Genomic DNA, 57,671 nt, shown 5'->3' with positions numbered 1-57,671 from the left:
GGCCGGCGCGGCCAATCGTTCTGCGGTCTCCTCCTTGCAGGAGCTGGAGGATGGTTCTTCGCGGCATGGAGAAGCGGTCCCTGCGCCAGTTACTTCTTGTCCGGCTCGCCTTTGTTCTGTTCGTCCATGATCAGTTGCTGTATGCGCACGTCCATCCGCGACAGCACGTCTTCCATCTTCTGCCGCTGGCCGGCTTGGGTGGCCTGCATGCTTTCGCGCAGCATGGCCGGCTGCTCGCGCACAATTTTCCGTCCGGCAGGCGAAGAATAGAAAGCGATCAGCGCGGCTACGTCCTGCTGCGTCAGATGGCGCTGGTACACGGGAATAAGGCCGCGAAGCAGCCCGTCAAGCGACATCTTTTTGAATTCTTCGTCCACAATGACGCGGACCGCCTTGATCTGCTCCGGCGTGGGGTTGGCGATCTTCTCCCGCAGGGCCTGCTCCGCGCTGGATTTCAACTGGTCTTTCATGGCGCTTATCGTGATGTCCAAGCCGTCCTGGACGCGCATCAGTTCCAGCAGCTTCATCACTTCCTCAGCGCTGGGCTTGGCTGGATTGGTTGCCGGCGCGGCAGGATGGGCAGCGGGTGGCGAAGATTTTTGTGTTTGTGCCAGGGCCAGGCAGCTCAGGCTGGTTACAAGCAACGCGTGGCGGAACATTTTCATTGCAAATTCTCTCCGGTTGAAGGACCTTGAATAACGCTGGACAGGAAGATTAGATGCAGCGCACGGCCCACCCGTACGACAGAAAGTCGGATTTATGCCGGAAGCCGCTTGAGCAACGCCGCTGCCCGGCGAAACCACGGACGCTCACGCCGCTTCAGGTAGCCCGGCATGGTGGCCTTCTTGTTGGCGATCTTCTGTACCCACTGCCGGGCCTCCGCCAGTTTTCCCTGCGCGGCCAGCAGTTGCGCATAGTTGTACTGCGTTTCAGACAGCGTTGAAGTCTGGGTGACTTGCTCAAACAACGCCAAAGCCTGTTCCTGACGCCCGGTGTTGGCCCAGGCATGGGCCAGGAGCCCCGCAGCCCGCTGGTAATCGTAATTGCGGTCTTTGGTCGTCACCCGTTCCAGGTCTGTGGCCGCGTTGGGAAAATCGCCCAGCTCGATTTCGCACAGCGCCCGCCGGTAGAAAGGATCAGGCGAATCCGTCCGCGACGAAATAGCGCGGTCGTAACACTCTTTCGCCCGCTGGTATTTCCTCTGCTCCAGGTAAAGATCAGCCAGCTCTTCGTAATTGCCGGCGGACGGATTATCCAGCACCATCATCTCCAGCGCGGTGATCCGTTTGCGGTGCGAGAAAATCACCAATCCCTGCCGCAGCAGGCCCAGGTCCGGGAGGACCTCAACCACAATGTATGCCAGCGCGCCAATACCGCTGGGGCCTAGCAGGATGATCCACAGCCAATAGCCGTCCGGGCGGCGGCGGATGAAGTGGATGATGGCAATGACCTGGAAAATGATCCCGAATCTGTAGAAGCCGAATAGGCCCATGGCGCGAAAAACTATACCACAGCTATTTCGCTCCTGGGTTACTCGCTCCCGGGTTGCTCGCGCCTGGGTTGCTCGCGCCTGGGTTGCTCGCCCGAGGATGCGTGCGGTCGTACACTTCCATCACGTGGCTTACCGATAGCTGCGTGTACTTCTGCGTGGTAGACAGCCGCTCGTGGCCCAGCAGCTCCTGTATGGCCCGCAAGTCCGCGCCTTCGGTCAGCATGTGCGTGCCAAAGGCGTGACGCAGCGTATGCGGATGGACGTCCGGCGGCAAGCCCTTGGCCACCGCGATCTGCTTGACGATCCTCCCCACGCTGCGCGTGGTCAACGCGCCACCGCGCCGGTTGATGAACAGCCTCCGCGTGCTCTTGCCCTCGATATTCAGCGCCTTCTGCCGCGCCTGGCGATATGCTTGCAGCGCTTCTGCCGCCGCGCCTTCCAGCGGGACGTAGCGTTGCTTCTTCCCTTTGCCGCGAACCAGGATCACGCCGTTGGATTCCTCAATGTCGCTCAGCTCGATGCCCACCAACTCAGAGTTGCGCAGGCCGCAGCCATAGAGCAATTCAAAGATCGCGCGGTCGCGCTCCGGGAAACTGGAGTCCTCAGCCATCGAGCTATCCAGCAGACCATTCATTTCTTCCAGCGTAGGTACACGCGGCAGTTTCTTCGGCAGCTTGGGTGTAGCTACCAGCTTGGCCGGGTTCTGCTGTACCACGCCTTCCCGCGCCAGCCACTTATACATCGAGCGCAGCGCCGCCAGCGCCCGTGCCACAGACACTTTGCTTAAACCCTGGGCATGAAGCTGCGACAGGAAGCTGCGAATGAACACATGATCAATGTCTTTCCAGCGAATCTCCGGCCCCAGGTACTCGCCGAAGCGCTGCAGCTCATTGCGATAGGCGCGCAGCGTGTGCGGCGAGGCGTGCTTCTCCGCGCGCAGATGGTCCAGGAATTTGCTGCTTCCCTTCTTGATCTCCGGGCTGATCTGGACTTCGCGCTGCAGAATGGAATTTGGCTGCGAATTCGTTTTCGACGGCTTCGCTCGGTTCGCGGCAGCAAGAATTTGTTTCATCCCCGTCCTCCGCTTGCCGCCTTCTTCCCTTTGCCGCGCGGATGAAACTCGCGATACACGGTCTTCAGCCGGTCCAACGCCACGTGGGTATAAATCTGCGTGGTGGAAACATCGGCATGGCCAAGAATTGTCTGCACGGTGCGCAGATCAGCGCCGTTGGCGACCATGTGCGTGGCGCAACTGTGCCGCAGCATGTGCGGACTGGCATGTCGGCCTTGTGCCGACGCCGCGCTCACCATCTGCCATACGCGCTGCCGCGTCAGCTTGCCTCCGCCGCGACGCACAAACAGCAACGGCGAGACCCTTTCGACCAACAACGCCTCGCGTCCATCTTCTATATATGTACGAATCGCGTCCTGCGCCGCCCGCCCCAGCGGCACCAGGCGTTCTTTATCGCCCTTGCCGCGAACCAGGACGTGTCCCAGTTCCAGTTTCAAGTCTTCCAGCTTCACGCCGATGACTTCCGAAACACGCAGCCCCGCGGCGTAGAGCATCTCCAGCATCGCGCCATCGCGCTGTGCCAAAGCATAGGCCAGCTTGGAATCACCTTCCGCCTCGTGGGACGCCGAGGCCACCATGGCGTCAATCTCGCCCGTCGCCAGCGACTTGGGCAGCACCTTCCACTGCTTGGGAGAATCAATGTCCAGCGTGGGGTCGTGCTTGATCAGGCGGTCGAGGAGAAGATACTTGTAGAAGTGCCGCAGAGCTGAGAGCTTGCGCGCCACCGAGCGGTCGCTCACGGCGTTGGAAAACAACTGCCCGAGAAACGCGCGCACATCTTCCCTCCGCGCCTGCAACAATTCTCGCCGACGACCTGCGAGAAACTCGCTGAACTGCGTGAGATCAGATTGATACGCGCTCACCGAAAGCGGCGCCAGGCCTTTCTCGACTTTGAGGTAGTCAAGAAATCCAGTAATGGCGCGCTGTCTGGCGGAGGTCACGTCCTCAGTATGGCAGGGCCGCGGAGCGATGGTAAATAGCTATGGTGGTTACTGCACTGCCGAATACAACGAAGAAGTGATACAAGAAGGACAGGAGCTTACGATTGTATGAAGAGGAAAGATGGTGTCTCTGCCAAGAAGCCTACCTCACTAACGGGCCTACGCCTTACCAGAACAAGAGTGCAGCTTGCCGCGTCTGAGCCACAAGTTCTCAAGAACATTAGGGAGGAGTCAAAGCGCAAAGGCACAAGCAGCCTTACTTCGCTAAAAATTGACGCCATAATCAAAGCAGCGCGCGCACAGACGAAGAATCGTTGAGAACTCGTGTCCAAGATTTCTCAGAAAACCCCTTCGTGTTCCTTCGCGTCCTTTGTGTTTAACCGGTCTTCTTCTTCCCCGCCTTCTTCTCCGGCATCACGAACGGCTTGGCTTCGATCCCGTTCGCACGGGCCACGATCACCGCGTTCAGCGCGCCTTCCGGTGTCTCTTCGTGCTTGAAGAACGCGTAGACTTCGCGCGATTGCCGCTGCGTCTTGAACTCTTCGCTCAAATTGTCCATCTGGGCTTTGCTGAAATTCGGCAAACGCAGCCGGTAGTAGAGAAAATTGGCGGTCGGCTCTTTGGGCGTGGTGATCTTCTCGCTTTCCGCCCAGCACAGCGCAACATTTCTCTTCTTCAAGATGTCATATACCGCGTCGGTAAACCACGTCTCGTGGCGAAACTCAAACGCGCACTGGTAAGCCTGCGGCAACAGTTGGACGAACGCCTCCAAGAGCCCGGTATCGGCCTTCAGGTTCGGCGGGACTTGAAACAGGATCGGCCCCAGTTTGCCCGACTCGCGCATGGGCTCCAGGCTCCGCAGAAAGAACCGCAGTGACTCCTCCGCGCCTTTCAACCGCTTGATGTGGGTGATGGACTGATGGGCCTTGGCGGCAAAGCGGAAGTCCGGTGTCGTCGCATTCACCCATCCCGCGATGGCGCTGGCCGTGGGCATGCGGCGAAACGTCGCGTTCAGCTCAACCGTGTTCAGTTGTGTCGCGTAATACTCCAGAAATCGTTTGGACGGCAGCTTGTCCGGAAAAAACGCCGGCTTCCACGTGGGATACGACCATCCTGAAGTGCCAATGTGCAGGTCAGCCATGGCGAAGAGTATATTCCAAGTTCATTTTCATCACGGAGACGTGCAGAAGAATGAGTAAATGGGCAATTTGGTAATTGGGTAATTGAAAGTCGCATTGCAAAAGTTGCCAATTACGAAATTACGAAATTACCAAATTGCCCATTTACCCAATCTTCTCCGTGTCTCCGTGTCTCCGTGGTGGATTTGCTCTACTTGTACAGCAAGTACTTGGCCCTCAACTCTCTAAACTTCTGCAACTCATCCTGCCAGCTTTGGGCGATGGCCCGTGGGTCGTCGCCACGGGCCACGGCATCAACGATATCCTGGTTGGCGACGATGTTGATCAGCCGCTCCATCTTCCAGTCGTCAGGGAAGAGTTTTTTGAGGGCTGCCGCCAGCTCAATGCCCATCTCCGGCGCGTCGAGCACGCTGCGATCGGTAATAATAATGTTGACGCCGCCGCACGGCTGCCCGGCATAAGGCCCGGACGCCGGCGTGAAAGTCACCGGAACAAAACGCACGCCGGGGATCATCCGCGCGTTAAGCGCTTCCGCCAGCACGCGGGGCTTCACCCAGGGCGCGCCCATCACTTCAAACGGCGTGTCGGTGCCGCGTCCGACGGAGACGTTGGTGCTCTCAATCACCGCCACGCCGGGATACAACGCCGCTTCATTCACCGATCGCAAGTTGGGCGAGGGGTTCGTCCACACGATTCCCGTGGCGTCAAACCAGTCGCCCCGCAGCCAGCCCTGCATGGGAATGACGCGCAGGCGGGCGCCGATTTTGTATTCCTCGTTGTAGAACTGCGCCAGCTCGCCAATCGTCATGCCGTGGCGTATGGGTATGGGGCGATAGTTGGTAAAGCTCAAGTGGTCGTCGCGCGACATGGGCCCCTGCACAATGGAACCGGTGATAGGATCGGGCCGGTCCAGCACAATCACTTCGGTATTCGCCGCTGCTGCGGCTTCCAGCAGGTAGCCAAGAGTCGCGGGATAGGTGTAAAAACGCACGCCCGCATCCTGAATGTCAAACACCACGGCGTCCAGCTTCTTCAACTCTTCCACCGGCGGCCGGCGCTTGGCTTCAGAACTCCCGTAAAGTGTGTGCACCTGTATTCCGGTGACGGCGTCCGTGGGGTTCTCAACTTTCATGGTGTCCACGTTGCCGAAGATGCCGTGTTCGGGGCTGAAGATGGCCGCCAGCTTGATACCCGGCGCCGCGGCCAGCACGTCAATGGTGCGATTGCCTTGCGCGTCCAACCCGGTCTGATTGGTCAGCACGCCGATGGTCATCTCCGTCTTGTCGCCTTTGGCGGGGTCGCTTCTTAAAGCCGCGAAGTTGTCTTTCTCCAGCACGTCAATCCCCGTCAGCACGTGCCCGTTGCGCGTGCTCAGGTGGCGCGATGCCGCCGCCAGTTCGTTATACCCGGTGATGCCCAGTGACGGCTCTCGCGTCGGCGAAGTCACGTTCAAATCCAGCGTGGCCGCTACCGCCGTCGCCACGTGCGACCGCAACTGCACCACCGGGCCGGACGCCAGCCGCGGGTGCACCGAATTGGTCAGCAGAATGATGTAGGTGTTGGAGTAAGGATCAATCCACATGCTGGTCCCGGTAAATCCCGTGTGGCCGAAGGATCCCACCGGCAGCAGCGCGCCGCGGTTGGTGGAAAAAGGCGTGTCAATGTCCCAACCCAGCCCGCGGACTTCCACCGCGTTGGGCGGAGTCTGCGGCGTAATCATCTTCTCTATGACGTCCGGCGCCAGAATCCCCCGGCGATCTATCAGCGCCTGCGCGTAGATTGCAAGATCGCCGGCCGTCGAAAACAAGCCGGCGTGTCCGGCCACTCCGCCCATGCGTTCGGCTGTGGGGTCCTGCACCAGCCCGCGCAGGATCCGCTTGTTGTCCACGGAGAGCGTCTCGGCAATCTTGCTTTTGATCGAAGCCGGCGGGCGAAACATGGTATGCGTCATCCCCATCGGCTGGAAAATGTGCACTTCAGCGTATTTGTCCAATGAAAGTCCGGAGGCCTGCTGCACCAGTTCGCCCAGCTCCAGGAAATTGATGTCGCTGTAAACGAACTGCGCTCCCGGCGGGGCCTGCAACTTTTCTTCATGCGCCAGGCGGAACGCCGTTTCCTGGCCTTCCCACGGCGGGTTCAAATCCAGATCAGGCCGCAGTCCCGAATAGTGCGTGAGCATCTGGCGGATGGTGACGTTCTCTTTGCCGTTCGCGCCGAACTCGGGAATGTGGCGCGAGAACGGCTCTTCCAGCCGTATCTGCCCGTATTGCAGCAGACGCATCACGCACGGGGTGGTGGCCACCACTTTAGTCAGCGACGCCAGATCAAACACCGTGTCCAGCATCATGGGCTCGCGCTTGGGTGAGACCGCGCGATGTCCGAACGCCTTCTGGTGGACGATGTTGCCGTTATGCCCCACCACCAGCACGGCGCCGGTGATGGCTTCGTTGTTCACCTGCTCCTGCACCAGGGCGTCCACGGCGGTGAAGTTGCCCATTTCTTTCAGGACCAGCGGCTTGGGCTTAGACTTGGCTTTTGGCTTCTTGCGACCAGCAGCCGGAGCCGCGGACGCCACCGATGTCAGCGCGAGCACAAGAATGCTGATGAACAGGGTTACCTGGCGTAGTAATCTCATCTCTAATCTGAGTGTGTTATAAACCCAGAACAAAAGCAACTTAAGGAAGCCTCTGGACCAAGTTACGAACAGCCTGCTACCTCACGCCTTCGCCGGACAGGACGAAAGGTTTGCCCATGCTTTCGGCGTAGTCGCCATCGGAATCGAACATCATGCTTTTCCCGGAGCCGCCGTGGCCATCGCCCACCAGGGCAAGCTTGTCGCCCTGCAAGGCTTTGGGACTTTCACGTACGACACCGGCTCGCCTGCGGTGACGCCCGCCACCATCTACGATCTAGCGTCCGTCACCAAAGTGGTGGCGACCACCGCCGCCTGCATGGTTCTTTATGAGCAAGGCAAGTTCCGTTTGGAGCAGCCGGTAGCGGAGGTCCTGCCGGAATTCGCCGGCTACGACGCTCGCCGCGCGCAGGTCACCTTCCGCATGCTGCTGGCGCACTCCTCCGGCTTGCCCGCTTACGCCCGCATGTTTGAAGGCGCAACCAGCAAGAATGACATCTTCGAACAGGCCTTCCAGATTCCCTTGTCCGCCGATCCCGGCAGCCGGGCTGAATATAGCGATGTCGGCTTCATCCTGCTGGGCGAAGCCTTGGAACGCCTCATCGGCCAATCTCTTGATAAGTTCTGTAAAGAACAGATCTTCAATCCGCTCGGCATGGCGACCATGACTTTCAAGCCCGCCGCCAACCTGAAACCTCTCATTCCACCGACGCAAGATGACGTGACTTTCCGCCATGAAGTCGTCCAGGGCGAAGTGAACGACGAGAACGCCTGGGCCATGGGCGGCGTGGCCGGGCACGCGGGCTGTTTCTCCACGGCTGAAGATGTAGCCATTTTTGCCGAATGCATGCTCCGCGGTGGCGCACCGTTGCTGCAGCCCCACACTGTGGAACTTTTTACACGCCACGAGGAAATTCCGGCTGGAACCTCGCGTGCGCTGGGGTGGGACACGCCATCACTTCCGTCACAATCCGGCAGTCTTTTTTCTCCGCGATCGTACGGCCATCTGGGCTATACGGGCACGTCCTTATGGCTCGATCCGGAGCGCCATCTGTCTGTTACTCTGCTAACCAACCGTACTTGGCCGGACCGCGAAGCGCAGTCCATCAAGCAAATCCGTCCGGCGTTCCATGACGCGGTGATCGAGGCGATCAAGTGACCAAGCATCTGGGGACCGAGCAACCCAACCGGGCTTCGGCGGAGCTGGACACCAAATCAGCTCTGGAGATCGCTACCATCATCAACCTGGAAGACCGCAAAGTAGCGGCTGCCGTGGAGAAGTCTCTGCCGCAGATCGCGCTCGCCATTGACGCCATTGTGGAAACCATCCGCATGGGCGGACGCTTGATTTACGTGGGCGCCGGCAGCAGCGGGCGAATCGCCGCGGGCGACGCCTGCGAGTGTCCTCCAACCTTTAATACTGATCCCAAGACCGTGCAGTACGTGATCGCCGGCGGTGAGAAGGCCTTGACCCGCGCCACCGAACTCAACGAGGATTCCCGCGCCGCTGGGCGGCGGGCTATTTCCAAGCGCAAACCCAATCGTAAAGACGTGGTGGTGGGCGTGGCTGCTAGCGGTCGCACGCCGTACACGGTTGGGGCCATTGAGTACGCCCGCAAGCAAGGCTCCAAGACCGTGGCCGTGGTTTGCAATCCTGGTTCCGAGCTGGGCCGGGCGGCGGAGATCGAGATTGTCGCCGACGTCGGCCCGGAAGCGCTGGCCGGCTCCACCCGCATGAAGGCCGGTTCTGCACAGAAGATGGTACTCAACATGCTATCTACCGGAGCCATGGCGAGACTGGGCTATGTTTACGGGAACTTCATGGTCAACGTTCAGACCAGGAACAAGAAACTGGTGGAACGTGGACTCTCCATCCTGGAGCAAGCCGCCGGGGTGGACCGAAAAACCGCCGCCCGGGCCTTGAAGTCGGCAGGCAACCAGGTGGCGATTGCCCTCATCTCGCTCAAGACCGGCTTGCGTCGCGCGGAAGCCGGGAAGGAACTCAAGCGCGCGAAAGGCAATGTCCGCAGGGCAATCGTGGACAACCTGAATCAAACATCCGGGTAATTTAGAATCGGGTATTTTAGAATGAAGACGATTCCAAAACGGCGAGCGCTCCGGTCCGCGCCAATTCCGGGGGCCGGCAATCTTCCGGGTTCTCTTACCGGATTCAGGAAGCCGCCCATGAGCATGCGGGCGGAACTGCTGGACGAAAGCATATTCGCGTCTCTGGACGATAACCTTATGGACAGATTTGTCATTCGCGGCGGCAACCCCCTGGTGGGGACCATCCGCGTCAGCGGCGCCAAGAACGCTGCCCTTCCCGCCATGGCCGCCGCCATCCTCACCGATGAAACCGTCATCCTGGAAAATGTCCCGGACGTGCGCGACATTCAGACCGAGCGCAGACTGCTGGAGACCATGGGGGCAGAAGTTCAGCTGGCCTACGGCGGCGACCCGCATCGCACTTCCATCTGCTGCCGCAACTTGTCGAACCCGGAAGCCGCGTACGACCTGGTCAAAACCATGCGCGCTTCCACGCTGGTCCTGGGACCGCTCGTGGCCCGCACCGGACGCGCCCGCGTCTCCCTGCCTGGCGGCTGCGCCATCGGAGCCCGGCCCATTGATCTTCACATCAAAGGCCTGGAAAAACTTGGCGCCACCATCATGCAGGAGCACGGCTACATTGAAGCTGCCGCCGAACGCCTGCATGGCGGGCACATTATTTTTGACAAGATCACCGTCACCGGGACTGAAGACCTGATGATGGCCGCGGCCCTGGCGGAAGGCGAAACCGTGATGGAAAACTGCGCCCGTGAGCCTGAAGTCTCTGACCTGGCTGCCCTGCTCAACAAAATGGGCGCGCGCGTGGAAGGCGCGGGCACGTCCACGATTCGCATTCACGGCGTCAGCAAGCTGCGCGGAGCGCGGCACCGCATCATTCCTGACCGCATTGAGGCTGCCACCTTCATCATTGCCGCGGCCCTCACCGGCGGCGACCTCACCGTCGCCAACTGCGATCCCCGGCACCTGGGCGCGCTGCTTCACAAGCTGGAAGAGTGTGGCCTGAAGCTCTCACCCGGCAAAGATTCCGTCCGCGTCACCAACGGCCACAAGCTCCGGGCCGCCGACGTGAATACCGAGGAATACCCGGGCTTCCCCACGGACATGCAGGCCCAGTACATGACGCTGGCCACGCAGGCCGAAGGCAGTTCCGTAATCACCGAAAACATTTTCGAGAACCGTTTCATGCACGCCCAGGAACTGGTGCGCATGGGCGCCAATATCCGCGTGGAAGGCCGGCGCGCCGTGGTGCGTGGCGGAACGCCGCTGAGCGGAGCGGCTGTCCAGTGTTCTGACCTGCGGGCTTCCGCGTCATTGGTGATCGCCGCGCTGGTGGCCCAGGGCGAAACCATCCTGGACCGCGTCTACCACATTGACCGCGGCTACGAACGCATTGAAGAAAAATTGTCCGCCGTGGGCGCGCAGATCAAACGCATCGGCGAGATGCTGCCGCAGCGAACTCAGGCGCCGGCGGGTGTGGCGTAAGGGCCGCTACTTCCCCGGCGCATAAAAATAATAATCAGCCGTATACGCGCTCTTGGTTTCTTTGCCGAGATCGGACCCGCCGCAACTCGCGGGCGCCAATCCGCCCGTAGTATTCACCCGCTGAATAGTCGTGGCCTTGCCCAACGCTCCCTTCCCCGAATTGCTTGCCACGGCAACAAGCAACCACGGGATCGCGCTAGCGTCCGGCGCGTCGGCCTTTGCCAACAACTTCCCCGTAACCTCGCTGCCGTCCCGAAGCTTCCACGTTGGACCTCCGTAGTGGCTGCCGATCACCGAGCCCTTCTCGTCGCACAGCTCCGCCAGGGGCATCTTCAGTGTCCAGGCCGGTTTGCCGTCCGCGCCTGCCTGGCAAACGTAGATCTGGTAGCCGGTGGCGCTCACCTTGAGCACCAGCTCTTCTCCATCGGGAGCTTTCAAATTGTCAGGAACTGTGGGCGGAATCATGGGCTCATTACCTACCGCAAACTCGGTTCGTCCACCGCCAACGCATGTCGCGAAATTCGAACGCTGGATTCTAGCATTCTCCTCTCCCCTTCGCGCCCTTTGCGTCCTTTGCGGTAAGCCTGCTTCGGCTTTGCGTCGGTCGCGTGCTTTGCGGTAAAACTTCTATTCATGAAGATCAGCAAGAAAACCTTGAAGCTGGCCAACGCCTACCGCGTGGACCACGGAAAATCATTTCGCCTGAAAGATTTTGATCCGGCGGACACGCGGGACTTGTTTTCCAAAGAAAAAGCCGATGAGCTTCTCCGGCACGACATCGCTATGATGCAGGAGCTGCAGGAAAAGCTTTACGCCCAGGATGAATGGGCCGTCCTGCTGATCTTTCAGGCCATGGACGCCGCGGGCAAAGACGGCGTGATCAAGCACGTGATGTCCGGCGTGAACCCGCAGGCCTGCCAGGTGTACAGCTTCAAACAGCCTTCCACCGAAGAACTGGACCACGACTTCCTGTGGCGCACCAATAAGTGCCTGCCTGAACGCGGGCGCATCGGCATCTTCAACCGTTCGTATTACGAAGAAGTGCTGGTGGTGCGCGTGCACCCGGACTTCCTGGCCAAGCAGCACCTGCCTGCGCACTTGGTGGGCAAGAAGATATGGAAAGAGCGCTTTGAGGACATCCGCAACATGGAGAGCTACCTGGCGCGCAACGGCATGGTAGTGCGCAAGTTTTTCCTCAACATATCGCTGGAGGAACAGAAGAAGCGCTTTCTCGCCCGGCTGGATGAACCGGAGAAGAACTGGAAGTTTTCCGCGGGCGACGTCCACGAGCGCGACCGCTGGCGCGACTACATGCACGCCTACGAAGAGATGATCCAGAACACGGCCACGCCGGAAGCGCCCTGGTACGTGGTCCCCGCCGACCACAAGCGGTTCATGCACGCAGCGGTCAGCGCGGCGATCATTGAAACCCTGGCGTCGCTCGACCTGGAATTCCCCAAGGTGGACCCGTCGCGCCGCAAAGAATTGGACGTTGCGCGGGCGGCCCTGGTAAAGTCCAAGAAGTAATCGCCAGCCACAAGAACCGCCAATGAAGCGCTACTTCTTGGCCGCGTCCTGCGTGCCGGAAAGCGATTGCCATCCCCGCCGCGAGAGGTCCCAGAAGATCAGGTACCCCGCAGTCCCGGCGACCGCCAGCAGCAACAGCCCAACGAGCCATTCGCCAAACACCAGCTTGCCGATGCCGAACAGCGTGCAGTACACCATCAGGCAGCCCATCAACCAGTCAAAGGCGTTGGCAGTGACGTCGCGCACCTCGGTGAGCTCCGGGGCCATGGCGGCAATGCGCCGCCAGCCGTGCACGGTGGGGTGCACGCGCCGGTAGAACTGCAAAAGCTTTTCGTCGGGCTCCGCCGGCGTGAGAAACGTGGCGATGATCCACGCCACCGTGGTGCATCCGGCGGTCAGCAGCGCTTTCTTGGCGAAAACTACCGGCTCGTTGCCGGAGAACGGAACGTCGCCCAACCCCAGCAAGTGCCGCAGGTAAAGATTGTCCAGCAACAGCGTGACCATGGCCGCCACAATCATGGCGACAATCTCGCTCCAGGCATTGATGCGCCACCAGTACCAGCGCAGGATGTAAACCGCTCCGGTGCCGATGCCCAAGCTCAGCACAATTTTCCAGCCTTCGCCCACCGAACCAAGCTGCCCGGCGATGTATCCGCTGATCAGCACCATCAAAATGGTGAACGTCCGGCCCATGGCCACATAGTGGCCCTCGCTCTTTTCGCGCGCGATGAAGCGCCGGTACAAGTCATTCACCAGGTAAGAGACGCCCCAGTTCAACTGCGTACCCAGCGTGGACATGAACGCCGCCAGAAACGCGGCGATCATTACACCGCGCAGCGCCGGAGGCAGGTAGTCGCGCAGCACCATCACGTAGCCCTGCTGCGGGCTTTGCTCAAAAGCCGCGCTGGGATGCAGTCCTCCGTGGGGCGAGTAAACCGCCAGGGCCACCAGGCCGGTGACGATCCACGGCCAGGGACGCAGCGCGTAGTGCGCGATGTTGAACCACAGCGTTGCGCCCAGGGAATTTTTTTCGTCGCGCGCGCAGAACATGCGTTGCGCCACGTAGCCGCCGCCGCCCGGCTCCGCTCCCGGATACCACGCCGACCACCACTGCACGCCCAGGTACATCAGAAACGTGAGGACGGGCAGCGTCCACAGGGCGCCGGACGTCCAGCCCTGGCGGAAGTCGGGGAAGAAAGCCAGCGGGTCAGAAGTTTGCGCGCCATTTTGCCGCATCGCTTGGCCCACCACCTGCAACTGCACGCGCAGCGCGTGCATGCCGCCGATCTTCACCACCGCCGCCCACGCCAGCACGATGACCATGCCCATCTTCAACGCAAACTGAAAAAGGTCCGTGACCAGCACGCCCCACAGTCCGCCGATGGAGGTATAAATCCCGGTAAACGGAATCAGAACAAAGATGCAGATCAGCAGGGCGGAATGCTCCGGCGGTCCCAGCGTGTAGTGCAACAACGCGTGCCCGCCCACGGAGAGTTCCACGATCTTGCCTTCGGGCATCATGGGTCCCAGCAGCACGCTGATGATGCTGACCATGGCGTTGGTCACCCAACCCAGGATCAGGCAGTTCATGACCAGGCCCAGATACACGGCCTTGAATCCGCGCAGGAAGGCCGCGGGCTTGCCGCTGTAGCGAAGTTCGGTCAGCTCAACGTCGGTGAGTACTTCCGCGCGCCGCCAGTAGCGGGCGAAGAAAAATACTGTCAGCATGCCGCTGAGGCACGCGCTCCACCACAGCCAGTTGCCGGCGATGCCCTGGGTGGCGATCACTCCGCTGACGAACAGCGGCGTGTCCGCGGCAAACGTGGTGGCCACCATGGAGGTCCCCGCCAGCCACCAGGAAACGTTGCGTCCGGAGACGAAGAACTCTTCCGTGTTTCCACCGGAACGGCGGCGATAGTACATGCCAATCAGCAAGTTGATCAGCAGGTAGCCGGCAATCACCACCCAGTCAATCCAGGTCAGCGGCATGGTTCCTCCGTTGTTGCGGCGTGCATGTTGCGCTGTGGAACAAATGTAGCGGAGTCTGCGAGGTCCGCGGAGGACAAAATTCTGCGGGAAACCGCCTGATTATCACGAAGACGAGAAGGCGGGCGGCGCGACGCTATGAGTTCCCGTCTTGCAGGATCTTGATGTGCTCTTCCAGTGCCCGGCAGTAGTCGCGCTCCGCCTGCAGTTCGGACTGAAGCTTTTTCACCAGGCCTTCCAGCCGCATAATTTCCACTCTGAGCTTGGTGGTGTCGCTGGGATTCGCCGGACGCGCAGCGGGCGCTGCCGTTGGCGCCGCACTCGGATTGGGATGCGGAGCGATGAACGGGAACGCCGCGGTCACCGCCAGAGTTTGCGCGGGCTGGCTGGTCACGGCCGGTTGCATGGCGACGGCCGCGACTGCCGCCGGAGATACCGGCACAGGACGCGGCGCCGCAGCCATGGGTCGCGCTGCCACGGGTGTTGGGCCGGAGAAAATGCTGCTCAACGCCGCCGCCGCGACCGCCGGCACGGGCTTGGAAGGCGCAGGCGCGCCCAGGTTGAGAAGGTTCTTGACGCGCGCGATCAAATCTTGCGGCTGGAACGGCTTGCGCAAAAGCTCATCGGCCTTGACCGCGAATGCTTTTTCCGCCACCGCCCGGTTGACCACGCCGGACATCAGGATCACCGGCGTCTTTCCCAGCTCAGGATCGCTCTTGATGCTCAGGCAAACGTCATAGCCGTCCTTGCCCGGCATGATCACGTCCGTGATCACCACGTCCGGCTTGGTCCTGGCGATCTCTTCCAGAGCCACGCCGGCGTCATGGCAGGTCACCACGTTCATGTTTTCCCGCCGGAAGGCGATCTTAATGACCTCGCGCATGGTGGCGCTGTCATCAATAAAATAGATTGTGGGAGCCGGTTGCATCAAAAACCTCCCTCAAAATGTTCCTGTGTGGCTTCATCCACTTCCCGCAGGGCCTCCAGCAACAGCTCGGTGGCGTTGCGCAGCACGGTGCGGGTGGCCGCGCTTTCGCCGGGCAGGAATTTGTACGACCCGGTCTCTAGTCCGTTGCAGGTTTTCACAATGTGTACCACCGCCTGGTCGCCCACCAGGTCGCCGCTTTCGGCGTGGGTGACCGTTCCATTTTCAAAAAACACGATTCCGTCCAGTAATTCCGAGTTGATATACAGCGCGCCGGTATGCCGCGAATGCAGAAGCATCTGCAGGACGCCGGGCAGGTCCATGTGAGACAGGCTGCCGCTCAGTGCCGTATCCGACGAACCCAGCATCTGCACCGGCTGGAAGCCTTCGGTAGTGCTGCGCAAAAATGTCTTGATCTGCGCAGCGATCAGGTCCGGTCCCAGCCGCTTGTCCACGTAGTCGGCGCAACCGGAGCGGAACGCTTCCATCAGGCTCTGGTCACCGCCCTCACCCAAAGCAATCACCGGAATGTGCGCGTTCTTAGGATCGGCGTGCACCAGCGGCGGCAGTTCGTGGGCGTTGATTTCGCGCAGGTTGGTGGAACACAAAATGGCAGCCGGCGTGTCGTATTCCAGCATGGTGAGCGCGAATCCCGCCTGCGTGCTGTGCACCACCTCAAAACCTTCCAGCCGCAGAGCATCGGCAATGCGCCGTGCAACAAACACGTTGGCATCAATCAGCAGGATCTTGCCGGAGACGGAAGCCGTGGAAGGGATCACAGGGCCCCCACTTTGGCCGCGCCGAAAACATATTGCACGCGTTTTTCGATTCCCTGATAGATGGTTTCGATGGGCAGCACCTGGTCCACAGCTCCGGTCTTGATGGCTTCCTGTGGCATGCCGAAGATCACCGCGGTGGATTCATCCTGCGCAATCACGTGGCCCCCGGCGGCCTTTACTGCCTGCACGCCGCGGGCGCCGTCATTGCCCATGCCGGTGAGGACCACGCCGATGGTCATGTGTCCCGCGTAAACCGCCGCAGTTTCCAGCGCCACGTCCGCGCAGGGACGATAGCCTCCGATGCGCGCGCCATCGTCCAATACGACCCGGCCCGTGGGCGAAACCCGCAAGTGGTGCGAACCCGGACAAACATAAAGGTGGTACGGGACAATGATCTCTCCCGACTCCGCTTCCTTCACCTTGATCTGGGAAACTTCTCCCAATTGCTTGCTGAACTGCGAGGTAAAGTTGCCGGGCATGTGCTGTATCACGATCACGGCGCCGGGAAAATCTTTGGGGAAGTAAGGAACAAACTGCATCAGCGTGGCCGGACCGCCGGTGGACGATGCCATCACCACGATGGGAAATTTGCCGGCGCGCGACGGAGCAGGTGAACGGTCGTCGTGATGAGCATTGCGTGCCGATGCCGACGGGTCCGGCGCCCGGCCGGTGGCGTTGCGCACCACGCGCACCTTGGCGGCCATTTTGAGTTTGCGGCACAGCTCTTCGCGCACCGAACTCATGTCCAGATCAATTCCGCCGGAAGGCTTGGCCACAAAATCAATCGCGCCCAATTGCAGCGACTTGAGCGTGACCTCAGCGCCGTCGCGCGATTCCGAGCTGACCACCAGAATTGGATGCGGGTTGCTGCCCATGATCAACTTGGTGGCTTCCAGGCCGTCCATGTGGGGCATGTTGATGTCCATGCTGATCACGTCCGGCTTGAGGGCTTCCACCTGGCTCACCGCCTCGCGCCCGTCGCGCGCTTCACCGCACACTTCCAGTTGGGGATCAGAGGCGATGATGCCTTGCAGCACTTTGCGCATGAACGCCGAATCGTCCACCACCAGCACCCGAATTTTCTTGCCCACTTGCATACTTGCTGCTTCTCTATCGTTCTGCTGCCACGGCGGCCGCCGGCGTGCTGCTGCCCGCGCCAATCAGCCGGCCCACGGCGGCAATAAAATGGTCTTCCTGCACCGGCTTGGTGAGGAAGGCGGCGGCGCCTTCTTTCATGGCGCGCTCGCGATGTTTGGCGCCCGCGCGCGACGTCACCACCATCACCGGAATGTCGCGCGTCGCGGGGTCCTGGCGCAAGTGCGCCAGCAACTCATAGCCGTTGGTGCGCGGCATCTCCAGGTCGGTGACCACCAGGTCGCAACGCGTGTGCGCGACAATCTCCAGCGCCTCCATGCCGTCGGACGCCAGCTTCACGCGATAGCCGGCTTTTTCCAGCATTCGTCCCACAAACTTGCGCACGCTGATGGAATCATCAGCCAACACCACAACTTTTTCTTCCACCACAGGATCAATGGCTTCCTGCGGGATGGCGCCGTGGGCCACGGCTTCCGCGCCCGGAGCGAAGATGCGCGTGACGTTCGGAGTGGCCATGGCGGCGCTGCGCGCGGCGGCAATGGTCTCCACGTGTTCCAGGGCCTCGCCCGCCACCAGGCGGTTCACGTCCAGCAGCAGGATGAGGCTGCCGTCCGGCGCGATGGTGGCGCCCGGATACATCTTCACCTTGCGCAGGTACTCGCCCAGGCTCTTGATCACGATTTCATCTTTGCGGACCACGTCTTCCACGATCAGCCCGACCTGGCGGCTGCTGGCGTTGACGATCACCATGCGGAAGTAGCCGTTGACCGGCTGCACCGGCTCCAGCCCCAGGGTGACGTCTACGCGGACAACTTCCATTTGCACATCGCGGACCACGGTGGTCAGCTTGCCTTCATCTTCTTCAATGTCGCTGGCCTTCACGCGGCGGACTTCTTCCACAAACGCCAGCGGCACGGCGAACATGGTTTCGCCGCAACGCACAAACAGCGCCTGGGAAATAATCAGGGTGAGCGGAACTTTCAGCGTGAAGCGCGTGCCCTGGCCCTTTTCGGAATCGACGTCAATTTCGCCGTTGAGCTGCGCGATGTTGGAGCGGACCACGTCCAGGCCCACGCCTCGTCCTGCGAGTTCCGTCTTGTGTGGCGACGTGGAGAAGCCCGGCTGGAACAGCATCTCCAGCAGCTCGGGTTCGGTGAGCGCGGCCGCGCTTTCTGGATAGACCATGCCGCGTTCCACCGCCAGGCTGCGGACCTTCTCGTAGTCAATGCCACGGCCGTCGTCTTCCACTTCCACAAAAATGTGGTTGCCGCGGTGATAGGCGCGCACGGTGACCGTGCCTACGTCGCTCTTGCCGGACTCGTAGCGTTCCTCGTCGCGCTCAATGCCGTGGGCCACGGCGTTGCGCACCAGGTGAATCAGCGGGTCGGAAATCTGCTGGATGATGTTGTTGTCCAGCTCGGTCTCGGCGCCTTCCAGCACCAGCTCAATTTTCTTGCCCACGGCCTTGGACGCGTCGCGTACCGTGCGCGAGAGCCGCGTGTACAGGTTGCCAATGGGCACCATGCGCGCTTGCGTGATTTCGTCTTGCAGGCGGTGCGCCAGCTTGGTGAACTCGTCAATGTCGCCGTCCACACGCCGCACAAACCCGCCCATCTGCGTCAGGACTTCTGAGATGTCGGCGGAGATTTCCGTCAACGAGCGGGACAGGATGCTGAAGTCATCGTAGCGGTCCATCTCCAGTTCGCTGAAGTCCGCCGGATCAGACGGATAGGAGAACCCGGTGTACCCGCCGCCAAAGCCCGCGATGTTGCCGGGGCCGGTGCGGAACCCGGCGGAGTGGATGCGGCTGAATTCGTATTTGTCCTGGAATTCCGCAACCTTGTCATTCATGCGCGTCTTGGACAGGTTGAGCACGTCGGCCAGGCGTTCCAGTTCGGCCAGGCGTCCGATCATGCGGGTGCGGTTGATGACCAGCTCGCCCACCGCGTTCATCATGCGGTCCAGGCGCTCCAGGGCCACGCGCACGGAGCGCGAATGCGGAATGGCCTTGAGAGCTTTGCGCGCGTCGTCCAGGGCCTCAAACTCTGACTTGGGAGCTTCCGCGGCAATCGCCCGCGCTTCAGCGTATTCGGCCAGCAGCTGTTCCTCTTCCGGAGTCAGCTCATGCAGCGGCAAAACTTCTTCTTCGGCAGGCGCGGCTGCCACCGGCGCAGGAGCAGCCACCAAACGGTCAATGCGCGCGAACAGCGGCTGCACCGCGGCCTGCATGTGGGCATCGTCAGACCACTGGTGGTAAAGAAACTTCTTGAGGACGTCAACCGCTTCCAGGCAGATGTCCACGATCTCCGCGCTGGGACGCAGCGCGCCATCGCGCAAACGGCCGATCAAATCTTCCGCGCGGTGCGCGACGTGCGAAATCCGGTGCAGCCCCACCTGCGCCGACGAGCCTTTCACCGTGTGCATGGCCCGCAGCAGGCGATGGATCTGCTCTTCGCCCGGATTGGTCTCCAGCGAAAGCAGGCAGTCGGTGACCACTTGCAGATGCTCTTCCGCTTCGGGAACAAAGAACTCCAGAATCTCCGCCGGGACCTGGTCGTCCTCGGGCATCACGTCAGACGGCATGGCTTCGGACGGCAGGACGTCTGCCGGCGCAACGTCGGACGGAGCTTCGTCAGGCGGCACAGCGTCAGCCAACAAAGCGTCGTGTTCAAATTCCTGGACGTGAGCCACAGGAAATTCTTCGCCGCGAAGCTCGATGGTTTCTTCGGGGGCGCTCCGCTCAACGGGCTGCTCAATGTCTTCGGCTTCTGCACGCTCCGCAGAGGTTTCCGCGGGCTCGACCGGCGCCGGGAACGCAAACGGGTAGCGTTGCTTGAACGCTGCGATGTCTTCGTCGGATTCCCCCGCGTTGGCGCTGATCATGATGAGATCAGATTCCAGCAAGGAGACCGCTTCCGCAATGAATTCCAGCAGCGGGGCCGCGGCATCGGCGGCGATGGTGGCGTTCATCGCGTACTGAAAAATGTGGGCCAGTTTGCCCGCAATCTCTGAGAACAACGGGAATCCATACGAGGCAGACGTCCCGGAGAGAGTGTGCGCGGCAATGTACAAGCGCTCCACCTCCTGCGCGGGCGGGTAAGCGTCCTGAAGAATGCCGGAGTACTCCCGCAGGAACTGCAGTCGCTCAGACGCCTCCCCCAGGAATATTTCTACGAATTCTGCGCCGTTCTCGTTCAAGCCCTCTCCTGCAACACCGCAGGCCGCCGCAACGCGGCCGGCTTCTGGTAAATCCGTGAATCGCGGAACACGTGCGATTCAAACTTCACGTCCGCCCGGCTCACCGACTCGGCGTGCCCTAGAAACAGATAACCGCCGGGCTCCAGGTAATCAAAGAACCGCTGCACCAGCTGCGACTGCAGCTCCGCGGAAAAATAGATCAAAACGTTCATGCAGAAAATGCAGTCGAATTTGCCCATGTATGCCACCTGCGCCAGGTTCATGGGCGCAAACGTCACCAGGTTGCGGATGCGCGGCTTGATGACGTAGTGGTCGCCGGAACGGGAAAAACTCTGTTCGCGATGGCGCGGCGCCACCGGCTCCACTTCACGCTGGTCATAGATGCCGTGCTCGGCGTGCTCCAGCGCCTGGCGGCTGATGTCCGTGGCCAGGATGTGGATGTTCCAGGTGTCGGCGAACTCCAGCGCGTCAGCCACGGTCATGGCGATGGAGTAAGCCTCTTCGCCCGTGGCGCACCCGGCGCTCCATATGCGCAGCGAGCGCGGGCTTTCCCAGAACTTGCGCATGTGCAGTTCCGGCAGCACCTTCTTTTCCAGCGCCTCGTAAATCGCGGGATAGCGGAAGAAGGACGTCTCCTGCGTGAGCAGGCGCTGCAACAGCGAATCGTATTCCACGTTGGAACTGGTAATCAGGCGCAGCAGGTCACTGCCGTGGGCCACCTTGCGCTCCGCCAGGTGCTCGTTCACGCGCGTGGTGAAGAAGCGTTCGCGGGAGTTGTCAAAAAGAATCCCGGACCGCGCCTCAATCAGGCCGCGAATCTCGCTCAGTTCGTGTTCGCTCGCAGTTGCCACTTAGTGTCTGCCTCTAATCCCTTGCTTTTGCGGCTTCGTTAGCGCCGCGTGGTCGCTCCCACCAGTTCCGGACGGCTGTCATGGCTGGGTGGCGCTCCACCGCCGACGACGCGGAATTGCGACAACGCTTCATTCAGCTGCTCTGACATGTGCACCAACTGCTCCACGGTGCGCGATGTCTGGCGCGCGCCCTGCGATGTCTGCCGCGTAATATTGGAGATGATCTGCATGGCGTTGGCCACACCTTCCGTGCCGCGCACCTGCTGCTTGGAAGCCAGCGAGATTTCCTGCACCAGTTCGGCCGACTGGCGCACCACGGTGGAGATGGCGTCCAGCGCGCGTCCGGCCTGGTCGGCCAGCTTGGCGCCGATTTCCACTTCCTTGGTCCCTTCTTCCATGACCACCACGGCGTCATTGGTTTCCGCCTGGATGGCCTTGATCAACGCGGCAATGTCCTTCGTCGCGCTGCGGGAGTGTTCCGCCAGCTTGCGGACTTCGTCGGCGACCACGGCGAACCCGCGGCCGGCTTCACCGGCGCGCGCGGCCTCAATAGCGGCGTTCAGCGCCAGCAGGTTGGTCTGTTCGGTAATGTCATTGATCACGTTGACGATTTCAGAAATTTCCAGCGAGCGGTCGCCCAGCGCCTTGATGCGTTTGGCCGTGGCCTGCACCGATGAACGGATGCGCTGCATGCCTTCCAAGGTGTCGCGCACCGAGCGGTTGCCTTGTTCGGCGGCGTCCAGGGCGCGCCGCGCGGCTTCCGCGCTGGCTTCGGCGTTGTTGGACACCTGCTTCATGGACACCGTGAGCTGTTCCACGGCGGACGACGTATTGGTAATTTCCTGGTCCTGCTGCACCGCGCCGGAGGACATCTCTTCCGACGCGATCAGGATCTCGTTAGCGCTGGACTGCACGTCAATAGCGGCTTTGCGCACGCGCTCCAGCACTTTGCAGAAGTTATCGAGCATGTAGTTGACCGAGTCCACCACGTTGCCCAGCGCGTCGGTGGTGACGTGCCCGCGCAGCGTGAGGTCGCCGCGGGCGATCTGGCTGACGATGGTCAGGAACTCGGTGACGCTCTTCTGCAGGGCCTCCTGCGCTTCCTGGTTGTACATGGCGCGGGAAGAATTCTCGGCGGCGCGATTGAGCTGTTCCGCCAGCAGGCCGAAATCGTCCGGGGTCTCCACCGCGGCGCGGGCGCGCAAATCGCCCTGGGAGAAGCGCTCGGCGAATTCGGAAATGTTCTTCATCGGCGTGAGCACGCGGTTGTCAATGGTGAACAGCGTGAAGGTGCCCGCGGCCAGGCAAATGAAGAAGGCGAACAGGAGACGGTATCCGGCGGCGGCTGGCAAGCTGCCCAGGTTGGCGATCGAGACATGCGCGATCTGCCCGGCGTCATACGCCAGCAAGAGGACGGCAAACAGCGCGACCACGTCCACCACGATCAACCGCCACAGGGTTACATTCAAACGGCCTTTCATAACTATCACTCCTGTCGCTCCGCTCCAAACCGCCACAGAGCTTTCAAAAACTTAACTACCACGCAGCACTTGTCGCAAGCCGCTCAGCGCGCCAATCGGCTGCGCGGCTTTACCAAATCCTCAAATCACCGGGACGGGAAACGTCTCCGTCAACTTCTTCAAATCCAGGGCCAGGGCCAGGCGATCGTCATGGCGCAGCATGCCGCAGCAGTGCGGGACCTCGAGCGGCGCATCGTCCAGCGAAAGCGGCTCCGTCGTGCTGCAGGTGCCGATGACTTCGTCGGCGGCAATCCCAATGCGCACCACGTCGCGGTCGCCTTCCGCCTTTAAGCTGGCCACCACCACGTGCTTGGGCGTCAGGTCCGGGCGGCGCCCTTCTGTAAACGCAATGTCCACCACCGGGACAATCGAGCCGCGCAGGTTGAAAATCCCCATCAAAAAACTGGGAGCCAGGGGGATCCGCGCCAGCCGCGGCCATTCCACGACTTCTTCCACGTCCAGTACGGAAAAACAGAATCGCTCGCGCCCCGCGCGGAAGATGCAATACTGGCTAGGCTCGGGCTCGGGCTCCACGTAAACCTGCCCGGCGTCACCTTCCTGCGCGCCTTCCACCGGCGCCGCTGCGGCGTCTTCCAGCGGAATCAGGTTGGGCTCAGTCAAATCAAGCGGCTCCGCAGGTAATTCCACGGGGACCGGTTCGGGTTGGAGTTGTTGTTCTTCCATGGTCTAGCCTGTTACACCTTGACCGCGCCAATAAACTTTCGAATCGCCACCAGCAGTTCGTCAGCGGTGTACGGCTTGGTCACGTAGCCGTCCGCGCCCTGCTCTTTGGCCCAGAACTTGTCGCTTTCGTTCTTTTTGGAACTCACCATCACCACCGGAATGCGCGCGTATTCGGCTTTGCCCTTCAGTTCGCGGCAGGCCTGGAAGCCATTGCGCTGGGGCATGACCACGTCCATCAGGATCAAGCTGGGACGCTCGCTGTCAATCATCTGTTCCAGCCGCAGGGGATCATGCACCGCCACGGACACGTACCCCGCGCGGTCCAGTACCGACTGCATCAGTTTGACCTCAGCCGGCGAATCATCAACGATCAGAATCTTGCTCACTTGCAGACAGACCTCAGCCCAAAGTTATCCGGTAAGGAATACAGCAATTGCGCAGCCACGCCGCGGGTGTGGCCCGGTATCGGCGCAACTGAGGTAAACTTAAGCACATCTTAGACTTAACTTGGTTCAGGCTTGAACCTTAGGAGCCCGCAAAGCCAACCTGAGACGGCCGGCTCGTCTCACTGTGAGACTATTTCTCATCCATGATCTTTGTGGGGCACGATTTCGCACCGTGCACGACTGCCGGCAAAGTCGGTTAGCCAGCGATTTTGTGGCTTTCCTCAATCAGCGCCAGCAGGCGCTTGCTGGTGGCCGCCAGGTTTACCGCCGCATCAATATTCTTGAGCTCTTTGGCTTCGGCCACGCTGGCTTGCATCTTGTCGGCCTGGCGTTGCGCGATCTCCAGCGCCGCCGTCAGGTCAGTCGGCTCGCCTTTTCGGTGCCGCTCCAGGCACACATGCAGGATGGTGCGGGCCGCCACGGTCCGTTTCAGCGCGTTCGATAGATCGTCGGTGCCGAAGATGAATGCCTCCGCTTCCCAGGTGGCAATCAACAGCTTGCATCCACCCAGGGTAATGGCGGAAACGGTGGGCGCATGCTTGGGCGGCACAGAAACCAACTGCGCCGTGATGTCTGCGACGCAGCGCTGCAGATCGTCATTTTCTTCAGGGTTTTGTTCCGAGACGACCACGTCGCCAGATTTGTCAGCCTCGGAGGTCTTGGGTGTTTCTTGCTGCGCAGGCGCCGGATCTTGCACGATGGCTACCGGCGCGTCCCCTGCGACGTTAGCCTTCTCCACGGTTGGCGGCGGCGGTGGAGGAGGCGGCGGTGGCGGTGGTGGCGCGGGCGATTCGAGTGCCACCGACTCTGCAGGAAGCGCGGCTTCAAGACTCACGACTTCGGGACCCACTTCTGCAGGCGCAGCCGAAATCACCTCAGCAGGTACGTGGACCGGCTCAATGGGCGCCTGATCAAGATCAATTTCGCGCACATCGGCGGATTCGAAAGAGCCATCTCCAGCCGGACCGACGGCCATTTCCGCTATCGCCGGCGTTTCGGGGTTGGCCGTTGTTCCAGCTGCGGCGTGCGCGGTGTCCACCGGCACGGCGACCAGCGGCATCAGCTGCGCCGGATCTTCACTGCCTTCCAGCATTTCTCCGCCCTGACCGCTATGGCGCGCATGGGCTTCCTGCAGCTTGAGGCGCAACGCATGGCGCAGCAGGATCAATTGCAAAAACGATGAGCCCCCGGAATACGGGGCGCGAAACGGTGTCTTCCACTGGTGCACCACGTGACGCACCTGGTCCAGGGATTCACTCTCGGTCAAGCCGGCCTCGCGGCAGTCCAGCGTGGTGTATCCCATCCTCTCCAGTTCGTTCACCGCGCCGCGGATGGCGTGCAGGTCCAGATGCATGGCCTTGAAAAACGCGCGCCGGGCGCGGAAGTTGAAGCGGGTGAACGCCACCAGGTGGCCGGGATCAAAATACTTGTCGCCCACCGCAAGCTTCAGTTCGCGGACTTCCAGCAGGCCGCCGGAGTTTTGCAGGTCTTCCAGGCAATTGCACTCGTTCAGCTTCTGCAGTTTGTCGTCCAGGCCGGGCGCCCAATCGGGGTATGCCTCCGGAGTGGCTCCCAGGGCCGGCTCCAGCACCTCGGCCACTTCGTCCAGGCTCAGCAGTTGTTCGTTGATGCCATGCGGCGCGCAGTGGGCGAAGTACTGCACCAGCAGAAAATCAATCTTCTCTTTGTCCGATTCCGTTTTCTCTTTGCGGTCCAGGTGGCGCTTGATGAGGTAGCGCAGGTTTTCTTCATTCTGCAAGCTGGTGCTTTGCAGCAACTGGCGCAGTTGCCACACTTGGACGTGCGCGTCCATGGTTTCAAACCACTGTTGCACGCGCTCCATGGTTTCCGGGTCAGAGCTGTCCACGCGGCTGTCCAGCTCAGGACACGACGGCTGGCCCAGCTCAAACATCTGGTCCAGCTCCGCATAGATGGCGTGCAGGCGCCGGGATATGCGCCAGAATTCCGTGATTTCACCCGCACTCAAAGTTAAAGTTGTCACCTTTAGTTGGTCCAGGTCACTTCATCCCGCCGCACGCGCGCACTGCCGGCTGGAAGAGTATCAAAATTGTATTTGCCAGATTGCGTCCCCACCTGTGTTCCCCTCTTGCGAACCCCTGGCTCGCTGGGGGCGAGCTTAGCTGAAACACTTAAATGCACGACCCCGGCCAAACTCCCCTGATGAGTAACTCGTTGATTCTGCGCATCAAAGGAGGTTTTCCAGAGGCGGCGACCGCCCACTTTGTCTCAAGATGAAACAAGAATCTCACTTTCCGGCCCACAATTGGCCGCTCCCTGGCCGACGACGAGAGCGTGCGCGTCGGTTCCCGGGTCTGCTAACCTAGAAATAGAAGATGTCCATGAATGCCAGTCCTGACAAGCCGGTGGTGATCTATGACGGCGCCTGCGGAATCTGTGCAGGCAATCTCAAGTGGCTGTATCGCCTGGACACGCTCAAGAAGTTTGACGCCACGCCCTATCAGGCCGACGACCTGCTGAGAATCTTCCCCCACTTGAATCTAGAAGAGTGCGAACAGACCATGCACCTGGTCTTTCCCAACGGCAAGACCTACACTGGCGCCGACGCTTTCCGCCAGATCTTTCTGCGCATGCCGCTCATGTTTCCCGTGGGACTGCTCCTGAGCATCCCTCCGCTGCCCTGGGCGTTGCGCAAGCTTTATCCGATTCTGGCCCGCAATCGCTACCGCATTGGCGGGACGTGTGAGGTCCCCGTGGCCGACCCCAGCAAAGCAGAGCACGCGGTCAAGCCCAGATAAGTAACGGCGCGGGCTATGACGCCGCGGCGGTACGTTTTCCCATAGCAATGTTGTAGCGCTTGAGTTTGCGATACAGAGTTGCACGGCTGATCCCGAGCATCTTTCTGGCCAGCGCTTTGTCGCCGTGCACCTGCTCGAAGACCCGCTGGATGGTAGCCCGTTCCAGTTCTTCCAGGTCGCTGTCGTTGTCCGAAGCCGGACGATCGGAGTCTCCCGCGAAGGTTTCAGGTTCCGCGGCGCGATGCGGCTCGCGCGCCCGCAGTGCCGGCGGCAAATCTTCCACGCCAATGGTGTCCTGGCTGCCCAGGGCCACCGCGCGCTCAATGCAGTTTTCCAGCTCGCGCACGTTTCCCGGCCAATCGTACTGCAGCATGCACTTGTTGGCGTCCGGCGAGATGGTGATGATCTTGCCCGGGGCAAACTTGTCCAGGAAATAATGCACCAGCGCCGGAATGTCCGACTTTCTCTCCCGCAGCGGCGGCAGATGCAGTGTGACCACGTTCAGGCGGAAGTAAAGGTCTTTGCGGAACTTGCCTTCTTTGTAGGCTTGCTCCAGGTCACGGTTGGTCGCGGCGATCACGCGCACGTCCACTTTGACTTTCTGGTTGCTGCCCACCGGCCGGACTTCTTTTTCCTGCAGCACGCGCAAGAGCTTGGCCTGCAGCTCCATGGAAAGCTCGCCGATTTCATCCAGAAAGATGGTGCCGTTGCTGGCGGTCTGGAACAAGCCTTCCTTGGACTTGTTGGCCCCGGTGAACGCGCCTTTCTCGTAGCCGAACAGCTCGCTCTCGATCAGCGTAGGCACCAGGGCCCCGCAATCCACGGCGACAAACGGCCGCTTGGCAAACGATCCGCGATAATGCACGGCGCGCGCTACCAGTTCTTTGCCGGTCCCGCTTTCCCCGGCGATCAGCACCGGCGTGCGCGTATCTTTCAGGCGGGCCACCATGCGAAAAACGTCCTGGATCTTGGACGAAGAGCCAACGATTCCGGTGAGTTCCATTTCCGCGTTCACGCGGTCGCGCAGGAACTGGTTTTCCGCCACCAGCTTGACCTTCTCTTCCATGCGCTGCAGCAGCAATTTGAGCTCTTCAATGCGGAAAGGCTTGGTGATGTAGTCATACGCGCCCAGGCGCATGGCCTGCACCGCGGTTTCAATGGAAGCGTGGCCGGTCATGATGGCGATCTCGCTGCGCGGCAGGAGCTGCTTTACGCGCGGCAGGAACTCCAGGCCGCTCATGTTGGGCATCATCAGGTCAGCCAACACGATGTCCGGCGCGTAGGTTTCCAGAAAGCCCATGGCGGCTTCCGCGCTTTCGGCTTCCTTGCAATCAAACCCCAGAGACGCGCCCACGGTCACGCAGAGCCGCCGGATACTCTGGTGATCGTCAACAATCAGGAAGCGGACGCGCAAATCGTCATTCACAGCTGGAATTTGCCTTTCCAAAAATCTTTTCCACTGTCCCCATCAGTTCCTGGACGCGGAACGGTTTCTCAATGTACGGCACGCCGGTGCTGACCAGCGCCTTCATGGTGTCTTCATTGACCGTGTCGCCGGTGATGAACAGCATTCGGTTGCTCAACTCCGGCCGGTGGGCCACGATCCAGGCATGCACGTCCGCCCCGCTGGCCCCGCCCGGAGTACGCATGTCTGAGATGATGCCGCTGAAATGCTGCGTCTCCAGCAGGCGCAGGCCCTCGGCCGCGGAATTGGCCGTGGCGCAGACATAGCCGTTGCGTTCCAGCGCCATGCGGACAAAGTCCATCACCGAGCGTTCGTCCTCAATCACCAACAGGGGTAACAATTCCGCAGTCGCATTCTTGTTCGAACTTGCTTGGTTCACTCTTGCTTACTCACGCTTTCTGGCCCCGCTTTCGCAACTACTGCCTGGCTCCGGCCACCGTCATCAGTTTCAAATCAGCCTTGGTCCGGACGGGCAACCGCACACTGAAGGTGGCCCCCGGCATATCTTGATTGTTGGCGCAAAGGATCTCGCCTTCGTGCTCGCGCACGATTCCGTAACAAATGCTCAATCCCAGGCCTGTCCCCTGGCCCACTTCCTTGGTGGTAAAGAAGGGGTCGAAAATGCGCTCGGGATGGCGGATGCCTTCACCGTTGTCATGGAACAAGATTTCCAGCCAGCCGCCATCGTGCAAAGTTTCAATTTCAATCACGCCGGGGCGTCCGGTGGCGCGGACCGCGTCATAGGCGTTATTCAGGATGTTCAGGAAAACCTGCTGCAACTGGTGCGAATCGCCGATCAGCTCCGGCAGGCGCTCATTAAACTTCTCGATAATCTGCACGCCGTGGTTGGAAAAATCGTAAGCGCGCAGGGCGATGGTCTTGCGCAGAATCTCATTGATCTGCAGGCGCTGCCGCTGCGGCGGGCGTTGCCGGGCGAAGCTCAGCAGGTTCTGCACAATTTCCTTGGTGCGCTGCGCCTCTTCCAGGATGACCTGAAGGTCTTTGCGCGCGCTGCCCGGGACTTCAGGGTTTTCCATGAGCAAGTCAGAGAAGCCCATGATGGCGGTGAGGGGATTGTTCACTTCATGGGCCACGCCGGAGACAAGCTGTCCGACGGCCGCCATTTTCTCGGTGTGCATGAGCTTGGCCTGGATCATGGACGCGTCGGTGATATCGGTCATCAATGCGACCACGCTGGTCACGTCGCCGCTTTCGTCGCGCATGGGGCTCAGATTGATGGAGAACTTTCCCTGCGAGCCGTTGCCGCGCACGATCATCACTTCCAGGTTGTCCACCTGCATGCCGTGCAGCGCGGATTCAAAGCCTTCCGCGAACATCGGCTTGTGCTGCGGCGCGACAAAACGGTCCAGGCGGTGCCCGACCAGTTCACTTTGATCAAAGCTGCCAGACTCCGCGCACCGCCGGTTGGCGTAGCTGACCAGCCCCGCGGTGTCGGCGACCATGATCATGGTCTGGGTATTGTTGAGGATTTTGCCGGTGAAATCGCGCTCGCGCTGCAACTGCGCCTGGAAGTTCTTCACTTCGGTGATGTCCAGGAACACGCCGCGATACTGCAAAGTCTTGCCCTGGCCGTCGCGCACCACGAAGGCATTCTCCAGCGCGTGGATGATGGAGCCGTCGCGGCGGCACAGCGTGACCTCAAAATTACGCACCGCGCCGTTTTCATTCAGCTGGCGAAGGATCTCTTCCCGCTGTTCGGCGGAAAGATAAACCTGGTTGGTCAGGTCCAGACGAAGCAGCTCATCGCGGCTTTCGTAGCCCAGCATGCGCACCAGCGCGTCATTTACTTCGATGAAATGACCTTCCGGTGAAGCGAAGAAGACGCCTTCCTGCACGTTGTCAAACAATTCGCGATAGCGGCGCTCGGCCTCGCGGCGGTCGGTGATGTCTTTGAGCACATGGACGGTCTGCAAACCTTCATCCAGCGCCGCGTGGATGCGCGAGGTGGAGACCAGATAGCTGCGCTCCAGCACGGGATGCAGGTATTCGTCCGAGTCGCCTTGCTCGCGGCAGAACGGACACGGGTGCGGCGAATCAGAGGTGATGGCGGTGAGCGCGTGCATGTTCAGGCCAATCAGCTCGGCCGGACGCACGCCGATAAACTCCGCCAGCGAGCGGTTGACCTTCAGCACCTGGTGCTGCTCGTCATGCACCACGATGAAGTCGGAAATGGAATCAAAAATTTCCGCCCATTGCCGGCTGGACTGGGTAATGCGGGTAAACAGCCGCGAATTCTCCAGCGCCACCGACGCATGCACGATCAGCGCCTGCAGCAGGTTCAGGTCGTTGGGCAACAGCTCACGGCTGATATCGGCCAGCGCGAGGATGCCGAGCAAGTCCGACTCGGTGCCTTCCAGGCGGACCAGCGTTAGGCTGTGCCAGCCCAGACTTTCCGCCAATTCAGCGCCCAGGGCCTGCACCCCGCTGCCGGTAATCTTCATTTCAGGATTGCTCTCGGCAAATGCCGACAAGGCGCCGTTCAGCCGGCGCAAGAGGTCGCGCTCCGGCTTGTCGCCATAAAAGCAGACGCTCTCAACCTTGTTGCGTTCGGCCAGGGCCAGCACCGCGTTCTTGGCGCCGATCATGGCGGCCACGCGCTCGGTAAAGTTCTTGACGAAGTCCGGCAGGCGCAACGCCGAGCCCAAGTCCAAGGCCATCTCCATCAGGTCTTCCGCGCGCTTCTTGTGATGGTCGGCAACCTGAAGGTTGTGTCCCGCTTCCAGCGCCATGGCAACTTCGCCGGCCAGGGCGCGCGCCCGCCGCAAGTCTTCTTGCGTGATAGCAGGCTGGGTGATGGCCGCGTGTTCTTTCTTGTCTTTTTCCGCCAGGCCCTTGTCCAGAAAACCCAGCACGCCGAAAGGCTGGCCGTCGCCGGAGACGAGAGGTACGCCCAGGTATTGCTGGGCTTTGCCGTGCCACTTGAGCAGTTGGTTTTTTTCCGGTACGGGCAACTGGCTTACGTCGTCGGAGAGGCAAGGTTCCCTGGTTTCCAGCACGCGGCGACCGGCGGCGGTAAATTCGAGATCGAGCTTTTGCGCGGCGCCGTTGCTCGATCCCCAGCGCAGACGGCACCCGCCGGCTTCGATCAAGGCGACGAAGGCGCGCTCAAAGCCCATGAATTCCGCGGCGCGCACCACAAACTTGTTGAGAAACGGACTTAGGCGTCCCGCGCTGCCCAACTCAGCGGAAATCTCCAGCAACTGGTTGAGTTCGTTCTGCTGCGCGGCGCTCACGCGCGACAATTCGGCGCTGTCCAGGGCCAGGCGCGCCATGTTGCCCAGCACCTGGAAGGCAGATATCTCCGAGGGCGCAAAAACCTCTCGTCTCACCACCAGCAAGGCGGACGAGGTTTGCGAGGTAAGCAACGGCAGCCCCATGCCGTGGTAGATTTTTTGGCCTTCGGAATCGCGATAGGAAAAGCGGAAGCCCAACATCCGCTTTTGCTCCATGGCTTGCTTGGCGAACGACGTGGCGTGGGCCAGCAGCGCTGTCGTTCTGCTTCCTTCTTTCATCGCGGGTGACACGGCGGCCAGCTTGTAGCCGGCGCCATCGCGGACCACAACTCCAGCCACGTTGACGGCAAAGGTCTTGCGCGCGGTTTCCGCCACAAACTCCCGCAGCGCTGCCAACTGTCCGCTCAACGCGGATAACTGCGCGCAAGACTCCAGAACTTTTTCAATCGGGGTCCCGGCCTTCGGCCTCCCTTTCGCCGGGGATGTTGGGCGGATGGGTCGAGCTTTCTTACGCGGCTTCATTCAGGTTTAGGCGACCTCTGGTCTGTTCGACCACTCAACTTCTTCGCGGGGGAACCCTGAAGTTACCTTGGAATCTCATTTTGAGTCAATAACCAATCGCGCAAGCAGTATCAATGAGCAAAACGGGAGGTCAAGTCTCATGCTGAGACTTCGGTGTGAGCGCATGATGCCTTGGTGAGACGATAGCTTCGGTTGCAAGCGCTATGGCCACACCAGCGTCCGACCGGATGTCATGTCGCCTGCTTATTTTCAGGTACTTGCACGTCATACATGCCGAAAGGACTATGACCATCCGGGCATGGCACTGGCCTTGCACTTAGAACGACGGGGCAATCCCTGACTTGTAGAAAGCCCCATCCTCCATGGCCGGCTAGACAATCCCGGGCCGGGTCGTGGACGGAAAGAAAACACGCGAAGGCTGCAGAATCGGCGCCGGCGCGTGGAGGTTGGAAGAAACATGCATACCATCGGCGGCAAACTGTACGTCGGCTTCGGCTCGATCCTGGTGATCGTGCTGGTGATGTCCCTGGTGACCCTGGGCACAGTCTGGCACGAGCAGTCCACCAAAGCGACCTACCAGAAATCCATTTACATGGTGGAGGGAGTCTCCAAGCTGGAGAAAGCCCGCAATGACAACCGGCTGCGCTTGCGCAACTTTCTCCTGAACGGCGATACCCGGGAAGCGGAGTCCCTGACCCGCGGCCTGATGGACGTAAACCAGCGCATCATGGAACTGAGAGAACCCAGCGCGTCGCTGGGCGACAACTCCTCCCAGGCCCGGCAGTTGCTTGACCGGCTCTCCGAGACGGAAAAAGACTGGGTGGCAACGTTCGCCACTCCGCTGATTGAAAAACGCCGCCAGGTGGATGCCGGCAGCGCTACCGTAGCCGAATTGCAAATCGCTTATCTGCAGTCCACGCCTTCTCCCGAACAACAGAAAAAAGAAGAAGAGGCCATGAGCCAGCTCTACGCGATTGTGAAAAGCGCTCTGGCCAACGCGGAAGCCTCAGACCAGACGGCGAGTTCCCTGATCAAATTCATGACCTTGCTGGGGATGGTAACCATCATGGGCCTGGGCGCGTTCATCGCCCGCAATGTGGCCCGCTCCATCACCACCCCGCTCTATCAGCTCATTGCCGTGGCGGGGCAAATTGCCGACGCTGGAGACCTGGACCAGAAAGTTGAGATCAAAGGCGCGGACGAAGTGGCGCAACTGGCGCACACCTTCAACAACATGGTGCTGTACCTGCGCGAGATGGCCGGACTCTCGGAAGCCATTGCAGGCGGCGACCTCTCGGTGGAGATCACCCCGCGCTCCAGCCGTGACACGCTAGGCACGGCCTTCCGCGAAATGACCCTGGGGTTGCGCAGCATGGTGAAGAACGTCCGCGACAGCGCTTCGCAAGTGGCCGGCGGCTCCACGCAGGTGGCGCAATCCTCTGATGATTCCGCCAAGATCAGCGTGCAGGCCGCGTCCGCCATTGATGAAGTCACCAGCACCATGCATGAGATGAGCATCAACGTGCAGAACATGGTGAAGAGCACGCAGATGCAGGCTTCCAACGTAAGCGAGACCTCGGCTTCCATTGACCAGATGGTGGCCAGCATCCAGCGCGTGGCGGACACTGCCAAGGTCCTGCTGGACATTTCGCAGCGTTCGCGCGACGAAGTGCACAGCGGCATTAACACCATGGAGAAGGCCACCGACGGTCTGAGCCGCATCAATTCGGCCATCAGCTCGTCGGCGGAGATCATCTCCGCCCTGGGCCAGCGCGCCGACGACATCGGCAAGATCATCGGCGTGATTGACGACCTGGCGGAGCAGACCAACCTGCTGGCGCTCAACGCCGCCATTGAAGCGGCCCGCGCCGGCGAACATGGCCTGGGCTTTGCCGTAGTCGCCGACGAAGTGCGCAAGCTGGCGGAAAAATCCGCGCAGTCCACGCGGGAAATTTCTGAACTCATCCAGAGCATCCAGAAGGAAGCCCGCAAGGCCGTGGAGAACATGGAAAAATCCACCAGCATTGTGAACGAAGGCATTTCGCTGGGCGGGGATTTGAGCAGCGCGCTGAAGAAGATCTCCAACGTGGTGTCTGAAGTTTACAAATTCGCGCAGGAAATTGGCGCGGCCACCAACGAGCAATCGCACGGCTCGTCACAGATCGCCAAAGCCACCACGCGGCTCAATGAGATCACGCATGAGATCAACTCGTCGGTGGAGGAACAGGCTTCCGGCGCGCAAGCCGTGGTCCGCGCCATGGAAAAGATGCGCGAACTGGTGCAGCGGTCTTCGTCCGGGTCCACGGAACTGGCGGCCTCGGCGGAGCAGATGTCCAAGATGTCCCGCACCATGCTGGACTCCATGGACCGCTTCAGCCTGGAAAACGCCGCCAACGGCAATGGAAATGGCGATGGCCGCAACGGATCTTCCGTCCGCGGCGAGCGCAACGGCCGCACGCCAGAGATGGCCGGCGCGACCTACAACTAACGTCCGGAGGAAGATGGCATGGCCAGAGAACTGCATATCGTCGGCTTCCGCATCGGACGGGAGACATTTGGAGTGCCCATTGCGCTGGTGCATGAGATTGTGCGCGTGCCGGAGATCACGGCGGTCCCGGATTCGCCGGGCTACGTGGAAGGCGTGATCAACCTGCGCGGCAAGATCGTGTCGGTGCTCGACCTGCGCAAGAGGTTCGGAGAAAAACAAGTTGTCAACACCAAGAAGAACCGCATCCTGGTCAGCGAAGTGTCGGGCAAAATGGTGGGACTGATTGTGGATTCGGCGTCCGAGGTAATCAAGCTTCCGGAGAGCGACGTGCAAGCGGCGCCCTCGGTTTTTGAAGACGGTGAATTGAATTACGTGACCGGGGTGGGCAAGCTGCAGGGACGCCTGATCATCCTGGTTGACCTGAGCAAGATATTGCAGAAAGGCGAACTGCGCCGCGTGGGTGAAAACACGGAGCCCCAGCCCGCAGCCGCCGCAACGCTATAAACGAAGAGTTTCCCAGGAGTACGATGGCTACGACCAGCATCCCGGTCCAGATCACTGACGCCGAATACAAGCTGTTGCAGACGCTCGTCTACCAGGAATGCGGCATGTACTTTGACGAACGCCGCGCGCACTTCTTGCAGGACCGGTTGCAGCGCCGCTTGAAAGTCTGCGGGCTGGACACCTTTTACGCCTATTACCGGCTGCTGACCAGCCACCACGGAAGACAGGAACTTGTTTCTCTGGTGGAGAACCTCACGGTCAACGAAACCAGCTTCTTCCGCAACCGTCCGCAGCTTGAGCTTTTCCAGAAAAATATCCTGGAAGACCTGCTGCGCCGCAAGCAGGAGCGCCGCGACTGGACCTTGCGTTTCTGGAGCGCGGGCTGCTCCACGGGACAGGAGCCCTACACGCTGGCCATGCTGGTGTGCGACGCCCTGGCCTACTACTACCTGCGCAACCCGTTGCCTTTTGAAATGCCCAGCCCCAAGCCGCTGATTCCTCCGCCGTGGAAAGTGGAGGTGCTGGCTTCAGACATCAACTACAGCGTGCTGCGCACCGCGCAGGAAGCCATTTATCCGGAAAACATGATGGAAGGCGTGGAGTACGGTTACCGGCTGCGCTACTTCGACAAGGTGGGCGACCGCTACGCGCTCAAGAACACGTTGAAGGAGATGGTCCATTTTGATTTTCACAATCTCAAAACCGAGTTCCTGCCGCAGCGCAATGACGTGATCTTCTGCCGCAATGTGATGATCTATTTTGACGAAGCCGAGCAGAAACGGCTAGTCACCAAGTTCCATCGCTGCCTGAACCCTGAAGGCTACCTCTTTATCGGGCACGCGGAGAGCTTGTTTGGCCTTTCCGACCGCTACCGCATGATCCACCTGAACAACGGCACGGCGTACCAGCGGCTGGAGGTGGCGTCCTGAATTTCTTTTCTGACGAGCGGGCCGCGGAAATGCGCGAGCTCTTCTTTGAGGGCGCAGCCGAACTGCTGCAGACCCTCAACGACGTTGGCCTGGAGCTGGAGAAGCATCCTGGCGACCAGGAGATCCTGCGCGAGGCGCGGCGCACCGTGCACACGCTCAAAGGCGATTCCGCCGCCTGCGGCTTCCAGGAATTCAGCGCTTTGGCGCACCAACTGGAAGACGCGTTAACGCCGGAAGTCGCCGCGCAGGCGCGCGAAGCGCTCGCGGAAGCGGTGCTCATCGCCGCCGACACATTCAGTTCCATGCTGTCAGCGTATCGCGGCAAGCTGCAACCTCCAGCGGGAGAAGAATTGCGGCAACAGATCCTGGCGCTCACCAGCAAGCGGGCGGGAGGCGTGGCGCACAAGCTGCAGGCGCGCTTCGCCTGGAGCGAGTACGAGCAACTGGTCATCGCCGACGTGCTGGACCGCGGCGAAAACGTTTACAACATCGCCTTCAGCATTGATCCCCGCTGCCCCATGCGTACGGCGGCCATGCAATTAGTCCACAATGTGTTGCAGGAGTGCGGCCGCGTGGTGGCCATGGTCCCCGAGCAAAGCATGCTGCCCCACGATGTGGACGTAGTAGAAGCCGTGGTCGCGGGCCAGCGCACACAGGAATGGATTGAGCGGAAGTGCCGCATCCCTTCCGTGGTCTCAGAAATCCTGGTGCAGCAAGTACGCAAGACCGATCACGTCAGCGACGATGTGCTGGACATTGTGGAGCACGTAACATCTACGGACGAAGAATATCCCGAGTCGTTCTTTGCCGAGGAACAAGTCCCTGCGGCCGTTCCGGCCGCGCCCAGCGCGAGCCAAAACGCAGCGGCGCCGCAGCCGGCGGAACGCGCGGCCAGCCCCTTCTCCGCCACCAGCGAGAACCTGTTGCGCGTGGACGCCGAGCGCATTGACACCGTCATGAACTTGGTGGGCGAGCTGATCATCGCCAAGAGCATGCTGCATCAGACGGTCAGCGACTTTGCCAAACGTTTTCCCAAGGACCCGCTGAAGATGAAATTCGCTGACGCCCTGGCCTTCCAGGCGCGCATCATGAACGATCTGCAGAAGTCGGTGATGAAGATCCGCATGGTGCCGGTGGAGCACCTTTTCCGCCGCTTCCCGCGCGTGGTGCGCGACGTGGCCAAATCCTGCGGCAAAGAAGTGGCGCTGGTGATCACCGGGCAGGACACGGACTTGGACAAGAGCATTTTGGACATGCTGGCTGAGCCGCTGGCGCACCTGGTCCGCAACTCGGTGGACCACGGCATTGAGTCGCCGGCAGAGCGCATCAACGCGGGCAAGCCCGCGCAAGGCACCGTCCGGCTGGCCGCCTATCATCAGGGCAACCAGATTGTGATTGAAGCCGAGGACGACGGACGCGGCATTGATCGCGACCGGTTGGTGGGCAAAGCCGTGGAACGCGGCATCCTCAGCCAGGCCGACGCCGCCATGCTCAGCGAACAGGAAGCGCTGAACCTGATCTTCCATCCCGGGTTGAGCACCGCCGCGCAGGTCACCTCCATCTCCGGGCGAGGCGTGGGCATGGACGTGGTCAAGACCGTGCTCGACCGCTTGAAGGGCTCGGTCACCACCAAGAGCACCGCCGGCAAAGGGACCACGTTTTGTCTCAAGGTCCCCCTGACTCTGGCCATCATCAAAGCGCTGCTCTTCCGCGTGGCCGACCGCACATATGCCGTCCCGCTGGCCGCGGTGGTGGAGATCAGCCGCGCCAGAAGGAGCAGCGTCCATCGCGTGGACAACCATGACGTCGTGCAGTTGCGCGACGAAGTGTTGCCTCTGCTGTATTTGCGCGGAGCGCCGCCGGAAAATGACGGCGACGAAAAAATGTTTGTAGTGGTGATCACGCTGGGCGACCGCAAGTTCGGCCTGGTGGTGGACCACCTGGTGGGTGAAGAAGAACTGGTCATCAAGGCCCTGGACGACCATCTGGTAGCCACAGACATGGTCAGCGGAGCTTCCATTTTGGGTGATGGCACGGTGGTGCTGATCCTGAATATCTCGAGCGTGGTTTCCCGGCTGGGCCGGACGCCAGCGATGGTGGGGGCCACGGCATGAGCAAGGTCCGCGTACTGGTGGTAGACGATTCGGCGCTCATGCGGAAACTGATACCGCAAATCCTGGCGCGCGACCACGAGATTGAAGTGGTGGGCACCGCCATGGACGGCGCGTTCGGGCTGAAGAAGGTCCACGACCTCAAGCCGGACGTGATCACGCTGGACCTGGAAATGCCGCGCATGGACGGAATGGAAATGCTGCGCCAGATCATGCGGCAATCGCGCGTGCCCACCATCGTGGTCAGCGCCCTCAGCACGGAAGGCGCCACGGCAACGTTCAAGGCGCTGGCCCTGGGCGCGTTCGACTTTGTGGCCAAGCCGCATGACGCAGCGTCCGCGCACATGGACGAGATTGCGTACGACCTCATCAGCAAGATCAAGGCTGCGTCCAAGGCCAAGCGCCGGAACGGGCCGCAAGTGCTTCCGATGGATGATGCCAGGCCGGCCAAAAAGCCGCTTCCCCGCTCGCGCAAGGATCCGACCAAAATCGTCGCCATTGGCGTTTCCACGGGCGGGCCCAACGCGCTCCAGTACCTGCTTTCGAAATTGCCCGGAGACTTTCCCGGCAGTATTGTTGTGGTGCAGCATATGCCGGAAGGATTTACTGATCTGTTTGCGCGGCGGCTCAACGAATGCAGCGCCCTTGAAGTGAAAGAGGCCCAGAGCGGCGACCTTTTGACGGCGGGCCGGGTGCTGATCTGTCCCGGCGACCGCCACGTAAAAGTTCGCCGCATGACGCTGGCCGGCACGGTGGTGCTGACCGACGAGCCGCGCATCAACGGGCATCGGCCGTCGGTGGACGTGTTGTTCCGCTCGGTGGCGGCGGAGTTTGGCAGCCGCGCCATCGGCGTGTTGATGACCGGCATGGGTGATGACGGCGCCGCGGGCATGGGTATGATCAAGGACGCGGGCGGAATGACCATTGCCCAGACGGAAGAATCTTGTGTCGTCTTCGGAATGCCGAAGGCGGCCATTGAACGCGGCTTTGCCACGCGGGTGGTGCCGCTGGACGCGCTGGCGGACTCGCTGGCGATTCACTGCAATCCCGAACGCATGAACAGGACTGTGCAAGTATGAAAGACGTTGTTGCAAGGAGTGAGAATATGGACCAGTTTCCCTTATTGCTTCGCAAGGACCACAAACCGATCCGGTATCTGGTGGTAGATGATTCGGTTTTCGCGCGCAAGAACGTCGCCAAGATGGTGGAAGCCTTCGGCGGTGAAATTGCGGGCGAAGCCGGCGATGGCTGCACCGCCATCACCGAGTATGACCGGGCCACGCCGGACATGGTGCTGATGGACATCACCATGCCGCAGATGGAAGGCATTGAGGCCGCGGAACGCATCGTCCGCGCCCACCCGGAAGCGCGCATTGTCATGGTGTCTTCGGTCGGCTACCAGGAAAACATCGTCGCCGCGCTGCAAAAAGGCGCGCGCCACTTTGTGCAGAAGCCGGTGAAGGCGGAAATCCTCTACGAAGTGATCAAGTATGTGATGGGGGATGACGCCGTGGTGACCACCGCGGTCGCCCAGGAGAGCTGAGTCCATGAAAATGGAGCTGATTCAACCGTTCATCAACGCGGCGGACGCCGTGCTGGCGGAGACCTTGCAGTCCACCACGCGCATCGGCGAGGTCACCATGGATGAAGATGCGTATCGCCGCAAAGGCATTGCGTCTCTGGTGACCATCAAGGGCGATATTGAAGGCCGCATCATTTTTGACGTTGATGCGTCCACCGCGGCCAAAGTCGCCAGCCGTCTGTCCGGATCGCCGATGCAGGTGAGCGACGAGGTAGCGCGCGAAACCGTGTGCGAATTGGCCAACATGGTGACCGGCAGCGCCGTCACCGCGCTCAACGACCAGGGTTTTCAATTCAAGGTCTATCCGCCGGTGGTCCACCTGGACGAACTGGGGGAAAAGAGCAATGAGGACCAGGAATCACTGGTCATGTGCTTTGATACTGACAGCGGCCACGTCTTCATGAACATCGCCATGCGCTACAATCGCCGCCGCCGCGCGGACCGGCGTCCCTCTTAAGGTTCCATTTCCTTGCAACGGTCTTGAAAAAGAAAGGCGGCTCTCGCCGCCTTTTCATTTTTGCCTGGAAATTCCGGCTACGGAATCATCCGCACCATGAACGATTGCTGCGCCGGACACGGCAACGGCACCGTCTTATTAAAGTTGGGATCCAGGGCAGCTACGCAGTTGAAATCCTGTTGCGGGGTGTGGAAACTCGGCGGCACGCTGCTGACCGAGACATCCACCGGAGGATGGAAGATGGCATTGGTCGCGGTGCGGATGATGTCCATGGACGGCGTGGAGAACGTCCTGTCAGGAAGCGGCGGCCCCGGCAAACAGGGCAGCGCGATGCAGCCTCCGCCGGTGGTGGTGCACGGGGCAACGGTGCAGCTCGGGTTATGCATGTTGTCTTTGATGGTGGTGGTATCATGCGCGCCCACCACATACACTCGCGAACTATCGGTGGCCGAATCTATGGAAACCGCTCCCGGGGCCACGGTAATGATGCCCGATTCGTGCAGCGCCACGGCGTCAATCACGCTGACCCGGTTGCCGGTGCAAAGGGGAAGGTGGGCTGCGTCGAGAAGATTGATGTGATTGGTCCCAGCGGGGCATCCCCCCAACGCGGCGTACGCGCGCGTGCCGTCGGCCAGCACGGTCAGGGACGTGGGCGCGGCGGTAAGGATGATATCGGTAATCTTGCGCGGCAGCACCTGGGGAACGGCCGCCAGATCAATGTCATTGGCTTTGATCACGCTTACAGTGTTGTCGCCGGTGTTGTTGACCCAAACCCGCTGGTTCTTGCCGTCAAACACGGCAAAGTTCGGGGATGACGCAGCTGACAAACCCACGGGAATGTTGGCGATCACGATGTCCAGGAGAGTGTCAATCGCGCTGACCGTGCCGTTGCCCTGGTTCACGATGTAAACATGCGAGCCGTCCGAACTCATCACGCCCCACACCGGCTGCGCACCCGCGCCCAGCCCGATGTTGCCAAGGACCGTGTTGTCCGTAGTGGAGATGACTGTGAGATTATCGCTGCCGTGGTTGATCACGTAAATTTTGCTGTTGTTGGCGGCGCCCACCACCGCCACCGGCTGGCTCCCCACGGTAACAGTGGCTGTGACCGCCAGCGAGTTCGATGAAATCTCGCTCACGTCACTGCTGACGCTGTCAGCCAAGTAGAAATTGCCAGTGCTGCTGGCCGCGCCCGCAATGGACCCGCTGGCCGTGGCGGGCAGCGTGACGATATTGGGATTGATCGCATTGCTCAGCAGGCCAATGTAGCTGGTGACCGTCTTGTCGCTGTTGGTGATAAAGACGCGGTTGATGTTCTTGCTGAAAAACACCGGGCTCGGACCGGTGGAAACTATGCCCACCTCGGTGTCACCCAGGACGTCAATGTGCATCATGCTGCCGTTGCCCGCGGGATTTTGCGACAACACCACGGCGTGCGTGGTGCACCCAGTGCAAGGGTCGCCTCCCGGGGCAGGCAGCGGCACAATGAACTGCCGCAACGTGTCATTGCAGCCGGCCACCAGCGCTACCGTCAGTGCCGTCAGCAATATCAGCCAAACGGCCTTGGTTCTTGAGATCATTAAGATGACTCCACCGGACCTACCGGGATGAACGAACTAAACTGAGATTATTGCGAGGAATTCATTGTAGCGGGTTATCCGCCCGGCGCAAAGACGTTCCCGGCATTTTCGTATAACATTCGGCTTGCCACAGCGTAGTCCCCTTAATCCGCACGGGCCTGCTGTTTCGAACGTATCGAATTGACGGCAGCGATTGGGCAGCTGCGATTGCGGCAGTTTAACAGCCGCTGCGAAGGCGGCGATTTAACAGTTATGATGCAACCATCGCGCAACTTGACCGCTTTCCCGGAGGACCACGCTGGCTACCACTGGCCGAATCAAGCCTGACGACTGGGTCGCCCTGGCTGCCGCCGCGGGCCTGATCGTGGTGTTTGCCTGGCTCGATCACGCCCGGCTTGGGCTCGCACAACCGGCGCCCGTCGCCCGGCATCTCCTGATTGCCCTGGGCCTCACCACGGCCTTCGCGCTTCTGGGCTGGCTGGCCAGCGGAGTGGACGCCTCCGGCGGGCTTGCCGGGTTCGCCGTCGCCCTGGTCTTTGCGGCGCGCGACCTTGCGATGTTCTGGGTCTTGCTAGTGGTCTTCGCCGTAACCCTGTTGGCGACCCGTTCCGGCGCGGACCGCAAACGGCAACTCCGCGGCGGCGAGTACCCGAACGGCGACGAAGTTCAATTGAACGAAGTCCAAAAAAGAGATGACCGGCGCGGGCGCTCAGCTTCCCAGGTCATGGCCAACCTGGGCGTGGCGGGGCTCATCGTCGCGGTGGCTCCCTTAGTTTCTCCTGCGGTCTGGCCGGTGCTGGCTCTGGCGGCATTGGCTGAAGCCGCGGCCGATACCTGCTCCAGTGAAATCGGCATGGCCTTCCCGGGCAAGACGGTCTTGATCACCACTTGGAAATCCGTCCCACCCGGCATGGACGGTGGCGTCAGCCTCTATGGCACGGCGGCTGCCCTGCTGGCCGCTGGGGTCGTCGCGGGCACAGGACGCCTGCTGGGACTGGTGCCCACGCACCTCTTGGTGGCGATCGTTCTCGCGGGCTTTCTGGGATCGCTGGTGGATAGCCTGCTGGGCGCGCTGCTGGAACGCCGCGGCTGGCTCAACAATGACGCCGTCAACCTGCTGGGTACGGCCACCGCGGTGGGGATTGCCTGGGTGATGGTTTGGAATCTTTGAGACGTCCCGCTGGGATTCGCGCTCATTCGCGCAAATTCGCGGCCGTCTCTTCTTCTCGCTCTATCACGAAATATGCATCAGCCACATCGTGTAGCTGGCAATCTCATGCCATGCGGCTTCCTGGCGTTTCAGAAAAGTCTGCGGCACGGAGTTGGCGCGAGGAGCGCCATAGACCTGTGTCACCCCTTCGCGGCCCATCATCTTTTTGATGCGGAAGATATGGTAGGCGTCGCTCACCGCCAGGCAGGAGTGCATGCCGTTCACGTACATGATGTTGGCCACGCGTCGCGACGACGCTGCCGTGTCCGGGCTTTGCGTCTCGGCGATGAGCGCGCGGTCGGGAATGCCCAGCGTCTTCAGGTAGTCGCGGCCAACTTCGCCTTCACTGTAACGGGGATCGGCGCCGGCGCCGCCGGTGGTGATGATCAGCGGAGCCATGCCGTGGCGATAGAGTTCGGCCGCGTGGTCCAGCCGCGCGCGGTACACCGGTGAAGGGCGTCCGGCATACTCGGCGGCGCCAAAGACTACGATCACGTCGGCGTGGCGGGCTTCATCGCCCGACGCCCGGCGCACCACGAAAAAGTACACTAGCCCCAAGTACGCCAGCGCGGCCAACAGCAACGCCAGCAGCCATTTTGTCTTCCGCTTTGCGGCCATTAATTCAGGAATTTCTGCAATTCACTTTCCGGGATGGCGCCCTGGCGCAGGATGGTCACCCGGCCCGGCTCGCTCATGTTGATGATGGTGGAGGCCACGTCGCGCGGGCTGGGGCCGCCGTCCACGATCAAACCAATCTGCTTGCCCAGTTGCTGGCGGACGCCGTCAGCGCTGGTGCACTCGCTGGCCCCGCTGATGTTGGCCGACGTGGCGGTAATCGGCACCCCGGCGGCGCGGATCACCTCCACCGGAATGCGCGCGGCGGGCAACCGCAGCGCCACGTTGCCGGTATTGGCCGTCACCTTCAGCGGCAGCCGTTCTGACGCGTTCACGATGATGGTCAGCGGGCCCGGCCAGTACTTGCGGGCGATCTCGTAGAACTCCTCCGGCAGGTCGCGCGCCAGGTATTCGGCCTGCTCCACGCTCTCAATCAGCAGCGAAAGCGGCTTGTGCCGGCTGCGGGACTTGACGTCATAGATCAGGTCCACCGCGTGCAGGTTGAAAGGGTCGGCGGCCAGTCCGTAGAAGGTGTCCGTGGGCATGCCGGCGACCTGGCCCTTTTTGATCTGGTCAGCCACATACGAAACCATGCGCGGGTCAGGATTATCAGGATTGATTTTTACGATTTCCGCAGTCAAAAAACAGCTCCTCTGGAGGACGGGTGACGGCCCTTGCTGCTTCCGGGCGCGTTCCGGGTAGGTTCGGCTGCCCCGGACAAACGACTAAGAATAAACGGTTTTTGGGAAAAAACCTAGGCCCAGGTTATGCTTTCGGCTCCCCCGACGCCCGAAATTTGACCTCCGTGATACCATCTTCCGGTCGTTTCTTCGGCCAAAATCTCAGGTTCGTCTGTGTTTGCCTGTCCAGGCTGGCGCCGGCGCCCGAGAAAAATAGGGAGCGAGAGGCAATCTAAGTCCTGATAGCCCTTCGTACCTCGGAAAGATCGTTAAACGAGGCCGGTTGTGTAGTCTAGGCCCCCCGGAAACAGACAACACGTAAGACCACTTAAACGAAGGAGACTGACTGAATATGACGAAATCGATTCGCGCACTGCTGGTTGGCGCTGCACTGACTGGGTTCGTTGCGGGCACAAGCCTCGCCGCTGCTGCAAAGACCAGCGACGACAAGCCCAAGGCCGCCGACTCCGGCAAGAAAGCCACCAAAGAGAAGGTTGACAAACACTCCTGCAAAGGAAAGAACTCCTGCAAAGGCAAAGGCGGCTGCGGGGAAACCAAGGGCAAGAATGACTGCAAAGGCAAGGGCGAATGCCGCACCGACGGCAAGCCAATGAAAGAAGCCAAGAAAAAGTAACGGGTCTCTCACTCTCTCGGAGGGCCAGATGGGAAAGCCCCCTGGCCCTCTGAATTTTTTAAACGGACTCATTCATTCCTGACTTATGCCTGCTAATCGCTTCAACGGCCACACCGACTACGGCGTGGGCATCGGCCTCCGCATCCCCCACTACCGCCACATCTTCGAGAAGAAGCCGGTGGTGGACTGGTTCGAAATCATCTCAGAAAACTTCATGGTGGATGGCGGCCGCCCGCTGCACACGCTGGACCAGATCCTGGAACGTTATCGCGTGGTGCAGCACGGCGTCTCCATGTATTTTGGTTCGGCGGAGCCCCTGAACCGCGAACACCTGCGCCGCCTCAAAACCTTGGTCAAGCGCACCAAGACCCCCTGGCTCACCGACCATCTCTGCTGGGGCAGCGTGGACGGACGTTACTCCCACGACCTGCTCCCGATGCCCTACACCTTCGAAGCCGCCAAGCGGACGGCGCAGAAGATCCGCGAGGCCCGCGACTTCCTCGAAGTCCCCATATGCGTGGAGAACGTGAGCAGCTACGCCGAATATCACGTCTCGCAGATGACCGAATGGGAATTTTTGAATGAAGTCGTCGAAGACGCCGACTGCGGCATCCTGCTGGACGTAAACAATATTTACGTCTCTTCGCGCAACCACAATTTCAATCCTTTGGATTATCTCACCAGCGTTTCCGCCGACCGCGTGGCCCAGATCCACATCGCCGGCCACTCCAAGTACGAAAAATACATTCTGGACACGCATGACCACCCGGTGATTGATCCGGTCTGGGAGCTCTACGCCAAAGCCATTGAGCGGGTTGGCCCCACGGCGACGCTGCTGGAGTGGGACGATGAGATTCCTTCCTTTGAAGAAGTCCACAAGGAAGCGCTCAAGGCCAAACGCTTTATTCCGGACAAGGCAGCGGTGGCATCGTGAGGGCGCGTCATCAGTCCGGCGGCGCGAATGAACCTGGCGGGGTTATGAATTTAGAACAACTCCAGAGCGCGGTGTTTGACGTAGTGCGGCAGCCGCTGACCGATGACGAACGCATGCGCCCTACCATGCTCGACGGGCGCTCTTCGCGCGAAATCGCTGAGGCCATCATCAAGCCCAATGACCGTCTGACTTCGGTGGAGCGCCTGGAAATCTACAACCGCGTCTACTGGTTCCGCATCCTGTCGTCGCTGGCGGACGATTTTCCCGGCCTGAGGGCGGTCATCGGGCAGAAGAAATTCGACCAAGTGCTGCTCGCGTACCTGACGGAACTGCCGTCGGAGTCTTTCTCCCTGCGCAACCTGGGCGAGCGCCTCGAAACCTGGCTGCGCGCCCATCCGGAATTCACTCCCAAGCACGAGCGCCTGGCCCTGGACATGGTGCGGCTGGAGTGGGCCGATATCGAAGTCTACGACGCCGCCGAGCTGCCTGCGCTGAAGCAGGAAGACCTGGGCAATCTGGGCGAAGACCCGCGCTTCCACCTTCAGCCCTATCTGCGGCTGCTGGACCTGGCATATCCGTGCCGCGCAAGCGAGGCCACCGCGCGGCCCTGCCTCGCGCCAAGCAGATCTATCTGGCGGTCCATCGGCAAGAGAACGTGGTTTACTTCAAACGTCTAGAGCCGGAGGCATTCGCCCTGCTGGGCGCGCTGCGACAAGGCAAGACTCTGGGCGAAGCCATTGAAGTCTCCGTGAATTGGAGCAATCAAAAAGTGGAGCACGTGACCGGACAGCTGCACGGCTGGTTTGCCAACTGGTCGTCGCTGGGCTGGTTCTGCCACGCTCCCCAAGACTAAGGACTTTCCCAAGACTCAAGACTAAGGACGAACGGAGAACGCCCCAGCCAATGATCAAGAAAGCTGAAGTCGCCTACGCGTGGTTTCTGAAGATTGCTGACGGCTGCCAATCGCCCTTTCTTCTGTTGGTCCGCCTGTTTTGGGGATGGCAATTTTGGCAGTCCGGGTGGGCCCACCTCCACGACATGCCAAAGTTCGTGGACTTCTTCATCAGCCTGGGGATTCCCGCGCCATCACTCAACGCGCATTTCGTCGCCGTGCTGGAATTCGGCGGCGGCATTCTGCTGGCCCTCGGTTTGGGATCTCGCCTGATTTCCCTGCTGCTTGCCGGGGACATGCTGGTGGCCTTCATCACGGCGGATCGCGAAGCCCTGCTCTCCATCTTTTCTGACACTGACAAGTTTTACGCCGCGGCCCCGTACACGCTGTTGTTCGCGTCTTTACTGGTGCTGTTTTTTGGACCAGGAATGTTTTCGCTGGACACCCTGGTGGCCCGCTATTTCAAGAAACGCCAGACTGCCGCGGCATAGCGCGGCACGCTACAATGAGCGTCTGGTGACATCCCTTGCCGCATTCTCTCGTCCGCGAAAGCTAAGAGTATTGCTGTTCCCTATTCTGACGCTGGTCGGCCTCAGCGGAGGAACGGCCGGTCAGAAATCAGACGCACAACTACTCATCCTGGCGGTTCCGAGCGGGAAAATTGAGGTCACGCTGCCGGACGAGCAGCTCAGCATCGCCCGCGATGATATTCTCGCCTGGATCAAGACGGCAGCGCGCACGGTTTCGACGTACTACGGCCGGTTCCCTGTGCCGCACCTGACCCTGCGCGTCCGCACCGACGACCGCTCCGGCGTCCATCGCGGCGTTACCTACGCTAAAGACGGCGGACTGATCCTCATCAGCGTGGGACGAGACACCAGTCTCGACGCACTGAAAGATGACTGGACGCTTACCCACGAGATGGTCCATCTGGCATTTCCTTCCATGGGGGACAACCATCACTGGATTGAAGAAGGCATCTCCACTTACGTGGAGCCGGTGGCCCGCGCGCAAGCCGGCGGTCTTCCCGTGGACGAAGTCTGGCGGCAGTTCATTCGCGACATGCCCAAAGGCCAGCCGCAATATGGCGACCACGGCCTGGACAACACCCCAACCTGGGGACGCACGTACTGGGGCGGCGCCATGTTCTGCCTGCTGGCCGACGTGCGCATCCGCGAGCGCACCCACAACCGCAAAGGCCTGCAGGACGCCTTGCGCGCCATCCGCAACCACGGGGGCGTGATCAGCCAGGACTGGGACTTAGAGAAAGCCCTGGCCATCGGCGACAAAGCCACCGGAACCAAAGTTCTGCAGGAGCTGTATGCGGAGCTGCGCGACAAGCCTTCCCCGGTGGACCTTGACGAGCTTTGGAAGAAGCTGGGCCTTGCTCTTGACGGCCGCGACGTCCATTACGACGACCAAGCGCCGGAAGCGGCGATTCGCAAGGCCATCACCGCGCGCAAGTAGCGCGAAGCACGCACGTCTTTCACGCGGTCCCCCGCAATCGGTATGATTACATCCAAATGCCCGCCACTGACGACACACGTTTGCGTCCCATCGCCAGCCGCCAGAACGCGCTGGTAAAGGACCTGCGCAAGGCCTTTACCCAGAGCGAACCCACCAGCGAAGGATTCATCGCCATTGAAGGCATCCGCATGATTGAAGAGGCCCTGCGCAGCGGGCTGCGCTTCCAGGCCATCTTCTTCAGTGAGAGTGCGCGCCACCACGCCACGCGCCTGATGCCCCAAGTTTCCAGCCACACGGAAGCTCTCCTGCTCCCCGATGACATTTTTTCCAGCGCCGTGAGCACGGAAACGCCGCAAGGCGTGGCCGCATTGGTGAAGCTGAAGCCCGGCAAACTCGAAGACTTGCTGGAACAGGTGAACGACAACTTTCTCGCCGTGGCCGCCGCGGGCATTCAAGATCCGGGAAATTTGGGTACCATTATCCGCTCGGCGGAGGCTTTTTCCGCGCGCGGCGTGCTGCTGGGAGAAAACACCGTGAGCGCATTCAACACCAAAGTTGTCCGCGCCAGCGCGGGGAGCCTGTTTCGCGAACCGCTGGTCCGCGTGAAACTCGCTCCCGCCATCGCGCAGATGAAGCAGGCCGGCGTGCGGGTGCTGGCCAGTTCGTCGCATAAGGGCAAGGCGCTCGATCAAGCCGACTTCACCGGCGCGCTGATGATCGTGATCGGCAATGAAGGCGCAGGACTGCCGGCGGAAATTCTCGCCGCAGCCGATGAATTGGTCACCATTCCCCACTCAGCGCGGGTGGAGTCATTGAATGCGGGGATCGCGGCTTCAATATTTCTGTACGAAGCGGCAAGGCAGCGGCAGAAAAACCTTACGGCTGATGAACGCTGATGACACAGATAAGGCAAACGCAAGATGCTTTGCCGCGTGTCCGGGGATCCTCGCTACCCCACGGACTTCGCGTGGTGGGGCAGGCGGCCTGGCTTGCGCGGCGAGCAGCCTGCAACGGGAGCAGAAGGCTCTCCCCCACGAGCGATGCCGGCAAGCGAATTCGAGCGACAACAAATAAAGATCAGCGTCATCAGCGTTCATCAGCGGTAAGGTTTTTGAATCGGTTTTAAGGCCGGCTGAGTGTTCCCGCCACGGTGTCGGCAGCGCAGGGGCCGCCTTGAACGAACATCGAGACATTCAGCGTCTTGGCGGTCGCGTCGGTGGCGTCGGCCTTGAAGTTGAAGCCGTTGGCCCCACCTTGAAAGTTGCCGCTGGAGTGCGCGCCAAACACCAAGCCGCCGCCAACCACAGAAAAAGTGGACGTGGTAAACCCGCACGCCGCGGGAATGCCGCCTACCGTCGCGTCACCGCCCGTGAGTTCGATGAAACCGGTGGTCAGGACCGTTTGTGAGAGGGCGCCCGACCAGCTAATCGGCACGGCTACGCCACCGTGCGTCAGCGTGAGCGTGCCGGAGTAGACGCCACTCAGGTCCTGCATCTGGACGCCGGTGGCCGAGCCGCTGGCCACGCAGCCGGCAGTCCCGGTCATGGTGAAAGTGGCGGCGGAGATGGTCTTCCCGTCGGCGCTGACCGTGCCGTCCAGGTTAAGCGACGCGCCCGCGGCGGACGCAAACAGCGATAAAGCTCCGCCCGCCTTAATTGAGCCGAACACGTTGAAGACGCCGACCTGGCATGAGGTGACGGAGTCGCTAAGGATGATCCCGCCGGTCACATTTCCGGCGGTGGTAGCGAGAGGTCCGCCGATGGCGCCAAACGTTCCCAGTTGAAAGCTGTAGTTGCCGCTAATAGGCGGCAACCCCTGTCCCGGAAGTGGTGTTGGCTGGCCGCCTCCGCAGCCGATGCAGAGAGACAACGTTGAGGAAAGCAGCACGGCACAAATCAGCTCGCCCAGCTTGCGCATAAGACCTCCATTGCGACTCCAGCCCAGACCTGGAAGAAGAGACCTGCCACCAGCAAACCACTCTCCGCAGGCAACCCCGCGGCTGTGATGGTGTTTATAATTTGACGACATCTGCGGTCATTTGGTCATCAAGAACCTATGGGCTTGTTTCAACCACTCGCGGACGCACCGCAATCCAAAGGCGCGCGCCCCCTCGCCGACCGCATGCGGCCGCGCACGCTGGACGAGTTCGTGGGACAGGAGCACATCGTGGGCCCGGGCAAGCCGCTGCGCCTGCAGATTGAGCGCGACGATCCCGGCTCCATCATTTTCTGGGGGCCTCCGGGGACGGGCAAGACCACGCTGGCGCAGATCATCGCACACATGACCAAGGCAGAGTTCATTGAGTTTTCCGCCGTGCTCTCCGGCATCAAGGAAATCAAACAGGTCATGGCGGACGCGGAGAAGGCCCGCGCTTACGGAACGCGCACCATTCTTTTCATTGATGAAATTCACCGCTTCAATCGCGCCCAGCAGGACGCGTTTCTTCCCCACGTGGAGCGCGGCAACATACGGCTGATCGGGGCCACCACGGAGAACCCGTCGTTTGAGATCAACGGCGCTCTGCTTTCGCGCTGCCGGGTGTACATCCTGAATCCGCTGAGCGAAACGCTGATCGTCACGTTGCTGCGCCGCGCGCTGGAAGACCAGGAGCGCGGTCTGGGCAAGATGAACGTGCGGGCCGGCGAAGCGGTCCTGCAGCAGATCGCCGCTTATACCAGCGGCGATGCCCGCGCCGCGTACAACGTGCTGGAAGTGGCGGCGGCGACCGCTGGCGACGGTGGCGAGATTACTGAGCAGATCATTAAGGACACGCTGCAGAAGCGCGTCCTGCTCTATGACAAGTCGGGCGAAGAGCATTACAACCTGATTTCGGCGTTGCACAAGTCCGTCCGCAACAGTGACGTGGACGCGGCCCTTTACTGGCTGGCGCGCATGCTGGAGTCGGGCGAAGATCCGCTGTACATTGCGCGGCGCGTGGTGCGCATGGCGTCAGAAGATATCGGCTTGGCGTCGCCGGAAGCGCTGAACCTGTGCCTCTCCGCCAAAGACGCCATTGATTTCCTCGGCATGCCGGAAGCGAATCTGGCTCTGGCCCAGGCCGTCGCGTACCTGGCGCTGGCGCCCAAGTCGAATGCGCTTTACGTCGCCTACGGCGAAGTTCTGGAGGACGTGGAAAAGACCGCGGCCGAGCCGGTGCCGCTGCACATCCGCAATGCTCCCACCACGCTGATGAAGAGCGCAGGTTACGGCAAGGGCTACCAGTACGCGCACGACCTGGAAGAGAAAGTCGCCGACATGCAGTGCCTCCCAGACAACCTGCGCGACCGGCGGTATTACCATCCAACGCAGGAAGGCCGGGAAAAACTCTTGGCGCAGAGGATGGAAGAGATCAGAAGGTTGCGTGAGGAAGCGCGGAAGAGCAGCTCAACCACAAAGGACACGAAGGAAGACAAACGGAAGAGAAAAGAGTAGCTCGTCAAACGCCCAGGCGTAGCACGGCGCCACCGCGCCGAAGGGACATAAGGCCCGGCACCCACGGGAGCAAGAAGCACGTAACACGCCGGGAAAGGGGATGGCGGAGCAGATTCCTCGGTCGCTACTCGCGCGCTGAAAAAAGCGCGCACTCGCTTTACGCGACTCTCGGAATGACAAGACTTAATCAGACTTTGTGTTCGATGGTGTCTTTTGTGGTTAAGCTATGCGGACTTCGCCGCAATCCACCATTTCCTCAGCGCCACCAGAGACCATACGGCTTCCACAACTCCAAAGGGCCACGCGCCTTGCAGGAAGCCATAAACCGAAGCCAGGACGCACGATCCAGCGAACGCCAGGATGAACCAGCGGCTGCGCTTCTCCAAGGCGTAGAAGACCATCATGGCGGAGACGGCGACGAGTCCAAAAGCTGTGAGTGAATTCACGCAGACGTCCTTTGAAGGAGCTTCCTGAATCGGGCTACTTCACACGATAACCTGGGGGCTGCGAGCGCGGCCCCTTTTCTTCTCCGTGCCTCCGTGTCTCCGTGGTGGATTGACCGGTGATTCACCTGAACCGTGCCCGATGCTCCTTCAGAATGCACTTGTCCATCACCACAAAGATTCCCGCCTGCCGGGCCTTCTCCGCGGCGCGCTCGTCGATCACGCCTTCCTGCAGCCAGATGGCGGGGACTTTGAGGCGGATGGCTTCGTCCACGATATCGGCGACAAACTCCGAGCGGCGGAACACGTCCACGATGTCAATCTTGTTTTTGATGTCGGAAAGTGACGGCACGGCCTTCTCGCCCAGCGCGCCTTTGATTTCCGGGTTCACCGGAATGATCTTGTAGCCATGGCTTTGCATGTAGGCGGAGACGCCGTAACTGGGCCGCAGCGGGCTGTCCGAAAGCCCCACCACGGCAATGATGGTGGCGTTCTTCAGCAGGTTACCGATTTCGTCAGTGGCGCTGGGGTTCATAGTTTGAGTGTTCAACTTTCTGGACGTTCAATCGTTTACGGCAGTCGCCATCGGGCTCGCGAGCGCGGCTCCAGCCTTGGGCGGAAGTCGCGGCGTCATTTCATCTTTACTTCGTAACTTTTGAAAGGAATGTCCGCGTTGAAATACAGCGTGACGGCCTCGCCGGATTTCTTGTCTTTGGCCTTCATGACGTCATAGGAATGTCCTTTGTCATGCAGCAGCGCCTGACCCTGCGGCTGCAAGCCGAGCATGCTCAAGACCACATACTCTTCGTGGACAGTAACCACAACATAGGCGGTCTCCGGGGTCTTGCCGTCGCCGGAATGCAGGATGGAGTCGACCAGTCCCTTGAACACCGCGCGATGAAACTCCGCCTGCTTGACCTCGCCCAGTTCGCGACAAGCCGTGAACGCATAGAAGTGTGCGTCCAGATCAGTGTAGTTGTTCTCCAGCACTACTTCTGCAGTCTTGATCACCTGCTTGAATTCCCGCGCCTTGAAGGCCTCGCTCATCTTGGTTGATTCTTCAGACGTGTCTTTGGCGTTCTTGAACTCCGGCGAATCAACGTAAGAGATGCGCAGGCGGGCAAAATCCACAGATTGGTCGCCGCTCTTCACCCGGTCGCGGAGAGCGGCATACTCGGAAGGCTTATGGGCTTGGGCGCGGACGGCCAGCGGCACCGTGAGCGCAGTCAACGCCACCGCTACAAGCAAACAAGATTTGATTCTGCGCCGCATATTGATTGTGACCAGAGCGTCTGGCGGGCGAGCCGCCCGTTTACTCCTCGCTCTTGATCTTGCCTCCTGAGAGGGATTTCTCCTTATAGTACTTCTGCGCCACCTTGCGAATGGTTTCAGAAATGCTGCGGCTGTGCTGCATGCCCTTCAGGTCGTACACCAGCAGCATTTTCACCAGAGGCAAAGCAATGTCCAGGGGGCAGCGGGGATTCTGCACCAGATTGCGGACCACGTGATAATTCTTCATGTAGCGGCGGTTGCGCGCGATTTCGCGAAACACGTTCTCCCCCAGGTTCTTGGCCGAAGCAAACGTCTCCACTTCAGGGTCCGTCAGTTTGGGCGAAGACAGCACGGCGTTCTGCACCACGCGGGCGCCGTCGCGAATCAGAATGGCCCTCTCTTCCTTGTTCCCGGTAAAGGCCAGCTTCACGCGCTCAGAAGCGCTCAGGCGGGAAACCTTCTGGAGCGGGGTCAGCTTCTTCTCCGCTGCCTGGCGGGCCGTTCTCTTGGTTTGCGCCGCCAGCGCCGCCAAGGCCAGATGGTCGGAAACCGGCGAAGGTGTTATTTCTTCCGCGCCGTCCGCCGCGCCGGGGGAAGCTGCTTCACGGGCCGCTTCGTGGGTTTCCTCGTGGACTTCTTCCGCGGGCGCGCTTCCGTCATCTTCAGGCAGCCCTTCACCCATCAACTGAAAGGCTTTGCCTTCCTCGGCGGCGACTTCTTCGGCATGCTCCTTGAGCCATGCGGCGTGCGCGGCAACGGTCTCCGGATCGTGCTCATCGCCATCCGCGTGCGGGCTCGCGGCCTTCACGCCAATCTCCACGTCCGCCGGGCTCTCCGTTACCGGGCCACTGGCGGCGGCGATTACGCTCTCCGCCAATGCGCCACCTTGGAGTTCCGCGAGTTCGTCCGGCATGACCCGCGGGTTGGTGGAGAGCGATTCCATGATCGCCGGTGAGCTGCGGGCGCGCGGGCTGGCCAGCAGCATGTGCACAATCTCCCGCGGACACGCGGCGGCAAGCTCCATCAGCATGGATTCGGAAATGGCCGGGTTTTCGATCATGGCCGGCATCAGCGCCGGACGCCGGTTCTCTTCCACCCAGAAATATCCCAGGACTTCCGGCGGCGCGGCACTGTCTTTCACAATTTCCATGGCCGCGTTCAGGTCCCATCCGGCCAGCGTCAGTTTGGCGTCCTGGCTGAACACCGGGTTGTGGGTGAGGTACACCAGGATTTCCAGCATCTCCCCGGGAGGGACGGGCAGCGCGCCATTTGCCGCGGTGCGCATGGCGCCCGCGGGTAAAGCGTTGCGTTTCATCTGGTCCAGGATGCTTGCCATAGGCCTGCGCTATTATCCCTGATTTCGCCGCGCCATCAGATAACCGCGAATGAACGGGCGCAAATCGCCGTCCAGAACGCGGTCCACGTCTCCCACTTCGAGCTTGGTGCGATGGTCCTTCACCATCCGGTAAGGATGCAGAACATACGACCGTATCTGCGAACCAAAATCAATCTCCAGCTTGGTGTCTTCCACTTTCCGCGTGGCTTCACGCTTCTTCTCCAACTCGTACTCATAAATCTTGGAGCGCAGAATCTTGAAGGCCTTGTCGCGGTTCTTGTGCTGGGAGCGTTCATTCTGGCAGGCCACCACGATGCCCGTGGGAAAGTGGGTGATGCGTACGGCGGAGTCGGTGGTGTTCACGTGCTGGCCGCCTTTGCCGCCGGAGCGGTAAGTGTCCACGCGAATTTCTTCCGGCTTGATATCCACCTGGATGGAGTCATCAATTTCCGGCGAGACGAACACGCTGGCGAAGGAGGTATGCCGCCGGCTCTGCTGGTCAAAGGGCGAGATGCGCACCAGGCGGTGCACGCCGATCTCGCTGGTGAGCAGGCCGTAAGCGTAGTCGCCGGTCACGGTAAACGTCGCCGACTTGATGCCGGCTTCCTCCGCCGGCTGCAGTTCCGCCATCTCCACGGGAAATCCTTGTCGCTCCGCCCAGCGCAGGTACATGCGCATGAGCATCTCCGCCCAGTCCTGTGATTCCGTCCCGCCGGCGCCGGGGTGGATGGTGACGATGGCGTTGCGCATGTCATTTTCGCCGGAGAGCAGCGTTTGCGTTTCCAGCTTCTCGGCGATCTCCCGCAGGTCGTTGATTTCTTTTTGCAGTTCGGCGGTGACGGCTTCGCCTTCGCGGGCCAGATCAAAATAGGCCCGGATGTCTTCCATGCGGCGCGCCAGATCGGAGTCCATGGCCAGGGAATCTTCCAGGCGTTTGCGCTGGCGCATGAGCGTCTGTGAGCGCGCCTGGTCAGTCCAGACGCTGGGATCGGCAACTTGTTTTTCAACTTCGGCTAATTGCGCTCGCACGGAGGGCGAGTCAAAGATAGCTCCGCAGGTCCGCGACTTTGTCGCGCACGCTGGAGTATTCGCGTTCGAGTTCTTCCACCATAGTTCCTACGCCGGGCGGGCTTCAATCATGGTGGGCGCCCGTATGCGCCACCGCAAAAACACCGCCAATATTGAGATTACCACACAGCTCCAGGCAAAAACGTCGCCGTAGCGGGCGTACACGGTGATATCGCTGACCGGGGAAAACGGGGCCACCAGGGCGGTGCGCACGTTGCGCTCCGCGCGCGTCACGATCCGCCCGTAAGGATCAATGGACGCGGTGATTCCGCTGTTGCTGTCAATCAGCAGCCAGCGATGGTTTTCAATCGCCCTCATGCGGGCCATCTGCAGATGCTGAAAATCCGCGCCGGTTTCGCCGTACCAGCCGTCATTGGAAATGTTGATCAGCACCTGCGCGCCGTTCAGGGTGAACTGCCGCACTTCATTGGAAAAGATGGACTCATAGCAAATCACCACCGACGCGCGGGAGCCGTCCAGGTCAAACACCTTGCGTTCCGTCCCCGGAGTAAAGTTGCCCACCTCCCGGGTGAGCTTTTTGGCGAAGAACAAAACGTCTTTGAAGGGGACAAATTCGCCGTAGGGGACCAGGTGGATCTTGTCATAGCGTCCGGCAACGCGGCCTTGCGGGTCCATGACCAGGGCGGAGTTGTAGATGTTGGGCTCGTCGGCGGCGTTTGCAACCGGCGCCACGCCGGTGGCGCCCACAATCATGTAGGACTTGGTGTCCCGCGCGATCTCCGTCAGCCAGTACTGCAGGCGCGGGTCGGAAATGATGAACGGCGCGGGCGATTCCGGCCACACGATCAGCCCCGGCGCGTGCCGGACGGGCTGTTTCTTCTGTTCTTCCACGCTGAGCAGCGCCAGCGCGCCAATGGTCTGGTCGTAATACTGCGGCGTCCACTGCACCAGGTCCAGCACGGGGACGTTTTCCTGCACCAGCAGGGCCTGTCGCGAAGCGGCGAACGGCTCAGGCTTGGCGAACACGCCCATCTGCAGCGCGATGGCCGCGGCCACCGCGGAAATCAAAAGATTGATGCGCCGGCGCCCCATCAGCAGCAGCCCGGCAACAAACGCGCAGTTCACCAGGACCACGGTAAAGGTCAGCCCGTAAACGCCGGTGACTTCGGCAATGCGCGCATAAGGAATGTTGTCCACCTGCGCGCCTCCCAGCGGCAGCCAGGGGAAGCCGGTCACGCGGTCGCGATAGAGTTCAATCGCCACCCAGAAGAACGGCGCCAGGAACAACGGCCGCCGGTTTCCGAAGGACGACCGCCGGGCCATCAGCACCACCAGCAGTCCAAACACCGCATGGTGCAGGCCGTAAGCCAGGGCGGCGGCAATCATGATGGGAATCACCGCCAGCAAATTCAGCCCGCCAAAGCTGGTCATCACGCCGTAGACCCAATAACACGTGCCGAAATACCACACGATGCCGCTGGCCCATCCCAGCAGGAAGCCTTGCCACAGCGTGAACGGCCGCAGCGAGCGCCCTTCAGAATCCACCACCGCGCCTTCGCCTCCAGGGCCGCGCAGCAGCGCGTACAGCAGCGGGACCAAGGCTATCCAGCAAAGAAAAAACAGGTTGATCTTGGGGAAGACGAGAACTTGCAGCCCGCCGGAGAGCAGGGCCAGGTACCATGCCTTGTTGGGAATGGCTCGCACGCGTAGGCGATTTTAGCAAACCCAGTTTGTTTTGATTAAGCGCAGGCGCGGGACTACAATCAAAAGCGTGCATTTCGTGGTCCACTATGTCTTGCCGGTGTTTCAATATTTCTTCCTCGCGGGGCTGATCGGGGCGATACCGGTCATTATTGTTACAGCCATCAAGACGGCCCATAGCATGTTTGAGGGAGACGAACCGGTGCGGGACCACAAGGTATAAGCGAAGAAAATTGAGGCGTGAGCGCGGTCCTGCAAAACCAAGATCAACTGGTTGGCAGCGGCCGTTATTTATTTTCTAAAAATGTCAGCCGGCTCCGGAGCAGTCCCGACACAATCGAACAGGGTCCGCATCGTGGTCGCCACGTCGGTGATGCTCACGTTCATCTCCTACTGGCGCGCCGCGGCCATTGTCCTCAATGACCTTGGTTCTTCCGCTTTTTACGCCGGCGGCATCGCGGAACAGGCGGTCGGCAAGGCCGCGCCCTGGTTCATTCTGGGCGTGATGCTCTTCGCCTTTG

The 57,671-nt window shown here is 60.8% G+C and carries 51 protein-coding genes and 1 pseudogene (2 of these 52 cut by a window edge); 21 read left to right on the top strand and 31 right to left on the bottom strand.

The window, feature by feature from the left end; genetic code table 11:
• The 7 genes from LAO20_10845 to LAO20_10815 all read right to left on the bottom strand — a co-directional run.
• Window positions 1-67: the start of a hypothetical protein gene (locus LAO20_10845; protein ID MBZ5531919.1), read on the bottom strand. 455 nt of this gene lie to the left of the window's left edge; only the first 67 of its 522 coding nucleotides appear in the window; its start codon is at window positions 65-67; its stop codon lies off the left edge, out of view.
• Between the two features lie 22 nt (window positions 68-89).
• Window positions 90-665, bottom strand: coding sequence for a DUF2059 domain-containing protein (locus LAO20_10840; GenBank protein MBZ5531918.1), 576 nt, complete (start codon window positions 663-665; stop codon window positions 90-92).
• Between the two features lie 92 nt (window positions 666-757).
• Window positions 758-1,492 carry a tetratricopeptide repeat protein gene (locus LAO20_10835; protein MBZ5531917.1) on the bottom strand — a complete coding sequence of 245 codons (735 nt, stop codon included), beginning with the start codon at window positions 1,490-1,492 and terminating at the stop codon, window positions 758-760.
• 22 nt (window positions 1,493-1,514) lie between these two features.
• Window positions 1,515-2,564 (bottom strand): tyrosine recombinase XerC, encoded by a 1,050-nt coding sequence (locus tag LAO20_10830; protein MBZ5531916.1) that lies wholly within the window; start codon window positions 2,562-2,564, stop codon window positions 1,515-1,517.
• Window positions 2,561-3,505, bottom strand: a complete 945-nt coding sequence (locus LAO20_10825) for a tyrosine recombinase XerD (protein ID MBZ5531915.1) — start codon at window positions 3,503-3,505, stop codon at window positions 2,561-2,563. The genes LAO20_10830 and LAO20_10825 overlap by 4 nt, the downstream gene beginning before the upstream one ends.
• 376 nt (window positions 3,506-3,881) lie before the next feature.
• Window positions 3,882-4,646 (bottom strand): DUF72 domain-containing protein, encoded by a 765-nt coding sequence (locus tag LAO20_10820; protein MBZ5531914.1) that lies wholly within the window; start codon window positions 4,644-4,646, stop codon window positions 3,882-3,884.
• A gap of 188 nt (window positions 4,647-4,834) precedes the next feature.
• Window positions 4,835-7,279 (bottom strand): DUF1343 domain-containing protein, encoded by a 2,445-nt coding sequence (locus tag LAO20_10815; protein MBZ5531913.1) that lies wholly within the window; start codon window positions 7,277-7,279, stop codon window positions 4,835-4,837.
• A gap of 172 nt (window positions 7,280-7,451) precedes the next feature.
• Here LAO20_10815 and LAO20_10810 point away from each other — a divergent pair, with 172 nt between their 5' ends.
• From LAO20_10810 to murA, 3 genes are all read left to right on the top strand, one after another.
• The gene (locus LAO20_10810; protein MBZ5531912.1) at window positions 7,452-8,435 is read left to right on the top strand and encodes a beta-lactamase family protein; all 984 of its coding nucleotides are present in this window, start codon (window positions 7,452-7,454) and stop codon (window positions 8,433-8,435) included.
• Window positions 8,432-9,343: an N-acetylmuramic acid 6-phosphate etherase gene (gene murQ, locus LAO20_10805; protein ID MBZ5531911.1), complete on the top strand. Its 912-nt coding sequence runs from the start codon at window positions 8,432-8,434 to the stop codon at window positions 9,341-9,343. Before LAO20_10810 ends, murQ begins: the two co-directional genes overlap by 4 nt.
• Window positions 9,344-9,520: 177 nt before the next feature.
• Window positions 9,521-10,825 (top strand): UDP-N-acetylglucosamine 1-carboxyvinyltransferase, encoded by a 1,305-nt coding sequence (gene murA / locus LAO20_10800; protein MBZ5531910.1) that lies wholly within the window; start codon window positions 9,521-9,523, stop codon window positions 10,823-10,825.
• Between the two features lie 6 nt (window positions 10,826-10,831).
• Here murA and LAO20_10795 read toward each other — a convergent pair whose 3' ends face one another.
• Window positions 10,832-11,290 carry a DUF3455 domain-containing protein gene (locus LAO20_10795; GenBank protein ID MBZ5531909.1) on the bottom strand — a complete coding sequence of 153 codons (459 nt, stop codon included), beginning with the start codon at window positions 11,288-11,290 and terminating at the stop codon, window positions 10,832-10,834.
• Window positions 11,291-11,458: 168 nt separating this feature from the next.
• Between LAO20_10795 and LAO20_10790 the strand changes: the two genes are divergently transcribed.
• Window positions 11,459-12,352 carry a polyphosphate kinase 2 family protein gene (locus tag LAO20_10790; protein MBZ5531908.1) on the top strand — a complete coding sequence of 298 codons (894 nt, stop codon included), beginning with the start codon at window positions 11,459-11,461 and terminating at the stop codon, window positions 12,350-12,352.
• A 30-nt stretch (window positions 12,353-12,382) separates the two neighbouring features.
• On the opposite strand, the gene LAO20_10785 is transcribed toward LAO20_10790, so the two are convergent.
• The 10 genes from LAO20_10785 to LAO20_10740 form a co-directional block, all read right to left on the bottom strand.
• A complete protein-coding gene (locus LAO20_10785) occupies window positions 12,383-14,341 on the bottom strand; it encodes a Na+:solute symporter (protein MBZ5531907.1) in 1,959 nt (652 codons plus the stop codon).
• Between the two features lie 133 nt (window positions 14,342-14,474).
• Entirely contained in the window at window positions 14,475-15,266 is a 792-nt protein-coding gene (locus tag LAO20_10780; protein ID MBZ5531906.1) for a response regulator, read from the bottom strand.
• Complete coding sequence (locus LAO20_10775; protein MBZ5531905.1) at window positions 15,266-16,042, bottom strand: DUF4388 domain-containing protein; 777 nt, start codon at window positions 16,040-16,042, stop codon at window positions 15,266-15,268. The genes LAO20_10780 and LAO20_10775 overlap by 1 nt, the downstream gene beginning before the upstream one ends.
• Complete coding sequence (locus tag LAO20_10770) at window positions 16,039-17,133, bottom strand: chemotaxis response regulator protein-glutamate methylesterase (protein ID MBZ5531904.1); 1,095 nt, start codon at window positions 17,131-17,133, stop codon at window positions 16,039-16,041. The genes LAO20_10775 and LAO20_10770 overlap by 4 nt, the downstream gene beginning before the upstream one ends.
• Window positions 17,134-17,152: 19 nt before the next feature.
• Window positions 17,153-20,335, bottom strand: coding sequence for a hybrid sensor histidine kinase/response regulator (locus LAO20_10765; GenBank protein ID MBZ5531903.1), 3,183 nt, complete (start codon window positions 20,333-20,335; stop codon window positions 17,153-17,155).
• The gene (locus LAO20_10760) at window positions 20,332-21,186 is read right to left on the bottom strand and encodes a protein-glutamate O-methyltransferase CheR (protein ID MBZ5531902.1); all 855 of its coding nucleotides are present in this window, start codon (window positions 21,184-21,186) and stop codon (window positions 20,332-20,334) included. The genes LAO20_10765 and LAO20_10760 overlap by 4 nt, the downstream gene beginning before the upstream one ends.
• 38 nt (window positions 21,187-21,224) lie before the next feature.
• Entirely contained in the window at window positions 21,225-22,667 is a 1,443-nt protein-coding gene (locus LAO20_10755; protein ID MBZ5531901.1) for a methyl-accepting chemotaxis protein, read from the bottom strand.
• Between the two features lie 120 nt (window positions 22,668-22,787).
• On the bottom strand, window positions 22,788-23,390 hold the full coding sequence (locus LAO20_10750; protein MBZ5531900.1) for a chemotaxis protein CheW: 603 nt from the start codon (window positions 23,388-23,390) through the stop codon (window positions 22,788-22,790).
• Window positions 23,391-23,401: 11 nt separating this feature from the next.
• Entirely contained in the window at window positions 23,402-23,776 is a 375-nt protein-coding gene (locus LAO20_10745) for a response regulator (protein MBZ5531899.1), read from the bottom strand.
• A gap of 256 nt (window positions 23,777-24,032) precedes the next feature.
• Window positions 24,033-25,823, bottom strand: coding sequence for a hypothetical protein (locus tag LAO20_10740; protein ID MBZ5531898.1), 1,791 nt, complete (start codon window positions 25,821-25,823; stop codon window positions 24,033-24,035).
• A gap of 373 nt (window positions 25,824-26,196) precedes the next feature.
• Here LAO20_10740 and LAO20_10735 point away from each other — a divergent pair, with 373 nt between their 5' ends.
• Window positions 26,197-26,613: a DUF393 domain-containing protein gene (locus tag LAO20_10735; protein ID MBZ5531897.1), complete on the top strand. Its 417-nt coding sequence runs from the start codon at window positions 26,197-26,199 to the stop codon at window positions 26,611-26,613.
• 13 nt (window positions 26,614-26,626) lie between these two features.
• Here LAO20_10735 and LAO20_10730 read toward each other — a convergent pair whose 3' ends face one another.
• The 3 genes from LAO20_10730 to LAO20_10720 form a co-directional block, all read right to left on the bottom strand.
• Entirely contained in the window at window positions 26,627-28,060 is a 1,434-nt protein-coding gene (locus tag LAO20_10730) for a sigma-54 dependent transcriptional regulator (protein ID MBZ5531896.1), read from the bottom strand.
• Window positions 28,032-28,418: a response regulator gene (locus LAO20_10725; GenBank protein ID MBZ5531895.1), complete on the bottom strand. Its 387-nt coding sequence runs from the start codon at window positions 28,416-28,418 to the stop codon at window positions 28,032-28,034. The genes LAO20_10730 and LAO20_10725 overlap by 29 nt, the downstream gene beginning before the upstream one ends.
• Before the next feature lie 76 nt (window positions 28,419-28,494).
• A complete protein-coding gene (locus LAO20_10720) occupies window positions 28,495-31,728 on the bottom strand; it encodes a PAS domain S-box protein (GenBank protein ID MBZ5531894.1) in 3,234 nt (1,077 codons plus the stop codon).
• Between the two features lie 583 nt (window positions 31,729-32,311).
• Between LAO20_10720 and LAO20_10715 the strand changes: the two genes are divergently transcribed.
• From LAO20_10715 to LAO20_10685, 7 genes are read left to right on the top strand one after another with little or no spacing between them, the layout of a single operon-like run.
• Window positions 32,312-34,342, top strand: coding sequence for a HAMP domain-containing protein (locus LAO20_10715; protein ID MBZ5531893.1), 2,031 nt, complete (start codon window positions 32,312-32,314; stop codon window positions 34,340-34,342).
• Between the two features lie 18 nt (window positions 34,343-34,360).
• Complete coding sequence (locus LAO20_10710) at window positions 34,361-34,846, top strand: chemotaxis protein CheW (GenBank protein ID MBZ5531892.1); 486 nt, start codon at window positions 34,361-34,363, stop codon at window positions 34,844-34,846.
• 23 nt (window positions 34,847-34,869) lie between these two features.
• Window positions 34,870-35,775 carry a protein-glutamate O-methyltransferase CheR gene (locus tag LAO20_10705; protein MBZ5531891.1) on the top strand — a complete coding sequence of 302 codons (906 nt, stop codon included), beginning with the start codon at window positions 34,870-34,872 and terminating at the stop codon, window positions 35,773-35,775.
• A gap of 29 nt (window positions 35,776-35,804) precedes the next feature.
• Entirely contained in the window at window positions 35,805-37,889 is a 2,085-nt protein-coding gene (locus tag LAO20_10700; GenBank protein ID MBZ5531890.1) for a chemotaxis protein CheA, read from the top strand.
• The gene (locus tag LAO20_10695; protein ID MBZ5531889.1) at window positions 37,886-38,965 is read left to right on the top strand and encodes a chemotaxis response regulator protein-glutamate methylesterase; all 1,080 of its coding nucleotides are present in this window, start codon (window positions 37,886-37,888) and stop codon (window positions 38,963-38,965) included. The genes LAO20_10700 and LAO20_10695 overlap by 4 nt, the downstream gene beginning before the upstream one ends.
• Window positions 38,966-38,991: 26 nt before the next feature.
• Window positions 38,992-39,429, top strand: a complete 438-nt coding sequence (locus LAO20_10690) for a response regulator (protein MBZ5531888.1) — start codon at window positions 38,992-38,994, stop codon at window positions 39,427-39,429.
• 4 nt (window positions 39,430-39,433) lie between these two features.
• A complete protein-coding gene (locus LAO20_10685) occupies window positions 39,434-39,925 on the top strand; it encodes a chemotaxis protein CheX (protein MBZ5531887.1) in 492 nt (163 codons plus the stop codon).
• A 77-nt stretch (window positions 39,926-40,002) separates the two neighbouring features.
• Here the strand turns inward: LAO20_10685 and LAO20_10680 are convergent, their stop codons facing one another.
• Window positions 40,003-41,505: a hypothetical protein gene (locus LAO20_10680; protein ID MBZ5531886.1), complete on the bottom strand. Its 1,503-nt coding sequence runs from the start codon at window positions 41,503-41,505 to the stop codon at window positions 40,003-40,005.
• A gap of 364 nt (window positions 41,506-41,869) precedes the next feature.
• Here LAO20_10680 and LAO20_10675 point away from each other — a divergent pair, with 364 nt between their 5' ends.
• On the top strand, window positions 41,870-42,676 hold the full coding sequence (locus LAO20_10675) for a DUF92 domain-containing protein (GenBank protein ID MBZ5531885.1): 807 nt from the start codon (window positions 41,870-41,872) through the stop codon (window positions 42,674-42,676).
• Between the two features lie 63 nt (window positions 42,677-42,739).
• Here the strand turns inward: LAO20_10675 and LAO20_10670 are convergent, their stop codons facing one another.
• Both LAO20_10670 and LAO20_10665 read right to left on the bottom strand, forming a co-directional pair.
• Window positions 42,740-43,333: a YdcF family protein gene (locus LAO20_10670; GenBank protein MBZ5531884.1), complete on the bottom strand. Its 594-nt coding sequence runs from the start codon at window positions 43,331-43,333 to the stop codon at window positions 42,740-42,742.
• Window positions 43,333-43,971, bottom strand: a complete 639-nt coding sequence (locus LAO20_10665; GenBank protein ID MBZ5531883.1) for a threonylcarbamoyl-AMP synthase — start codon at window positions 43,969-43,971, stop codon at window positions 43,333-43,335. The genes LAO20_10670 and LAO20_10665 overlap by 1 nt, the downstream gene beginning before the upstream one ends.
• 391 nt (window positions 43,972-44,362) lie before the next feature.
• On the opposite strand from LAO20_10665, the gene LAO20_10660 reads away from it, so the two are divergent.
• The 6 genes and pseudogenes from LAO20_10660 to LAO20_10635 all read left to right on the top strand — a co-directional run bounded on the left by LAO20_10660 (window position 44,363) and on the right by LAO20_10635 (window position 48,833).
• Window positions 44,363-44,644 (top strand): hypothetical protein, encoded by a 282-nt coding sequence (locus LAO20_10660; GenBank protein ID MBZ5531882.1) that lies wholly within the window; start codon window positions 44,363-44,365, stop codon window positions 44,642-44,644.
• 85 nt (window positions 44,645-44,729) lie between these two features.
• Window positions 44,730-45,578, top strand: a complete 849-nt coding sequence (locus LAO20_10655; protein ID MBZ5531881.1) for a DUF692 domain-containing protein — start codon at window positions 44,730-44,732, stop codon at window positions 45,576-45,578.
• A 44-nt stretch (window positions 45,579-45,622) separates the two neighbouring features.
• A pseudogene (locus tag LAO20_10650) lies at window positions 45,623-46,431 on the top strand (DNA-binding domain-containing protein).
• Window positions 46,432-46,481: 50 nt separating this feature from the next.
• Complete coding sequence (locus LAO20_10645) at window positions 46,482-46,961, top strand: DoxX family protein (GenBank protein MBZ5531880.1); 480 nt, start codon at window positions 46,482-46,484, stop codon at window positions 46,959-46,961.
• A 70-nt stretch (window positions 46,962-47,031) separates the two neighbouring features.
• Window positions 47,032-47,937 carry a hypothetical protein gene (locus LAO20_10640; protein MBZ5531879.1) on the top strand — a complete coding sequence of 302 codons (906 nt, stop codon included), beginning with the start codon at window positions 47,032-47,034 and terminating at the stop codon, window positions 47,935-47,937.
• 56 nt (window positions 47,938-47,993) lie between these two features.
• The gene (locus tag LAO20_10635) at window positions 47,994-48,833 is read left to right on the top strand and encodes an RNA methyltransferase (GenBank protein MBZ5531878.1); all 840 of its coding nucleotides are present in this window, start codon (window positions 47,994-47,996) and stop codon (window positions 48,831-48,833) included.
• 226 nt (window positions 48,834-49,059) lie between these two features.
• Here the strand turns inward: LAO20_10635 and LAO20_10630 are convergent, their stop codons facing one another.
• Window positions 49,060-49,854 carry a DUF3383 domain-containing protein gene (locus tag LAO20_10630; protein ID MBZ5531877.1) on the bottom strand — a complete coding sequence of 265 codons (795 nt, stop codon included), beginning with the start codon at window positions 49,852-49,854 and terminating at the stop codon, window positions 49,060-49,062.
• Between the two features lie 138 nt (window positions 49,855-49,992).
• On the opposite strand from LAO20_10630, the gene LAO20_10625 reads away from it, so the two are divergent.
• The gene (locus LAO20_10625; GenBank protein MBZ5531876.1) at window positions 49,993-51,369 is read left to right on the top strand and encodes a replication-associated recombination protein A; all 1,377 of its coding nucleotides are present in this window, start codon (window positions 49,993-49,995) and stop codon (window positions 51,367-51,369) included.
• 224 nt (window positions 51,370-51,593) lie between these two features.
• On the opposite strand, the gene LAO20_10620 is transcribed toward LAO20_10625, so the two are convergent.
• From LAO20_10620 to lnt, 6 genes are all read right to left on the bottom strand, one after another.
• Window positions 51,594-51,815, bottom strand: a complete 222-nt coding sequence (locus LAO20_10620) for a hypothetical protein (GenBank protein MBZ5531875.1) — start codon at window positions 51,813-51,815, stop codon at window positions 51,594-51,596.
• Window positions 51,816-51,936: 121 nt separating this feature from the next.
• Entirely contained in the window at window positions 51,937-52,347 is a 411-nt protein-coding gene (locus tag LAO20_10615) for a CoA-binding protein (GenBank protein ID MBZ5531874.1), read from the bottom strand.
• A gap of 95 nt (window positions 52,348-52,442) precedes the next feature.
• Window positions 52,443-53,060, bottom strand: a complete 618-nt coding sequence (locus LAO20_10610) for a DUF4919 domain-containing protein (protein ID MBZ5531873.1) — start codon at window positions 53,058-53,060, stop codon at window positions 52,443-52,445.
• Window positions 53,061-53,124: 64 nt separating this feature from the next.
• A complete protein-coding gene (locus LAO20_10605) occupies window positions 53,125-54,420 on the bottom strand; it encodes a hypothetical protein (GenBank protein ID MBZ5531872.1) in 1,296 nt (431 codons plus the stop codon).
• A gap of 12 nt (window positions 54,421-54,432) precedes the next feature.
• Window positions 54,433-55,531, bottom strand: a protein-coding gene (gene prfB / locus LAO20_10600; GenBank protein MBZ5531871.1) for a peptide chain release factor 2 whose coding sequence is annotated in 2 segments (ribosomal slippage) — window positions 54,433-55,461 and window positions 55,463-55,531 — 1,098 coding nt in all. Because the reading frame shifts where the segments join, the coding sequence is not laid out codon by codon here.
• 5 nt (window positions 55,532-55,536) lie between these two features.
• Window positions 55,537-57,153, bottom strand: coding sequence for an apolipoprotein N-acyltransferase (lnt, locus tag LAO20_10595; protein MBZ5531870.1), 1,617 nt, complete (start codon window positions 57,151-57,153; stop codon window positions 55,537-55,539).
• A gap of 370 nt (window positions 57,154-57,523) precedes the next feature.
• Here lnt and LAO20_10590 point away from each other — a divergent pair, with 370 nt between their 5' ends.
• On the top strand, window positions 57,524-57,671 hold the 5' end (the start) of the coding sequence (locus LAO20_10590; protein ID MBZ5531869.1) for an APC family permease. The gene runs 2,213 nt beyond the window's last position; the window shows 148 of its 2,361 coding nt (coding positions 1-148); it begins with the start codon at window positions 57,524-57,526; the stop codon falls past the right edge of the window.

The sequence above is a fragment of the Terriglobia bacterium genome (genome assembly GCA_020072815.1).
In the GTDB taxonomy this organism is placed as follows: domain Bacteria; phylum Acidobacteriota; class Terriglobia; order Terriglobales; family Acidobacteriaceae; genus Angelobacter.
This window is presented reverse-complemented; position numbering and strand designations above follow the sequence as displayed.

What these genes read in the sequence shown, in the direction of transcription:
- LAO20_10840 (MBZ5531918.1), bottom strand. Translation starts at nt 665, where the DNA reads ATGAAAATGTTCCGCCACGCGTTGCTTGTAACCAGCCTGAGCTGCCTG.
- LAO20_10835 (MBZ5531917.1), bottom strand. Translation starts at nt 1,492, where the DNA reads ATGGGCCTATTCGGCTTCTACAGATTCGGGATCATTTTCCAGGTCATT.
- LAO20_10830 (MBZ5531916.1), bottom strand. Translation starts at nt 2,564, where the DNA reads ATGAAACAAATTCTTGCTGCCGCGAACCGAGCGAAGCCGTCGAAAACG.
- LAO20_10820 (MBZ5531914.1), bottom strand. Translation starts at nt 4,646, where the DNA reads ATGGCTGACCTGCACATTGGCACTTCAGGATGGTCGTATCCCACGTGG.
- LAO20_10815 (MBZ5531913.1), bottom strand. Translation starts at nt 7,279, where the DNA reads ATGAGATTACTACGCCAGGTAACCCTGTTCATCAGCATTCTTGTGCTC.
- murA (MBZ5531910.1), top strand. Translation starts at nt 9,521, where the DNA reads ATGGACAGATTTGTCATTCGCGGCGGCAACCCCCTGGTGGGGACCATC.
- LAO20_10795 (MBZ5531909.1), bottom strand. Translation starts at nt 11,290, where the DNA reads ATGATTCCGCCCACAGTTCCTGACAATTTGAAAGCTCCCGATGGAGAA.
- LAO20_10790 (MBZ5531908.1), top strand. Translation starts at nt 11,459, where the DNA reads ATGAAGATCAGCAAGAAAACCTTGAAGCTGGCCAACGCCTACCGCGTG.
- LAO20_10785 (MBZ5531907.1), bottom strand. Translation starts at nt 14,341, where the DNA reads ATGCCGCTGACCTGGATTGACTGGGTGGTGATTGCCGGCTACCTGCTG.
- LAO20_10780 (MBZ5531906.1), bottom strand. Translation starts at nt 15,266, where the DNA reads ATGCAACCGGCTCCCACAATCTATTTTATTGATGACAGCGCCACCATG.
- LAO20_10755 (MBZ5531901.1), bottom strand. Translation starts at nt 22,667, where the DNA reads ATGAAAGGCCGTTTGAATGTAACCCTGTGGCGGTTGATCGTGGTGGAC.
- LAO20_10750 (MBZ5531900.1), bottom strand. Translation starts at nt 23,390, where the DNA reads ATGGAAGAACAACAACTCCAACCCGAACCGGTCCCCGTGGAATTACCT.
- LAO20_10735 (MBZ5531897.1), top strand. Translation starts at nt 26,197, where the DNA reads ATGAATGCCAGTCCTGACAAGCCGGTGGTGATCTATGACGGCGCCTGC.
- LAO20_10715 (MBZ5531893.1), top strand. Translation starts at nt 32,312, where the DNA reads ATGCATACCATCGGCGGCAAACTGTACGTCGGCTTCGGCTCGATCCTG.
- LAO20_10710 (MBZ5531892.1), top strand. Translation starts at nt 34,361, where the DNA reads ATGGCCAGAGAACTGCATATCGTCGGCTTCCGCATCGGACGGGAGACA.
- LAO20_10705 (MBZ5531891.1), top strand. Translation starts at nt 34,870, where the DNA reads ATGGCTACGACCAGCATCCCGGTCCAGATCACTGACGCCGAATACAAG.
- LAO20_10700 (MBZ5531890.1), top strand. Translation starts at nt 35,805, where the DNA reads ATGCGCGAGCTCTTCTTTGAGGGCGCAGCCGAACTGCTGCAGACCCTC.
- LAO20_10695 (MBZ5531889.1), top strand. Translation starts at nt 37,886, where the DNA reads ATGAGCAAGGTCCGCGTACTGGTGGTAGACGATTCGGCGCTCATGCGG.
- LAO20_10690 (MBZ5531888.1), top strand. Translation starts at nt 38,992, where the DNA reads ATGGACCAGTTTCCCTTATTGCTTCGCAAGGACCACAAACCGATCCGG.
- LAO20_10685 (MBZ5531887.1), top strand. Translation starts at nt 39,434, where the DNA reads ATGAAAATGGAGCTGATTCAACCGTTCATCAACGCGGCGGACGCCGTG.
- LAO20_10680 (MBZ5531886.1), bottom strand. Translation starts at nt 41,505, where the DNA reads ATGATCTCAAGAACCAAGGCCGTTTGGCTGATATTGCTGACGGCACTG.
- LAO20_10670 (MBZ5531884.1), bottom strand. Translation starts at nt 43,333, where the DNA reads ATGGCCGCAAAGCGGAAGACAAAATGGCTGCTGGCGTTGCTGTTGGCC.
- LAO20_10660 (MBZ5531882.1), top strand. Translation starts at nt 44,363, where the DNA reads ATGACGAAATCGATTCGCGCACTGCTGGTTGGCGCTGCACTGACTGGG.
- LAO20_10655 (MBZ5531881.1), top strand. Translation starts at nt 44,730, where the DNA reads ATGCCTGCTAATCGCTTCAACGGCCACACCGACTACGGCGTGGGCATC.
- LAO20_10645 (MBZ5531880.1), top strand. Translation starts at nt 46,482, where the DNA reads ATGATCAAGAAAGCTGAAGTCGCCTACGCGTGGTTTCTGAAGATTGCT.
- LAO20_10635 (MBZ5531878.1), top strand. Translation starts at nt 47,994, where the DNA reads ATGCCCGCCACTGACGACACACGTTTGCGTCCCATCGCCAGCCGCCAG.
- LAO20_10630 (MBZ5531877.1), bottom strand. Translation starts at nt 49,854, where the DNA reads ATGCGCAAGCTGGGCGAGCTGATTTGTGCCGTGCTGCTTTCCTCAACG.
- LAO20_10625 (MBZ5531876.1), top strand. Translation starts at nt 49,993, where the DNA reads ATGGGCTTGTTTCAACCACTCGCGGACGCACCGCAATCCAAAGGCGCG.
- LAO20_10615 (MBZ5531874.1), bottom strand. Translation starts at nt 52,347, where the DNA reads ATGAACCCCAGCGCCACTGACGAAATCGGTAACCTGCTGAAGAACGCC.
- LAO20_10605 (MBZ5531872.1), bottom strand. Translation starts at nt 54,420, where the DNA reads ATGGCAAGCATCCTGGACCAGATGAAACGCAACGCTTTACCCGCGGGC.